Source organism: Dehalococcoidia bacterium (genome assembly GCA_035310145.1).
In the GTDB taxonomy this organism is placed as follows: domain Bacteria; phylum Chloroflexota; class Dehalococcoidia; order CAUJGQ01; family CAUJGQ01; genus CALFMN01.
In genome coordinates this window covers 1-43,902 of the sequence record DATGEL010000012.1, presented here as the reverse complement: position 1 = coordinate 43,902, position 43,902 = coordinate 1, and the positions used below count along the sequence as shown (strand labels likewise).

General features: G+C 69.5%; 49 protein-coding genes. 22 read left to right on the top strand and 27 right to left on the bottom strand.

Annotated features, from left to right (window positions below):
- Together VKV26_02220 and VKV26_02215 are read left to right on the top strand one after the other, a co-directional pair.
- Window positions 1-729 (top strand): hypothetical protein (locus tag VKV26_02220; GenBank protein ID HLZ68703.1); only part of this gene is annotated, 729 nt, incomplete at its 5' end.
- A 320-nt stretch (window positions 730-1,049) separates the two neighbouring features.
- The gene (locus tag VKV26_02215; GenBank protein HLZ68702.1) at window positions 1,050-1,190 is read left to right on the top strand and encodes a hypothetical protein; all 141 of its coding nucleotides are present in this window, start codon (window positions 1,050-1,052) and stop codon (window positions 1,188-1,190) included.
- 37 nt (window positions 1,191-1,227) lie between these two features.
- On the opposite strand, the gene VKV26_02210 is transcribed toward VKV26_02215, so the two are convergent.
- Both VKV26_02210 and VKV26_02205 read right to left on the bottom strand, forming a co-directional pair.
- Window positions 1,228-2,034, bottom strand: coding sequence for a hypothetical protein (locus VKV26_02210; GenBank protein ID HLZ68701.1), 807 nt, complete (start codon window positions 2,032-2,034; stop codon window positions 1,228-1,230).
- Between the two features lie 87 nt (window positions 2,035-2,121).
- Window positions 2,122-2,805: a helix-turn-helix domain-containing protein gene (locus VKV26_02205; GenBank protein ID HLZ68700.1), complete on the bottom strand. Its 684-nt coding sequence runs from the start codon at window positions 2,803-2,805 to the stop codon at window positions 2,122-2,124.
- Between the two features lie 149 nt (window positions 2,806-2,954).
- On the opposite strand from VKV26_02205, the gene VKV26_02200 reads away from it, so the two are divergent.
- Both VKV26_02200 and VKV26_02195 read left to right on the top strand, forming a co-directional pair.
- The gene (locus VKV26_02200; protein HLZ68699.1) at window positions 2,955-3,482 is read left to right on the top strand and encodes a DinB family protein; all 528 of its coding nucleotides are present in this window, start codon (window positions 2,955-2,957) and stop codon (window positions 3,480-3,482) included.
- A gap of 33 nt (window positions 3,483-3,515) precedes the next feature.
- The gene (locus VKV26_02195) at window positions 3,516-4,577 is read left to right on the top strand and encodes an LLM class F420-dependent oxidoreductase (protein HLZ68698.1); all 1,062 of its coding nucleotides are present in this window, start codon (window positions 3,516-3,518) and stop codon (window positions 4,575-4,577) included.
- Between the two features lie 12 nt (window positions 4,578-4,589).
- On the opposite strand, the gene VKV26_02190 is transcribed toward VKV26_02195, so the two are convergent.
- The 3 genes from VKV26_02190 to VKV26_02180 form a co-directional block, all read right to left on the bottom strand.
- Window positions 4,590-4,832, bottom strand: coding sequence for a hypothetical protein (locus VKV26_02190; GenBank protein ID HLZ68697.1), 243 nt, complete (start codon window positions 4,830-4,832; stop codon window positions 4,590-4,592).
- 155 nt (window positions 4,833-4,987) lie between these two features.
- Window positions 4,988-6,475: an acetyl-CoA hydrolase/transferase C-terminal domain-containing protein gene (locus VKV26_02185; GenBank protein HLZ68696.1), complete on the bottom strand. Its 1,488-nt coding sequence runs from the start codon at window positions 6,473-6,475 to the stop codon at window positions 4,988-4,990.
- 206 nt (window positions 6,476-6,681) lie between these two features.
- Window positions 6,682-7,197 (bottom strand): DUF4188 domain-containing protein, encoded by a 516-nt coding sequence (locus VKV26_02180; GenBank protein ID HLZ68695.1) that lies wholly within the window; start codon window positions 7,195-7,197, stop codon window positions 6,682-6,684.
- Between the two features lie 109 nt (window positions 7,198-7,306).
- On the opposite strand from VKV26_02180, the gene VKV26_02175 reads away from it, so the two are divergent.
- The 3 genes from VKV26_02175 to VKV26_02165 all read left to right on the top strand — a co-directional run bounded on the left by VKV26_02175 (window position 7,307) and on the right by VKV26_02165 (window position 8,906).
- On the top strand, window positions 7,307-8,107 hold the full coding sequence (locus tag VKV26_02175; GenBank protein ID HLZ68694.1) for an AAA family ATPase: 801 nt from the start codon (window positions 7,307-7,309) through the stop codon (window positions 8,105-8,107).
- A gap of 117 nt (window positions 8,108-8,224) precedes the next feature.
- On the top strand, window positions 8,225-8,578 hold the full coding sequence (locus tag VKV26_02170; GenBank protein ID HLZ68693.1) for a hypothetical protein: 354 nt from the start codon (window positions 8,225-8,227) through the stop codon (window positions 8,576-8,578).
- A complete protein-coding gene (locus VKV26_02165; protein HLZ68692.1) occupies window positions 8,559-8,906 on the top strand; it encodes a hypothetical protein in 348 nt (115 codons plus the stop codon). Before VKV26_02170 ends, VKV26_02165 begins: the two co-directional genes overlap by 20 nt.
- 9 nt (window positions 8,907-8,915) lie before the next feature.
- Here the strand turns inward: VKV26_02165 and VKV26_02160 are convergent, their stop codons facing one another.
- The 3 genes from VKV26_02160 to VKV26_02150 all read right to left on the bottom strand — a co-directional run bounded on the left by VKV26_02160 (window position 8,916) and on the right by VKV26_02150 (window position 11,852).
- Window positions 8,916-10,400 (bottom strand): RtcB family protein, encoded by a 1,485-nt coding sequence (locus tag VKV26_02160; protein ID HLZ68691.1) that lies wholly within the window; start codon window positions 10,398-10,400, stop codon window positions 8,916-8,918.
- A gap of 94 nt (window positions 10,401-10,494) precedes the next feature.
- Window positions 10,495-10,911 (bottom strand): archease, encoded by a 417-nt coding sequence (locus VKV26_02155; GenBank protein ID HLZ68690.1) that lies wholly within the window; start codon window positions 10,909-10,911, stop codon window positions 10,495-10,497.
- Window positions 10,912-10,946: 35 nt separating this feature from the next.
- Window positions 10,947-11,852, bottom strand: a complete 906-nt coding sequence (locus tag VKV26_02150; protein ID HLZ68689.1) for an alpha/beta hydrolase — start codon at window positions 11,850-11,852, stop codon at window positions 10,947-10,949.
- Window positions 11,853-12,337: 485 nt separating this feature from the next.
- Between VKV26_02150 and VKV26_02145 the strand changes: the two genes are divergently transcribed.
- Window positions 12,338-13,498, top strand: a complete 1,161-nt coding sequence (locus tag VKV26_02145; protein ID HLZ68688.1) for an amidohydrolase family protein — start codon at window positions 12,338-12,340, stop codon at window positions 13,496-13,498.
- 91 nt (window positions 13,499-13,589) lie between these two features.
- Here VKV26_02145 and gyrB read toward each other — a convergent pair whose 3' ends face one another.
- Window positions 13,590-15,539, bottom strand: coding sequence for a DNA topoisomerase (ATP-hydrolyzing) subunit B (gene gyrB, locus VKV26_02140; protein ID HLZ68687.1), 1,950 nt, complete (start codon window positions 15,537-15,539; stop codon window positions 13,590-13,592).
- 271 nt (window positions 15,540-15,810) lie between these two features.
- On the opposite strand from gyrB, the gene VKV26_02135 reads away from it, so the two are divergent.
- Window positions 15,811-16,392 (top strand): DUF402 domain-containing protein, encoded by a 582-nt coding sequence (locus VKV26_02135; GenBank protein HLZ68686.1) that lies wholly within the window; start codon window positions 15,811-15,813, stop codon window positions 16,390-16,392.
- A 48-nt stretch (window positions 16,393-16,440) separates the two neighbouring features.
- Here the strand turns inward: VKV26_02135 and VKV26_02130 are convergent, their stop codons facing one another.
- The 4 genes from VKV26_02130 to VKV26_02115 all read right to left on the bottom strand — a co-directional run bounded on the left by VKV26_02130 (window position 16,441) and on the right by VKV26_02115 (window position 20,469).
- Window positions 16,441-17,685 (bottom strand): crosslink repair DNA glycosylase YcaQ family protein, encoded by a 1,245-nt coding sequence (locus tag VKV26_02130; protein HLZ68685.1) that lies wholly within the window; start codon window positions 17,683-17,685, stop codon window positions 16,441-16,443.
- Window positions 17,678-18,772: a hypothetical protein gene (locus VKV26_02125; protein ID HLZ68684.1), complete on the bottom strand. Its 1,095-nt coding sequence runs from the start codon at window positions 18,770-18,772 to the stop codon at window positions 17,678-17,680. Before VKV26_02125 ends, VKV26_02130 begins: the two co-directional genes overlap by 8 nt.
- A gap of 93 nt (window positions 18,773-18,865) precedes the next feature.
- Window positions 18,866-19,360 carry a maleylpyruvate isomerase N-terminal domain-containing protein gene (locus VKV26_02120; protein ID HLZ68683.1) on the bottom strand — a complete coding sequence of 165 codons (495 nt, stop codon included), beginning with the start codon at window positions 19,358-19,360 and terminating at the stop codon, window positions 18,866-18,868.
- Window positions 19,361-19,662: 302 nt separating this feature from the next.
- Window positions 19,663-20,469: an acetoacetate decarboxylase family protein gene (locus tag VKV26_02115; GenBank protein HLZ68682.1), complete on the bottom strand. Its 807-nt coding sequence runs from the start codon at window positions 20,467-20,469 to the stop codon at window positions 19,663-19,665.
- A 130-nt stretch (window positions 20,470-20,599) separates the two neighbouring features.
- On the opposite strand from VKV26_02115, the gene VKV26_02110 reads away from it, so the two are divergent.
- The 3 genes from VKV26_02110 (at window position 20,600) to VKV26_02100 (ending at window position 23,480) form a co-directional block, all read left to right on the top strand.
- Entirely contained in the window at window positions 20,600-21,187 is a 588-nt protein-coding gene (locus VKV26_02110; protein ID HLZ68681.1) for a sigma-70 family RNA polymerase sigma factor, read from the top strand.
- Window positions 21,180-22,019: a hypothetical protein gene (locus VKV26_02105; GenBank protein ID HLZ68680.1), complete on the top strand. Its 840-nt coding sequence runs from the start codon at window positions 21,180-21,182 to the stop codon at window positions 22,017-22,019. Before VKV26_02110 ends, VKV26_02105 begins: the two co-directional genes overlap by 8 nt.
- 78 nt (window positions 22,020-22,097) lie before the next feature.
- Complete coding sequence (locus tag VKV26_02100) at window positions 22,098-23,480, top strand: hypothetical protein (GenBank protein ID HLZ68679.1); 1,383 nt, start codon at window positions 22,098-22,100, stop codon at window positions 23,478-23,480.
- A gap of 127 nt (window positions 23,481-23,607) precedes the next feature.
- Here the strand turns inward: VKV26_02100 and VKV26_02095 are convergent, their stop codons facing one another.
- Entirely contained in the window at window positions 23,608-23,814 is a 207-nt protein-coding gene (locus tag VKV26_02095; GenBank protein HLZ68678.1) for a hypothetical protein, read from the bottom strand.
- A gap of 99 nt (window positions 23,815-23,913) precedes the next feature.
- Window positions 23,914-24,678: a C1 family peptidase gene (locus tag VKV26_02090; GenBank protein ID HLZ68677.1), complete on the bottom strand. Its 765-nt coding sequence runs from the start codon at window positions 24,676-24,678 to the stop codon at window positions 23,914-23,916.
- 206 nt (window positions 24,679-24,884) lie between these two features.
- On the opposite strand from VKV26_02090, the gene VKV26_02085 reads away from it, so the two are divergent.
- The 3 genes from VKV26_02085 (at window position 24,885) to VKV26_02075 (ending at window position 27,646) form a co-directional block, all read left to right on the top strand.
- Window positions 24,885-26,111 (top strand): amidohydrolase family protein, encoded by a 1,227-nt coding sequence (locus VKV26_02085; protein HLZ68676.1) that lies wholly within the window; start codon window positions 24,885-24,887, stop codon window positions 26,109-26,111.
- 5 nt (window positions 26,112-26,116) lie between these two features.
- Window positions 26,117-26,719, top strand: a complete 603-nt coding sequence (locus VKV26_02080; GenBank protein HLZ68675.1) for a hypothetical protein — start codon at window positions 26,117-26,119, stop codon at window positions 26,717-26,719.
- A gap of 291 nt (window positions 26,720-27,010) precedes the next feature.
- Window positions 27,011-27,646: a dihydrofolate reductase family protein gene (locus tag VKV26_02075; protein HLZ68674.1), complete on the top strand. Its 636-nt coding sequence runs from the start codon at window positions 27,011-27,013 to the stop codon at window positions 27,644-27,646.
- Between the two features lie 65 nt (window positions 27,647-27,711).
- Here VKV26_02075 and VKV26_02070 read toward each other — a convergent pair whose 3' ends face one another.
- Both VKV26_02070 and VKV26_02065 read right to left on the bottom strand, forming a co-directional pair.
- On the bottom strand, window positions 27,712-29,304 hold the full coding sequence (locus VKV26_02070; protein HLZ68673.1) for a hypothetical protein: 1,593 nt from the start codon (window positions 29,302-29,304) through the stop codon (window positions 27,712-27,714).
- Window positions 29,301-29,525 carry a hypothetical protein gene (locus tag VKV26_02065; protein ID HLZ68672.1) on the bottom strand — a complete coding sequence of 75 codons (225 nt, stop codon included), beginning with the start codon at window positions 29,523-29,525 and terminating at the stop codon, window positions 29,301-29,303. The genes VKV26_02070 and VKV26_02065 overlap by 4 nt, the downstream gene beginning before the upstream one ends.
- Before the next feature lie 365 nt (window positions 29,526-29,890).
- On the opposite strand from VKV26_02065, the gene VKV26_02060 reads away from it, so the two are divergent.
- Complete coding sequence (locus VKV26_02060) at window positions 29,891-30,517, top strand: hypothetical protein (protein HLZ68671.1); 627 nt, start codon at window positions 29,891-29,893, stop codon at window positions 30,515-30,517.
- Window positions 30,518-30,625: 108 nt separating this feature from the next.
- Here the strand turns inward: VKV26_02060 and VKV26_02055 are convergent, their stop codons facing one another.
- Window positions 30,626-32,131: a 4-hydroxyphenylacetate 3-hydroxylase family protein gene (locus tag VKV26_02055; GenBank protein ID HLZ68670.1), complete on the bottom strand. Its 1,506-nt coding sequence runs from the start codon at window positions 32,129-32,131 to the stop codon at window positions 30,626-30,628.
- Between the two features lie 170 nt (window positions 32,132-32,301).
- Between VKV26_02055 and VKV26_02050 the strand changes: the two genes are divergently transcribed.
- On the top strand, window positions 32,302-32,823 hold the full coding sequence (locus tag VKV26_02050) for a carboxymuconolactone decarboxylase family protein (GenBank protein HLZ68669.1): 522 nt from the start codon (window positions 32,302-32,304) through the stop codon (window positions 32,821-32,823).
- A gap of 6 nt (window positions 32,824-32,829) precedes the next feature.
- On the opposite strand, the gene VKV26_02045 is transcribed toward VKV26_02050, so the two are convergent.
- Genes VKV26_02045 through VKV26_02030 form a run of 4 tightly spaced genes read right to left on the bottom strand, consistent with a single transcriptional unit; the run spans window position 32,830 to window position 35,630 of the window.
- The gene (locus VKV26_02045; protein ID HLZ68668.1) at window positions 32,830-33,360 is read right to left on the bottom strand and encodes a GNAT family N-acetyltransferase; all 531 of its coding nucleotides are present in this window, start codon (window positions 33,358-33,360) and stop codon (window positions 32,830-32,832) included.
- Window positions 33,361-33,373: 13 nt separating this feature from the next.
- On the bottom strand, window positions 33,374-33,835 hold the full coding sequence (locus VKV26_02040) for a hypothetical protein (protein HLZ68667.1): 462 nt from the start codon (window positions 33,833-33,835) through the stop codon (window positions 33,374-33,376).
- A complete protein-coding gene (locus VKV26_02035; protein ID HLZ68666.1) occupies window positions 33,832-34,446 on the bottom strand; it encodes a hypothetical protein in 615 nt (204 codons plus the stop codon). The genes VKV26_02040 and VKV26_02035 overlap by 4 nt, the downstream gene beginning before the upstream one ends.
- Window positions 34,447-34,448: 2 nt before the next feature.
- A complete protein-coding gene (locus tag VKV26_02030; protein ID HLZ68665.1) occupies window positions 34,449-35,630 on the bottom strand; it encodes an LLM class flavin-dependent oxidoreductase in 1,182 nt (393 codons plus the stop codon).
- A 185-nt stretch (window positions 35,631-35,815) separates the two neighbouring features.
- Between VKV26_02030 and VKV26_02025 the strand changes: the two genes are divergently transcribed.
- Window positions 35,816-36,973 (top strand): acyl-CoA dehydrogenase family protein, encoded by a 1,158-nt coding sequence (locus VKV26_02025; protein ID HLZ68664.1) that lies wholly within the window; start codon window positions 35,816-35,818, stop codon window positions 36,971-36,973.
- Between the two features lie 143 nt (window positions 36,974-37,116).
- The gene (locus tag VKV26_02020; GenBank protein HLZ68663.1) at window positions 37,117-37,545 is read left to right on the top strand and encodes a VOC family protein; all 429 of its coding nucleotides are present in this window, start codon (window positions 37,117-37,119) and stop codon (window positions 37,543-37,545) included.
- 50 nt (window positions 37,546-37,595) lie between these two features.
- Here VKV26_02020 and VKV26_02015 read toward each other — a convergent pair whose 3' ends face one another.
- The 5 genes from VKV26_02015 to VKV26_01995 all read right to left on the bottom strand — a co-directional run bounded on the left by VKV26_02015 (window position 37,596) and on the right by VKV26_01995 (window position 41,712).
- Complete coding sequence (locus VKV26_02015) at window positions 37,596-38,072, bottom strand: putative toxin-antitoxin system toxin component, PIN family (protein HLZ68662.1); 477 nt, start codon at window positions 38,070-38,072, stop codon at window positions 37,596-37,598.
- Window positions 38,073-38,078: 6 nt separating this feature from the next.
- A complete protein-coding gene (locus VKV26_02010) occupies window positions 38,079-38,366 on the bottom strand; it encodes a type II toxin-antitoxin system Phd/YefM family antitoxin (GenBank protein HLZ68661.1) in 288 nt (95 codons plus the stop codon).
- Between the two features lie 165 nt (window positions 38,367-38,531).
- A complete protein-coding gene (locus tag VKV26_02005) occupies window positions 38,532-38,783 on the bottom strand; it encodes a hypothetical protein (GenBank protein HLZ68660.1) in 252 nt (83 codons plus the stop codon).
- A 367-nt stretch (window positions 38,784-39,150) separates the two neighbouring features.
- Window positions 39,151-40,485, bottom strand: coding sequence for an acetyl-CoA hydrolase/transferase C-terminal domain-containing protein (locus VKV26_02000; GenBank protein ID HLZ68659.1), 1,335 nt, complete (start codon window positions 40,483-40,485; stop codon window positions 39,151-39,153).
- A gap of 306 nt (window positions 40,486-40,791) precedes the next feature.
- Window positions 40,792-41,712: a plastocyanin/azurin family copper-binding protein gene (locus tag VKV26_01995; GenBank protein HLZ68658.1), complete on the bottom strand. Its 921-nt coding sequence runs from the start codon at window positions 41,710-41,712 to the stop codon at window positions 40,792-40,794.
- A gap of 381 nt (window positions 41,713-42,093) precedes the next feature.
- Here VKV26_01995 and VKV26_01990 point away from each other — a divergent pair, with 381 nt between their 5' ends.
- From VKV26_01990 to VKV26_01980, 3 genes are all read left to right on the top strand, one after another.
- Window positions 42,094-42,636, top strand: a complete 543-nt coding sequence (locus VKV26_01990; protein ID HLZ68657.1) for a hypothetical protein — start codon at window positions 42,094-42,096, stop codon at window positions 42,634-42,636.
- Between the two features lie 62 nt (window positions 42,637-42,698).
- Window positions 42,699-43,145, top strand: coding sequence for a hypothetical protein (locus tag VKV26_01985; GenBank protein ID HLZ68656.1), 447 nt, complete (start codon window positions 42,699-42,701; stop codon window positions 43,143-43,145).
- Between the two features lie 191 nt (window positions 43,146-43,336).
- A partial coding sequence (locus VKV26_01980) for a GDP-mannose 4,6-dehydratase (protein ID HLZ68655.1) occupies window positions 43,337-43,902 on the top strand: 566 nt, incomplete at its 3' end.

The window sequence follows — 43,902 nt, the reverse complement described above, 5'->3', positions numbered from 1 at the left end:
CTCGCCGCCTGCAGCGGCAACAACAACGCGACCAGGTCCAGCGCAAAGGCGAACGCCACCAGGCCGCCGGCCGCCAGTGTGGCCGCCGCCGCTCCGGACACAAGGAATCTGCAGGCGACGATCAGCGCGCAAAATCAGCAGCTTGCCGATCTGCAGGCCACGGTCGCTGCGTTGCAGAAACAGGCGCAGGATACGCCGGCGCCCGTCGTGAAGACCGTGCTCGTCACGGTCACGCCACCGCCGACACGCACGCCCAGTCCATCGCCGAGTCCCACTCCTGCTGCGGCCGGCACGCGCGAAAACCCCGTTCCCGTCAATACCGAGGTTGCCCTGGGCGACGGTTGGCGCGTAAAGGTGCTATCCGTCCAGCCGAACGCGACGCAGGCGGTGCTTGTGCGGAATCAATTCAACAAACCGCCTGCGGCAGATCACCAATTCTTCATCGCGCAACTGCAGGCCACGTTTACCGGTTCCGGCTCAGCGAAGCTCGATGGCGGTTTTCGCCTGCGGGCGGTCGGCGCCAGCGCCGTCGCTTACTCGACCTTCGACAATAGCTGCGGCGTGATCCCAAACGAGCTGCCCGACTCGGAAACCTTCACCGGGGGCACCATCAGCGGCAATCTCTGTTGGGAGATACGTTCGTCGGACGCCGGCTCGCTGGTGATGTTTGACAACCCATTTCTGGCTGGAAACCAGAGTCGCGTGTATCTCTCGCTCGTTCAGCAGTGAATGCATGAGTGCCGCCGCCCGTGGGCGGCGGCACTCGCTTCATTGCCGATCGTGGTTCGCTCCTCCTTGCGGTTGGTGTTTCGTGAGTGCCTGACTGCCGCCACCGGCCGAGGGTCTGACGCCGCCGCATGCAGTTGCGCCGCATCCGGCCAGACGCCGTGGGTCGCTTGCCAGCCGAGGCCGCGCCGCGCCATGAACGCCGAGACCGGCCCGCAACGCATCTGTTCCTGTTCCGTTACTCGGCGCCGCTGCGGGAGGGAGCGCCTGCCTTCGTTGCTCAAGGTGCGGCACAACGCCGCATGGCTACGAAGGAGAACGAGATGCGTCGGGTAAAGCGCTTCGGGCTGCGCGGCTTGCTGGTGGCGGCGGTGCTTGGTCTGGCGGCGGTGGGCGGCGGCATCGGCGCCGGCCATCAGGCCACGCCGGTGCACGCCGATATGAGCTGGTGTGCCGGCTGCTAGCCCACTCGTTGCGGGTGTGAACCATCGGGTCGGTCTGTCAGCTCGCCCACCAGAACATGGCGGTGAGCGGCGCCGTCGCGCTCGGGGCGGCCGCCAGGCGCGGAGGGGCATCCGATCCTGTGACATCCACCAGCGCCTCGCCGCGTGAGCGCGAGAGTTCGCGGTGGATCACGATGGTGCAGGCAAGCGGTACGGCGATCGCCAGCGGAGCGCGCCCGGCGATGATCGCGCCGAGCACGCCCAGCAGCAGCAAGGAACCTTCCTGCACCAGGTCCACGCGCACGAGCCGAAGCAGTGCCCCAAGGCGCCAGCGGCCGGACTGCACGCTCACGATGCCTTGCACGAGGACTTGATTCGTCAGGTACATCGCGACGCCGGCCGCCACAACGGCGAGCAGCATCCGATCGGTGAGCGTTCCGTCCACCAGCGGCACGCCGCTCACCGAACGGAAGACGATCGCTCCCGCCGCGACGCGCAGGGCCACCTGTGCGGCGTTGAACACCGTCTCAATCCAGGGGATCTGGCGCGCCGCCCGCCAACCCGCGCGGCGGACCTGATCCGTGATGATCCAGGCGAGCGCCGCCTCAACCATCGCGAGCGGCGCCGGCAAGAGCACTGCGGCCAGCAGGAAGGCCGTCGTATTGACGTAGTGCAAGGTGCGCGTGGCGAGCGGCACCGGTACGAGCAGCGAGGCCACGACCGCGACGCCGATCTCGCCGGCCATCAGCCAGGTGACCAGCCGCGGCTGCCACGGCGACACCGCGACCGCGATACCAAAAGCAACGACCGCGGCAACGGCGACGATCGCCACCGCGACATACACGCGACGGGGCAGAGGGCGCATCGAGACTACCTCGCGGCCGGTTCAATCGCATCGTAAGCGCGCTGCAAAGCGTTTGCAATAACCGCGGCTTGCTCGATCGCCGCGTGGCTACGGCTGCGCCGCCGCGCGGGCCGGCCGTTCCCACCAGCCGAAGCGGTTGACGAGCAGCTCAAGCTGCTCGGCGGCGCCGCTGACGCGCAGGCCGCCCAGCAGCGCCGCCCGCTGCGGCGGCGGCGTGAGCAGAAACGTCACCCACGCTTCCGGCGTCGCCTCGATCGCCAGGTCGGCCGGCTCGGCGGCGCCGCGCTGCACGGACCAACGGGCGCCGTCACAGCGCAGCGTCCAGGCGCGATCGGCCGCGAAGCGAATCACCCAGACCGCCGGCCGCTCGAGGAGGCGGCCGCGCCGGTTCAGCACGCTGGCGATGCCCGACATCGTCTGCGCCGGGTGCACCGCCTCGCCGAGCTGCGGCGGCCGGATCGCATGCTCGACGCCCCATACCGAAAGCGCTTCCACTACCGGCGCCAGGTCGCGCCCCGCCGCGGTGAGCTGATACCAGACCTCGCGCCGCCCCGGCCGCGCGTCGCGCGCGACGATGCCGGCCGCCTCCAGCTCGCGCAGCCGCAGCGTCAGCCACTTCGGCGTGATGCCGCCCAGCGATGCGAGCAGGTCGCTGAAGCGCTGCGGACCGCGCAGCAGATCGCGCACCACCAACAACGACCACTTCTCGCCGATCAGCTCCAGCGAGCGCGCCACCGGGCAGAAGTGCTGATAGCTGCGCGTTCTCGCCACCTGCGGTACTCCCGTTCCCCGCGTGCCCGCGCTGTGCAGCCGCACTCTGGACGCGGGCGATCCAGCCACCCCGCTTGACCGTGAACTATCTTGAAGATAGTATCCCATACAACGCAGCCGGGCCGCGCCCGCGGCGCAGGAGAATGGCGATGACAACGCAAGCCGACGAAGCCCAGCGTGTGCGCGGCTATCTCCTGGCGCAGGCGAACAAGCTCAGCATTCCCGAACTGGTGGAGAAGGTGCGCCGCGATACCATGCCGCTGCGCGAGGCCGGCGCCGCCGTGCCCGCCGCACGCTTCGCTGAGCGCCCCGGCCCAGACGCCTGGTCGGCGGCGGAGGTCTACACCCACATCCTGCAGATGAACGAGACGGGCGCCCGCGCGATCGAGGGCATCCTCGATGGCGGCGCCCTGCCGCCGCCCGTGCGTGACACGATCTCGGGCGAAACCAGCGCCGGCCTGACCACGGCCGAGGCCTACTGGCAAGCGCATACGCGGCGGCGCGAGCAACTGCTCGCCCGCGTGCTGCATGCCCGCGGCGACGAGCACCTCGAGATCGCGATCACCCATCAGACCTTTGGCGCCTTCAACTGGCGCGAGTGGCTGCTGTTCATGCGCGTACACGACCTCGACCACCTGCGTCAGTTGCAGGCGATCGCCCAGCAGTTCGCCGCGTAGCGCGGCGGCGACGGCGTGGTTAGGAGCACGGCCATGCGGGTGGCGATCGGCGTCGGGCTGGGGCGCGATCGGCGGGAAGAGACGGCCGCCTACGTGCTGGAAGCCGAGCGGCTGGGCGTGGATTCGGTCTGGACCAGCGAGGCCTGGGGCTTCGACGCGCTCACGCCGCTGGCCTACCTGGCCGCGCGCACGAGCCGCATCCGTCTGGGCAGCGCGATCGTGCAGGCGGGCACCCGCACGCCGGCCGTGCTGGCGATGTCGGCGCTCAGCCTGGCAGCGCTCTCGGACGGCCGTTTCAGCCTCGGCCTGGGGACCAGCGGGCCGCAGGTGATCGAGGGCTGGCACGGCGTGCCCTTCAAGCAGCCGGTCACACGCCTGCGCGAGACGGTCGAAATCGTGCGCATGGCCGTGCGCGGCGAGCGCGTGACCTATGACGGCGCGGTCTACAAACTGCCGCTGCCGGGCGGCGTGGGCCGCGCCCTGAAGAGCAGCGCCCCGCCGGCGGAGGTGCCGATCTACCTGGCGACGCTCGGTCCGAAGAGCCTGGAGCTGACCGGCGCCCTGGCCGACGGCTGGATCGCCAGCGCGTTCATGCCGGAGCACGCCGAAGTCTTCTTTGCGCCGCTGCGCCGCGGCGCCGCGCGCGCCGGCCGCGACTTCGCGGCGATCGACCGCATGGCCGGCGGCGTGGTGGCCTTCGGCGACGACCTGGAGCGGCTGATCGCGCCGCGCAAGCCGGGCTTCGCCTTCGAGATCGGCGCGATGGGCTCGCGCGACCACAACTTCTACAAGGACGCCTACGCCCGCCAGGGCTACGCCGAGCTGGCGCAGCGCGTGCAGGATCTGTGGCTCGAGCGGCGCCGCGACGAAGCCGCCGCGCTGATCCCGGACGCGTTCGTGATCCAGTCCAACCTGCTGGGCAGCGAGGCGATGGTGAAGCAGCGCCTGCGCGTCTACCGCGACGCCGGCGTCACGACGTTGCAGGCCAACCCGCAGGGCGAGACGCCGGCCGAGCGGCTCGAGACGCTGGGCCGCCTGCTGCGCCTGGTGGAGCAGGTAAACGCGGAGGCGACAGCGGCGAGTCATCCTTCATAGCCCACGACTGCCTCATCCGTGAGTATGGGAGCGCGGCGACGGGGGCGGAGGAGTCGTGCCGCCGAGCAGCCGGGCGACGGCCTCGGCCACGCGGCGCGTCTCGCGCGCGGTGCGCGGCAGCGGCTCGGCCAGGCTCGCCGCCGCGATGCGCTCCTCGCTGAGGAAGGGGGCGATGTGGTAGTCCGGGCTGACCCGGCGGAAGCCGCTGTGCTCATCGTTCAGCAGGCACTCGGCGCCCGCGGGGCAGGGCGCCACGTAGATCAGGCCGTGGTGCTGCTCCGCCGGCGAAGGGTTTCAATCCTCACCCGGCGGTGGGGCCGGATGCAACACGGGGACGTTACCATACCTGTAGATCTGCAGGAAGACCGAGGCCGAGAGCGCGAAGCGCATCGCCTGCTCCGCCGGCCCGCTCACAGCTCACCCACGATCTTCGCCGCCTCTTTGCGCAGCTCGGCGCGGAAGTCGGGGTGGGCGATGCTGATCAGCTCGGCCGCGCGCTGGCGGTGGTTCTTGTCCAGCAGGCGGGCGACGCCGTGCTCGGTCACGATCGTGTCGGCCAGGTAACGCGGGATCGTGATCAGCGTGCCGGCTTCGTGCCGCGCCACCACCTTCGAGACGGAGCCGGCCAGCGCCGTCGAGCGCATCACCGTGATCGCGCGGCCGTCCTTGCACAGCGCCGCGCTGATATGCGTGTCGGGCTGGCCGCCGGTGCCGTTGATCATGTTGCCGCCGAAACGATCCTCGCTGGCGATCTGGCCGAGCACGTCCACGGCCACGGCGCTGTTGATCGAGGTCATGCGCGGGTTCTGCGCCATCAGCAGCGGGTTGAGCAGGTAATCCGGGTCGTAGAGCTGGAAGGCGGGGTTGTCGCGGATGATGCGCATGTCTTCGCCGTCGCAGCCGCTCCAGGCCACGGCGACGCTGGCGCCGTGATGCAGGCGCTTGCGCGCGTTGTCGACGATGCCGCGCTGCCAGAGTTGCGCCAGCCCCGGCGAGCCCAGCTCGGTGTGAATGCCGAGGCCGTGCGCGACGTCGAAGGCGCCGGCCTTGACCATCAGCTGGCTCGGCTCGCCCACGCCGATCTGGATCGTCGCACCCTCGCGGATCAGCTCGCGCAGGTTGGCGGCGATGCCTTTCGACGCCTCGTCGACTTCGCTCAGGCCCAGCGCCCGCTCCAGCATATCGGGCGGCAGCAGGGGAAAGCGGTCCTGCACCAGCGCGATCTGCTCCGGCAGCGCCAGGCCGAGCAGGCGGCGCAGCGCCGGCCGGTTCTCTGGCGGCGTCTCCACCTCGATGCGCCGCGCCATCGCCGTCATGTCCACCGGCTGCACGACGCCTTCCACGAAGGCGTCGATCTCGCTGACGTGCAGCCAGACATCGCCGTGCACGGGCATCATGTTCGGGTCGATCATCGCGATCGAGCGCTTGCAGCGGCGGATGTACGCCTTGCGGTTCCACATGTGCGGGCCGAAGTGCACGTAGCCCGCCTCGTTCGGCGGGCTGCACGGCGTCAGGAACACGTCGGGCAGGCGCGCCTCCGGCCGGCCGTCGTCGAACGCCTTCATCCCCAGCATGAAGGTATTGGGCAGATAGGTCGTGATGCGCGCGTCGTGGCTGGGACGCGAGATGTCGCCGATGAACAGCTCGATCTCTTTCTCGCCGCGCGGGCCATCGGGCGTGAAGAGCTGCAGCTCGCGCGGCGCCAGCAGGCGGATATCCACGCGATCGAGCTGCTTCGCCCGCCGCTCGAAGGCAGCGGTCAGCTCGGCCGGCGCCAGGATCGTCAGGCCGACGAGGTCGCCGTCGTGGATGAGCCGCATTGCCTCATCGGCGCTCTGGCAGCGCGATTTGTAGGTCTCTCGCCAGTCGGCGTAGGCGCTGGGCACGGTTGCGGTCACGGAACGATCTCCCGGCAGGAATGGGGCTTGCGCTGAACACCACCGCCTCGCGCTTTCCCATAGGCACGACGAGTCGAGGCGACCCGTTCTGTGCCAGGACCGGCCCTCTTCTTATGGCACACGCGGCACACGTGGCACACGCGGCACGTGAGGGGAAGGGAGAGGCGCGTTGACGCGCGGCGGGGACAGCACGCTCCGACGGCAGTTTACCGCGTTGGGCCGCCGGCGTAGAGCGCCTGCTCGTCCAGGACGGGCGTGGGCGAGTCGCCCGGCAGACCGGCGCGACGGCGGGCGGAGAACATGCCGCCGCGCGCGGCCTCTGATGGCGCGAACTTCAGGAAGCCGAGCGGACTTGTCACGTCGTCGTAGATCGCCTCCATGCCGCCGCGCAGGAAGTAGGACTCGTGCCAGAAGCCGGTGCCGCCGGAGTCCTTGAGAAACTGCTTCCACCAGCGCTGGTGCGGCTCGCTGCGCGTCCAGCGTTCCAGCGACTCCCAATCGCGCCAGTACTGGCGCATGCCCAGGTGGCGCAGGGAGAAGAACAGGTTCTCGTGCAGCAGCAGCCCCTCCGGCTGCGCCGCCACCGACTTCTGGATCTGCGGCCCCAGCCCCAGCAGCCGCCTGAAGCCGAACCAGCGATTGACGCGCATGCCGAGATAGATGACCACCAGATCGGGATACTGCGTGAGGTCGACCGTGCGCCGCTCAACGCGCTTCGCCATGACCGTGTTCCCTTCTACGCTGCCCGCCCCGCCCGGACGTGCCGCGACGGCAACGGTTTGTCGCTCCGTTCAGCCGAAGTTAGCACGCCGGCGCTGCTACACTCGGCAGGTGATCTTTCTCTCCGGCATCGAGCGGCGTGCCCCGGCGCGGCCTGCGGGCCAGTTTCCCTGGTCGCTGCCCGTGCTGCGTGACCTGGACGCGCTCGCGTTCAGCGCGCCCGTCACCTTTCTCGTGGGCGAGAACGGCTCCGGCAAGTCGAGCCTGCTGGAAGGGCTCGCCGCCGGCATGGGCGCCGTGGCGGTGGGCAGCCGCGACCTCGACCGCGACGACAGCCTGCACGGCGTGCGCGAGTTCGCCCGCGCCTTCCGCTTCCAACGCCGGCGCCACCCGCGCGTCAAGCTCTTTCTGCGCGCCGAGGACGTCTTCGGCTTCACCCGGCGTGTGGCGGGCGAAATGTCCGGTCTGCGCGTGCTGGAGCAGGACTTCCGCGCACGGCTGCCGGACGGCAGCAGCGGCCAGATTCGCGTCACGGGGCTGATGGCGGGCCAACGCCGGGCGCTGGCGGCGCGCTACGGCGAGGAGCCGCTGGCCCGCTCGCACGGCGAGACGTTTCTGGCGATCCTGCAGGCGCGCCTGGCGCCCGGCGGCCTCTACTTCCTGGACGAGCCGGAGACACCGCTTTCGCCGTCGCGTGTGCTCAGCCTGCTGGCGCTGCTCAAGGACCGCGTGCAGCACGACTGCCAGTTCATCATCGCCACGCACTCGCCGCTGCTCATGGCGCTGCCCGGCGCCGAGATCCTGCTGCTTGAGGACGGCAGCATCGCCCCCGCGGCCTACGACGAACTGGAGCACGTCCGCCTCACCCGCGACTTCCTCGCCAACCCCGACCGCTTCCTGCGCCATTTGTGACCGTCGCCGCAGTGATCAGCGCGGAGCCGGTGGCAGATCTCGGCGCCTGGCCCAGGCGCGTCCGGGCAAGGCCGGCTTTCGATTGAATCGAGCGTGAGACGACGAGGTGGGTGCGGCATGAAGGCGAAAGCAAAGGTCGCGGCGGTTGAAGCAGCCATCGTGACCCCGGATTCCGAAGAAGTTCTGACCATAGACCAGATTACCGAGCGCTACCGCGACGAGTGGATCCTACTGCAGGTCACGGATGAGGCCGATCACGGGAGGCCCGAGGCGGGAATCATCGTGGTGCGCGGTCCAACACGGGACAGCGTCCAGGTGCCTTCTATTGCGATCCTTCGTGCGGCTGAGGGCTCCGACCGCCGGTACTATCTATTCAACGCCTTTGCCCGCTATCGCTCCTGGGATGACTGGCGTGCGACGCTGGACGAGAACTGGCGGCCGAGGAGAAGCGGTGGCCAACGCAAACACTGAGATCACCATTCAGGGACGGGGGCACCGATCAGCGCCGGTGACTTCCTCTCGATCGCCTTCATCCCCGATACCAGCTACCCGATCTCCAGAATCAGCACGCGAACACACGCTGCTCGAAGCCTTCGGGCTGATTACGCTGCTGTCGGGAAAGACCTGGCGCATCCATGGCATGCACGTTGAAGACCGGACTCTACCGGATATCGATGTCCGCGCGAGTCGGGTCGTATCGACGATCGGTTTCGAAGCCATGCTTGGCTTGAGCTTTCCGGCCAACTTCAGTGAGGTTTGCTGCCAGCGCCCATCTGCCATGCTCACATTGCGGCGATGAGCATCTGGCTCAGCCTTTCACGACGCCAAGCGGCCGCAGTTGCGCCACCATGCGGGCGATGCCGGCCTCCTGCACGGTGAGCACGACCTCACGCGCGTCCTTGTACGCCTCGCTCGCCTCTTCGGCCAGGTCCGCCTTGTTTGCCGCGCGCACCAGCACGCCCGCGCCGCGCAGGCGCTGCACAATATCCACGCCGGCGAGGCTGCGCCTGGCGGCGCTGCGGCTGAGCACGCGACCCGCGCCATGACAGCAGGAGCCGAACGTCTCCGTCATCGCTCCCGGCAGCCCGGCACACACATACGAATAGCGGCCCATGTCGCCCGGCACCAGCACCGGCTGGCCCACGCCGCGGTACAGTTCGGGCACCTCGGAATGGCCGGCGGGGAAGGCGCGCGTCGCGCCCTTGCGGTGCACGCACAGCTCGATCTCTTCGCCGTCGAGCTGATGCCGTTCGATCTTCACGATGTTATGGGAGACGTCGTACACGACCGGCAGCGCGGCATCGGGGTCGCGCAGGCCGAGCACACGTCCGAAGGCGCGCCGCACCGCGCCGGTGATCGCCTGGCGGTTCGCCCAGGCGAAGTTCGCCGCGGCAGCCATCGCGCCCAGGTACTCGCGGCCCTCCTGTGAGCGCACCGGCACGCAGGCGAGCTGCGCGTCCGGCACGGAGATGCCGTACGGCTGCATCGCGCCCTGCATCAGGCCCAAAAAGTCCTGGCAGACCTGGTGCCCCAGCCCGCGCGAGCCGGTGTGCAGCATCACCACCACCTGGCCGCGGCCCTCCAACCCATAGGCCGCGGCCGCCTCCTCGTCGAAGACGCGGTCCACTGCCTGCACTTCCAAAAAGTGGTTGCCCGAGCCGAGCGTGCCGAGCTGCGGCAGGCCGCGCTTGCGCGCCCGCTCGCTCACCAGCGCCGGCTCCGGATCGGGCAGGGCGCCGTTCGATTCGAGCAGGGCGAGATCGGCCTCGCTGCCGTGGCCCATCTGCACCGCCCGCGCCGCGCCCTCCCAGAGCACGCCCTCCTCGTCGTCCGCCGAGATCGCCTTCGTGCCGGTGCCGGCGCCGGCGGGCACGTCGCGCGCCAACTGATCCAGCAGCTCGCCCAGGCGCGGCTCGACCTCGTGGCGGAAGAGGCTCGTGCGCAACAGACGCACGCCGCAGTTGATGTCGAAGCCGACGCCCCCCGGCGAGACCACACCGTCGCTCACGCGCGTGGCCGCCACGCCGCCGATGGGGAAGCCGTAGCCCTGGTGGATGTCCGGCATCGCCAGCGCCGCGCCGACGATGCCCGGCAGCCCCGCCACGCCGGCCACCTGGCCGACCGCCTCGTCCTTCGCGATCAGCGCGATCAGCTTCTCGTTGGCGTAGATGCGGCCGGGCACGCGCATGCCCGGCACGGCCTCCGCCGGCAGCTCCCAGCGCACCGCGTCGAGTCGGCGCAGCAGGCGAACCCAGTCGCGCGGCGCCTTCGTCGCGGTCTTCTTCTGCTTCATGGCCGGAACCGTCCTCTTCGCCGGGCGCTCACGGGCGAGGGCGCCTTCGCCCGATTCGCCCGATTCGCGCCCTCGCCAATCTGGGTGAAAACCGTCAGATGTCCAGGATCACGCGCACTTCACTGCGCCGCGGACCGATCGCGACGGCGAGCTGGTGATAGGTCACCGCCTTCACCGCCGTGCCGCCGGCAGCGTCCAGCCGTTCGAGCACCGTGCCCGTAAGCAGCGCTGTCACACGCGGCGGCGCGCACTCCGTCACCGCGATCGTGCGCGGCACGAAACGCTCGACCTCGAACAGGTAGAGCAGCTCGGACAGCCAGTTGACCAGCAGCGCCTGCCACGTTGTGCCTGCCGCGGCCGCCACGCGCGTCGCCGGCCGGCCAGGGCCGTGCCAGGTCAGCGGGTCGGCGTCCAGCACCACGGCGAACAGCCCGCGCGCCGCCTGCGCGAAGGCCGCGGCCGGGTCCGGCCCCCAGGCCCGCACGCCCACGTCGGCGGTATGGTCGAGCAGCGCGTAGCCGGCCGGTGCTGCCCGGCCTCGCGCCGCTACGCCGTCACGCCCGCGGCGGTGCGTTGCCGCACGAAGCTGCCGATGCTCTCCAGCGCCTGCTGCGATTCGGGCGTATCCGGCCCCATCTGCTGGAAAACATGGAAGGCGCCGTCGTACTCCTCCACCTTCACGTCGACGCCGGCGGCCCTGGCCCGCTCCGCCGCGCGGCGGGTGTCGTCCAGCAGTGTCTCGGCCGTGCCCACCTGCAGCAGCAGCGGCGGCAGCCCGGTGAAGTCGGCGTAGAGCGGTGAGGCGAGCGGATGCGTGTTGTCCGCGCCGTTGAGGTAGGTTGCGGACATCCCCGTCAGCATCTCACCGGTGACGATCGGATCCTCCTCCGCCTTGCTCTGGATCGTGCCGCCCGTCTGCGCCAGGTCGGTCCAGGCGGAGAGCGGCACGCCGCCGGCGGGCAGGCGCTCGCCCGCGTCGCGCAGCGCCACCAGCGTGGCCAGCGTCAGACCGCCGCCGGCCGAATCACCGGAGACGATGATCTTCGACGGTTCGACGCCCTCGGCCAGCAGGAAGCGGTAGGCCTTCACCGCGTCATCCACCGCCGCCGGGAAGGGGCTCTCCGGCGCCAGGCGGTAGTTGAGCAGCAGCACGCGGGCGCCGGAGGCGCGGGCGATGCGCGAGCACAGCTCGCGGTGGCTGGTGGGCGAGCCGATTACGTAGCCGCCGCCGTGCAGGTAGAGCACAACGCCGTTGCCGGCATCCGGCGTCGAGACCCACTCCGCCGGCACGCCGCCGGCGCTGACCTCCTGCACCTTCACGTCGGCGCCAAGCGGCGTCTGCGTGCCCACGCCGTCGTACCAGGCGCGCATACCGGGCAGATCGAGTTCGCCAAGCGCCCCCGCCTGCTCTCGGATCTGCGCCGTCAACGCCTGCATCGCCTCGCTCGCCATGGCACACGCTCCTCCGCGCATTCTCGCTCTGCAGCGGCCCGTGCCGGCAGAACGTGGCGGATTCTATACCCGCCCGCGAACGCTGTCCAGACGCGCTCCAACCATACAAGGCGCTTCCGGGGATGCCGCCGCGGAAGCCGCCGCGTGCCTCCGCGGAAAACATGCCTGTTTGCCGAATATCGCGCCAGCCCGGAGCGCCTCTCCCTGCCTCGCTCGGGCTCGGCTGGGCCTTTCCTCCAAGGAGAGGGCGCGGGTCGAGCACTCTCGGTAGCTCTCGAACCTACCCTTCCCGCGTCGGGCCAGAGCGCAGCGCAACGGTGCTCGATGGGCGCTGGGCGCCCATGTCAGACAGAGACTTCCCGTGCGGACGGGCCTTCTGGCGCGGCGGGGTTAGGCGTCGCCGCCGTGCGTGGGCAGGGGCGGCGGCGCTGTGATACAACTGGCGCAGAGGCCGCCGCGCAGGGAACGCCTGAAGGAGCAGCGCCATGACCACCACCACCGCACCGGCGGCAAGCGCCGCGGCAACTGGCAAGCGCTACTTCATCGTCTCCGCCGACTGCCACGTGGCCGAGCCGCCGGACCTGTGGGAGACGCGCATCGACGGCGCCTTCCGCTCGCGCCTGCCGCGCATCGAGGTCGACGCCTCCGGGCAGAAGTGGTCGGTGGTCGAGGGCCACCGACCGGTGCGCGTGCGCGACCTTAAGCTCGAGGGCGAGGACCTGGAGCGCTCGAAGGCCGGCAGCCGCGACCCGGAAGAACGGCTGCGCGACCACGCCCGCGACGGCATCGACGCCGAAATCATCTACCCGAACCGCGGCCTGGCGATGTGGGCCTCGCCCGATCCGCAGATGCAGGCCGCCATGTGCCGCGTCTGGAACGACTGGGCGATCGAGCTCTTCCGCGGCTACGAAGATCGCATGGCGCCGGTGGCCGCCGTCGCCCCCGCGGATGTCGACGGCGCCGTGGCCGAGGTCGAGCGCGTGGCGAAGCTGGGCTACCGCGGCGTCTTCCTGCCGGTGCAGCCGCTGGGCACGGCGCCGCCCAGCGAGCGGCGCCCCGGCTACAACCTGCCGCTGTTCGAGCCGCTGTGGGCGGCGATCGAAGAGACGGGGATGCCGATCAGCTTCCACGTCGGCACGGGCAAAGACCCGCGCACGGCCAGCGGCAACGGCGGCGCCGTGATCAACTACGTCGTGCACGCGCTCTCGACCGCAATCGAGCCGGTGGTGCAGCTCTGCGCCTCCGGCGTGCTGGAGCGCCACCCGAATCTGCGCTTCGTCACGGTGGAGGCCGGAATCGGCTGGCTGGCGTGGACGCTGTGGGCAGCGGACGAGGGCTATCACAAGCACCACTGGGCCGTTTCGCCGAAGCTGCCGCTGCTGCCAAGCGAGTACTTCAAGCGACAGGGCTGGGCGACGTTCGGCGACGACCCGATGGGCATCGACACGATGCGCTACTTCGGCGGCGCGGAGAAGATCCTCTGGGGCAACGACTACCCGCACCACGAAGGCACCTGGCCGCACTCCGCCGATGTAATCGAGCGCACGATGGGCCAGCTACCGCTCGCCGACCGCCGCAAGGTCCTCGGCCTTAACGCCGCCCAGCTCTACGGCTTCAGCGTGCCGCCCGAGCTGCAGCCCGCGTAGCGCGCCGCTCAACGCCCACAAACGGAAAGGGCGGCGCCCACTCCGGGGCCGCCCTTCTCTATATTTCCCTAACACCTGATCCTTGGCCGCCTTACACGTCCAGGTTCTTCACCTGCGTGCTGTGCGCCTGGATGAAGCGCTTACGGTGCTGCACGTCGTCGCCCATCAGGTGGGAGAAGATCTCGTCGGCCAGGGCCGCGTCCTGCACGTTGACCTTGAGCATCGTGCGGCGCTCCGGGTCCATCGTCGTCTCCCAGAGCTGCTGCGGGTTCATCTCGCCCAGGCCCTTGTAGCGCTGGATGCCGGGCTGGCGGCCGTCGCGCAGCTTCGCGATGTAGGCGTCCTTCTCCTTGTCGCTGTAGACGTAGACGGCGTTGCGGCCATGCGTGATCTTGTACAGCGGCGGCTGCGCGATGTAGAGATGGCCGGCCTCGATCACCTCTTTCATGTTGCGGAAGAAGAACGTCAGCAATAATGTGCGGATGTGAGCGCCGTCGACGTCCGCGTCCGTCATGATCACGACGCGGTGGTAGCGGAGCTTCTCCAGCTTGACCTCGCTACCGTAGCCGCAGCCCAGCGCCGTGATCAGGGCGCGAATCTCCTCGTGCGCCAGCATCTTGTCGACGCGCGCCCGCTCGACGTTGAGGATCTTACCGCGCAGCGGCAGGATCGCCTGCGTGCGGCGGTCGCGGCCGTTCTTGGCGCTGCCGCCGGCCGAGTCGCCCTCGACGAGGTAGATCTCGCAGAACTCCGGGTTGCGCTCGGAGCAGTCGGCCAGCTTGCCGGGCAGCATCGTGCCTTCGAGCGCGCCCTTGCGGATCACCGTCTCGCGCGCGTGCTGTGCGGCGATGCGCGCCCGCTGCGAGGTGAGGCACTTCTCAACGATGCGCTTGGTCTCCGCCGGGTGCTCTTCGAGGAACTGGATCAGCCCCTCGGTGACAACGGAGCGGGTGATGCCCTCGACCTCGGCGTTGCCCAGCTTGCCCTTGGTCTGCCCCTCGAACTGCGGCTCGGCGAGCTTGACGGAGATCACCGCCACGATGCCCTCGCGCACGTCGTCGCCGGAGAGGGCCGACTCGTTCTCCTTGAGCAGCTTCGCCTTGCGCGCGTGGTCGTTGAGGGCACGGGTGAGCGCCGTGCGAAACCCGGTCAGGTGCGTGCCGCCGTCCACGGTGTTGATCGTGTTGGCGAAGGCAAGGCAGGACTCGCTGAAGCCGGTGTTGTACTGGATCGCGACCTCGACCGCGACGCCCTCGCGCTCTTTGTCGATGTAGATCGGCGTCTTGTTGATCACCTCGCGCTCGGCGTTGATGTGCCGCACGAAGCTCTGGATGCCGCCCTCGAAGTAGAAGTTGACCTCGTTGTCGTCGCGCTCGTCGGCCAGGTGAATCCAGAGGCCCTTGGTCAAATAGGCCATCTCGCGGAAGCGCTGGGCGAGCGTATCGAAGTCGTAGCCGGCGATGCCGTCCGCGGTCTTGAAGATGTCAGGGTCCGCGATCCAGGCGGTGGTCGTGCCGGTGTGCTCGTCCTCGCGCATCTTGCGTACGGGCTTCGCGTCGCCGGTGGGGATGCCTTTGCGGTACTCCTGCCGCCAGACCTTGCCCTCGCGCCGCACCTCGACCCAGAGCTGGGTGGAGAGCGCATTGACGACGGAGGCGCCGACGCCGTGCAGACCGCCGGAGACCTTGTAGCCGCCGCCGCCGAACTTGCCGCCCGCGTGCAGCACGGTCATCACGGTTTCCAGGGCGGAGCGGCCGGTCTTGGCGTGCTTGTCCACGGGAATGCCGCGGCCGTTGTCGGAGACCAGCACCCAGCCGTCGGCCTTGAGCGTGATCTCGATACGGTCGCCGTAGCCGGCCATCGCCTCGTCGGTGCTGTTGTCGACGATCTCGTAGACGAGGTGGTGCAGGCCGCGGTGGTCCGTGCTGCCGATGTACATGCCGGGGCGGCGGCGCACGGCCTCCAACCCCTCCAACACCTGGATGTTGGAGGCATCGTACTTGCCGTTCACCTGTGCCTCGCGGGGGAGTTGGTCTACCATACATTCGCTCTCATGTGCACGCGCGCCCGCGTGTTCGTTCCCGCGCCCGGCGCGGCAGCCGCACAAACCAACGCTCCTCATCGAGACGGTGAGGCGCGTCGCTGCTCACACAGGTGCAACGGGGCGCAGCAGGCAACACCGAAGTGCACGGATCTCGACCGCGCCCCGCCGCCCTCTGCAACACCATTATAGTCGATGCGGGCCGCTGAAGGCCAGCGCGGGGCGCAAATAATAAATGTAGGGCGCGTGCCTGAACGGAGCCCAATCTACCATGCCGGATGAACGGATAGGCGGCCTGCCGGGCGACAGCGAACCCGGGCGCCAGGTGTTGGTGCGCAAGCTCTGCTTCGACGGGCGGCTCAACTGGGCCATCCGTGGACTGCTGGCGGCGCGGTGCAACGGGCGGGCGACGATCGTTCACCCGCTCGGCACGGCGCTCACCGGGGACGGCAGCACCCTCGCTGTGCTGCGGCATCGCCCCGTGGTGCACTATCTCTGGTCCGACCGCTGGTACAGCGTCTTCGACCTCGGCGAGCCGCACGGACTGCGCCACTGGTACGGCAACGTGCAGACGCCCGCGGTTTTCGACGGCGAGCTGATCTCCTACATCGATCTTGACCTCGACGTAGTGCTGGAGCCGGACGCGCCGCCGCGCCTGGTGGACGAAGACGAGTTTCTCGAGGCGTGCGAGCGGCTGCGCTACCCGGCCGCGGTCGTGGAGCAGGCGTGGGAGGCGACGGCCTGCTTGCTGCGCGCGTTCGCCGGCCGCGTGCACGACTTTCTGCGGCGAAAGCACCTCGGCCCGCTCGACGACCCGACGATCGCCGCATTCGCCTCGCGGTCGGGGCAGTAGCACGTCCTCGCTCTCCGGCACGCTCGCGGCGGTGCTGCGGCCTTCCGTTTACAGGTTGCGCTGCAGCTGCGCGGCGAAGCCAGCAGGCTCGCTGCGGCGCACGACGACCTCCGGCGTGGCGTGCCAGGCGGCGCAGTCGCGCAACGCTGAGGCGATCGCGGCCGCGAGCTCGCCGTCCGGCGCAATCTCCGGCTCAAGGTAGAGGTTGAAGACCTCGAACTGGCCCGCTTTGCGTTGCGCCTTCGCGTCCAGCCGGCCGACCACGGCGTCGCCGTGCAGAATGGCGAGCGTGAAGTAGCCGTAGCGACGCTTCGCTGCCGGCACGTAACATTCCAGCAGGTAGTCGAAGGCGAACGCCTCGCGCAGGCGGGCGCGGTGCCAGATCAGCGGGTCGAACGGGGTGAGCAGCGTCGTGCGCTCGGGGCGCAACGCGCCCGCAGCCGCCTGATCGACCAACGGCAGCTCTTCTCGTGCGATGTAGACTGGCTCAGACCAGCCGTCCACGCTGGCCGGCAGCGCCTCGCCGGCCTCGACCAGCTCGCGCAGCGCCGCGGCGACGCCGGCCTTCGGCAGGCGGAAGTAGTCGGGCAGCCAGCTCGCTTTCGCCACGCCCAGCGCCCGCAGCGCCTTCAGCGTGAGGGCGCGGTAGACCTCGGGCAGCGGCGGCGTGGACGCATCGTCCCAGGCGGGCAGGATGCGCTCGCGCAGGTCGTACAGCCGCTGGAAACGTTCGCGCCGCACGATCATCAGCGCCATCGTGGTGTGCAGATAATCGAGCGCACGCGTCTCCGGCTTCCAGTCCCACCAGCCGCCGCGGGCGGCGCCATCGCCCTCGAAATCCAGCGCCCGCGTGGGGCCACGCTCGCGCACGTGGGCGAGCACACGTTCGGACACCTCGCCGTATTGCCGCAGCCAGCCGTCGCTGCCGTGCACGTCGCGCAGGCCCGCGAGCCGCAGCCGGCGAAACAAGGGAAAGTCCTCGATCGGCAGCATGCAGGCGGCGTGCGCCCAGTACTCGAACAGGGCGCCTTCGGCCAGCAGCTCGTCGAGCCAGCCCGGCGCGTACGCGCCGAGCCGGCTCCAGAGCACGAAGTAGGGACTGCGCGCCACGACGTGGATCGTGTCGATTTGCAGCGCACCCATCTGGCGGATGCAGGTGAGCAGGTCGTCCTTTGTCGCCTGCCGCTCGGGTTCGCGCAGCAACCCCTGCGCGGCGAGCATCAACGCCCGTGCCGCGCTCGCGCTCAGCGTCAGCGACGTGGCCGCCACCCCGTCCGTGCGTCGCTTAGCCATCCGTCGCCACCGTGAGTGAGAGCACCGGCGGCAGGAAGTCGGCGAGCAGCGTCCAGGAGTCGCCGCCGTCGCGGCTGGCGAAGATCTGGCCGGTGCTGGTGCCGACGTAGACGCCGGCCGGGTCGTGCTCGTCGGTGACCATGGCGCCGCGGTAGACGCAGAGATAGGCGCTTTCCTGCGGCAGACCGTTGCGCAGCGGCTCCCAGCTGTCGCCGCCGTCGCGCGTGCGCCAGATCGTCATCTTGCCGTCGTGGAAGGCGCGAAACGCGTCGGCCACGAGCGGGGCGCAGTAGAAGGTGTGTGCCTCATGCGGATGCGCCGCGGCGGCGAAACCGAACTCCGAAGGCAGGCCGGCCGTGACCTCCTGCCAGGTGCGGCCGCCGTCGGCGCTGCGGTAGGCGCCGCAGTGGTTCTGCTGGAAGAGGAAGTTCGGGTCGGCGGGCGAGCGTTCGAGGCGGTGCACGCAGTGGCCGGCCTCGACCGTGGCGTCGGGCATGAAGCCGGCGCGCAGGCCGCTGTTGCTCGCCTGCCAGGTGACGCCGCCGTCCTCGCTGCGGAAGACGCCGCCGGCCGAGATCGTGGCAATCAGGCTGTTGGCGTTGGCCGGATCGAGGCTGACGTTGTGAATGATGAGGCCACCGCCGCCGGGCTGCCACATGCCGGCCTGGCGCGTCGGGTGGTCGGTGAGGCCAGGCACGGACTGCCAGCTTTGCCCCCAGTCCTCGGAGCGGAAGAGGGCGGCCGGGTCGGCCCCGGCCCAGACCTCGCCGGGGTGGTCGGCGTGGCCCGGGCGCACGCACCAGGCGGCGGCCACCGTGCGGCCGTCCTCGGCGGGAAACGCCGGCGAGGGGCCTTTCTCGTCCCAGGTCTGGCCGCCGTCGCAGCTGCGTGGGAACATCGGCCCCCAGACGGCGTGGTTGGCGGCGGCGTAGACGCGGCGCGGGTCGCGCGGGTCTTCGATCAGGTGGTTGAGGCTCCAGCCCTTCAGCACCGGCTCCTCGGTGTGCCAGCTGGCGCGGCCGTCGCAAGAGCTGAAGCGGAAGCCGCCCTTCTTCGTGCCGGCGTAGAGTCGGGTTTGACCCGGCATGGTGATGCTCCTTTCGTTCTGTGTCTTCCACGGCGTGGTGGAGGGCCAACAAGCCCCGGCGCCACGCCTACCCCGCTGCAGATCCGTGCGCGTTCAGGCCGTGACGCCCTGGCCGCGCACGGCGGCGCGGACGCTCTGCATGTGGTTCTCGATGTGGCCGCAGGCGGCCAGCTCGACGATTTGGCGCACGCTCAGCCGCGGCCGGCCCGGCGCCAGCTCGCGGGTGCGCTCGAGCTGCTCAGGTGTCAACGCCCGGATGATGCCGGCGAGATAGGCGGTGTTCTCGTGCGAGGCGCGCAGCACCTCGTCCTTAGCGACGGCGAAGTGCTCGCGCGCGTGGCGGGCGTTGATCGTGTGGATGTCCTCGCCGCCCAGCGGGTCGATCTCGCAGAGGCCGGCGGCGCGCCGGATCGCGCCGGCGATGAAGCGATGCCCCTCGGCGACGTGGCAAGCGACGACGGCCACCGGCCAGCCCTCGGCGGCGCAGAGCGCGTCCCAGCGAACATCGGGGATGGCGGCGATCTCGGCCTCCGCCTCGGTTGCGGACTGCTCGAAGCGCCGCGCCAGCGCCTCGGACTCCGGATTCACGGGCCACCTCACGCGCGGGTGCGCACACTTCTTGATACACCATTACAGCAATGCGCGGCGTAGATGTTATGACGAACACAGAACGTTTGTTCCATTCTGTCGCCATTGGGCACAAATCGCAAGTGTCGCCACGCGGGAGTTTGCGGACGTTTTGTGGCAGATCACCCCGGGGCGCCTAACCCTGACGGCTTCGCCGTCAGGGTTAGGCGCCCCGCCTTCCCTTACAGATGGTTTCAAAACCGGCTCGAGTTCCCGCTTGCAGAGATGCGATCGCACGTGAACGCCGGTTTTGAAACCATGTCTTAACCGATCGGCGCGAGCGCCTCCGCGGACGCGGCGACGCACGTCAGGTCGTCCATCTTGGCGAAGGCGTAGGGCAGGAACTGGTCCGCCGGCACGCTGCCGAGGGTGCGGCCGTGGGTGAAGGTGTCGCCCTCGCTCCAGACGGCGCCGAGCACGCGCACGATGGGGATATCGGCCACGGGGTCGTGCGGGCTGGCGGCGAAGCGGATCGTGCCGCTGCCGCGCACGGCGTTACGGATCGTGGATTCGCTGCGCACGCAGACGAGCAGCGGGTCGTGGTCGAGACCGCTGCCGTCGGCGGCGATCGTGTACTTGAAGTAGAAGTTGTTCACCTCGGAATCGCCGTCGGGCACCGGCTCGCTCAGCTCGGCGTCGAGCTCGATATAGGCGACGCCATGGCGCGTGACCGTGGCGCGGGCGCGGTTGCCTTCGCGTTCGAGCGTGACAGCGGCGAGCTTCTTCGGCTCGGCGTACAGCTCGCGGCCGTAGATCACGGCGGTGTCGGTGCTCATCGGCATGGTGATGCAGTACTGCCCTTCGATTCCACCACCTTCGCCGTAGCGGCAGCGCACGGTGATCGCGCCGCCGTCGAACGGCCCGACGCAGTTGGAGGCGCGGAACGAGCTGATGCCCACCGAAGCCAGCGGCCGCTCCGCCGGCACGAGCGGCGGCGGCAGCACGGCGCGCACGAACGCGGGGTCCGTCTCGAACTGGATCGCGAGGCCGCGGCGGCCCAGAAAGGCCGGCTCGGCGTGCAGGCGCAGCAGCGCGCGGATCTCCTCGGCCGATTTCACATAGCGCGTCATGACGTCCCCTCCTGCGGCGTTCAACGCGGCGCCCTTCGTTCGCCCACAGTATGGCATGGCGGCGGTTGTCGTCGCTGCCGCCGGTTGGGCGCTTGCCGGGAACCGCGCGGGCGCCGGCGTTGTATGACAGATGCATGCACCCCGGCGGAGGCCGACTCTGGAGGAGAGCGAGCTCGTCGAGCGGGCGCGCGGCGGCGAAGCGGCGGCCTACGAGATGCTGGTGCGACGCTACCAGGCGCTCGCCTTCCGCGTCGCCTTCGTACTGCTGGGCGACGCGGCCGAGGCCGAAGACGCCGCGCAGGAGGCGTTTCTGAAGGCGTGGCAGGCGTTGCCGCGCTTCCGTGCGGGCGCGCCCCTGCGGCCCTGGCTGCTGCGCATCGTCGCCAACGAAGCGCGCAACCGGCGCAGCGCGGCCTCGCGGCGCGGCCGCCTGGCGCTGCGCGCGGCCGAGCTGCCGGCAGCCGGCGAGGATCCGCCATCGTCCGAGGATGCGGCGCTGGCCGCCGAGCGCCGCGCCGCGCTGCTGGAGGCGCTCAACGGCCTGCGCCCCGAGGAACGGCTGGTGATCGCCCATCGCTACCTGTTCGAGCTGTCGGAGGCCGAGATGGCCGAAGCGCTGGGCTGTCCGCGTGGCACGGTCAAGTCGCGGCTCTCGCGGGCGCTGGCCCGGCTGCGGGCGCGGCTTGGCGGGGCGGGCGAGGAGGCGGTCGATGACTGAGCGCCGCCGCCCGCTTAGCGACGTCGAGCTGGCGCGCGCCCTGCGCGAGCTGGCCGGCGCCCTCGCCTTCCCGCCGGAGCCGGAGCTTGCCGCGCGGGTGCGCGCCTCGCTGCCACAGCGGCGGCAGGCGCGCCGGCCGCGGCCGTTCTGGGCGCCGCGGCCGGCGGCGGGCTGGCTTGCGGGAGCCGCGCTGCTGTTCGTGGCGCTGCTGGCCGGGCTGGCGTTGCTGCTCTCGCCCTCCGCTCGCAACGCCGTGGCCGACCGCCTCGGTCTGCGCGGCGTGCACATCACGCTGGCGCCGAGCCTGACGCCGCACCCGCGGCCGAGCGCCACGCCGGCCGGCTCGCCGGCGGCGACGGCGCTGCAACTGGGCGAACCCGTGTCGCTGGCGGAAGCGGAGGCGGCCGCCGGCTTCCGTGTGTTCGTGCCCGCCGCGCTGGGAGCGCCGAACGCGGTCTACCTCGATCGCAGCGTGCCGGGCGGCGCGGTAACGTTGCTCTACGCGCCGCGGCCGGGGCTGCCGCCCGCGGCAACGACGGGTGTGGGCCTGCTGCTCAGCGAGTTTCGCGGCGGCATCGAGCCCGATTTCCTCGGCAAGGGCGTGAGCCCGGGCACCACGCTCACGCCGCTGACCGTGGGCGGCGAAGCGGGCTGGTGGCTGGAAGGAGCGCCGCACGTCGTTTTCTACCACGCGCCGGACGGCCAGGTGCGGCAGGACCGCATCCGCCTGGCGGGCAACACGCTGCTGTGGGAGCACGGCGCGCTGACGCTGCGGCTGGAGGCAAACCTTGCGCGGGACGCGGCCCTGCGCATCGCGGAGTCGGCCCGTTGAGGCCGCGGCGGGAACCGATCGGCGGCGCGGGATGTAAGACGTGCAGACCCGAGCTGCGGATCGATCAAGGAGCCGGATATGCGTACGTCTCGCTTGCTTCATGCCCTCCTGCTCGCCGGCGGTGTCGCGTGCCTCGCCTGCGGCGCGGGCGCGGCGTCCCGCCAGCAGTCGCCATCCTCGCCGGCCGCGGCGCGGGGGAGCAGCGCCGGGCAGCCGCCGCCCAACGGCGAGCGCGTCTTCGTGCGCGTGGCCGGCGCATCGGCGGAGCAGATCGCCGTGATCGACGCCGCCGGCGGCGCGATCGAACGACTGCTGCCGGACGGCGTGCCGGCGCCGGACTGGTCCGCGCTCTATACGGTCGCGCCGCGCGGCGGCGCCAGCACGCAGACCATCGTGCAAGCGATCGATCCGGCCAGCGGCGCCGTGCTGCGCCAGCAGGCGCTCGACGGCGACTACGCGCTGGCCGCAACCGACCTGGACGGCACGCCGGGCGGCCTTTCGCCCAGCGGCCGCTGGCTGGCGCTGACCGCAACCTCACACGGCGACTATGCCGCACGGAGCAGCGAGCTTGCCGTGGTTGACACCAGCTTCATGACGCCGCCGAAACTGGTGGCGCTGGACGGCAGCTTCGAGTTCGACGCGCTCAGCGACGACGGCGCCTCGCTGTTCCTCACCGAGCGCACACGGCCCGACGTCAACGGCTCGCTCGACTACCGCGTGCGCCGCTTCGACCTGAACGCCGGCGCGCTCGATCCGACGATCGTGGTGGAGAAGGGCGGCCCTGAGCAGATGCGCGGCCTGCGCCTCACCGCCGTGGCCGCGCCGAACGGGGACCGGCTCTACAGCCTCTACACCAACGGGCCGGACGGCGCCTTCGTGCACGCGCTCACGCTCTCCGGACGCTTCGCCGTCTGCATCGACCTGCCGAACCCGCCGGGGCGCGGTGCCGCGGCGGGCTCGCCTGCGCAGGAGGATCTGCTGCTGGCCTGGTCGCTGGCCTTGAGTCCGGGCGGCAGCCTGCTCTACGCGGTGAACAGCGCCAGCGGCCAGGTTGTCACGATCGACCTGAACAGCAACACGGTGCGTCGCTCCGTGATGCTCGGCGCGCAGCCGCCTCGGTTACGCGGGCCGCTTGAGGCGCTGCTGCAGTGGCTCGCACCGGCTCCCGCCGCGGCCAAGCAGCTCATGCACGGCGGCGCCGCACTCTCGGCGGATGGCGGCACACTCTTCGTCGCGACCGGCAACGGCGTACTGGCGATCGATACGGGCACGTTGCAGCCGCGCGGGCGGATACTCGGCGGCCAGGCGATCGTCGGCCTGCGCCTCAGCCCCGACGGCGCTCGCCTCTACGCGCTGCCGGCGGATGGAAACGACCTGCTGGTGTTCGCTGCCAGCAGCGGCGGTCTGCTCGCCCGGCTGCAGACCGGCGGGCGGCCGGAGCGGATCTGGCAGGCGCGCTAAGCCATGGTTTCAAAACCGGCTCCATCGTCGTGTGCTGCGCGTGCATGACCACCAGAACGCTGGTTTTGAAACCATCTGTAAGCGCGCGAGCGACCGAAAGCCGTGCGCGCCTCAAGCGGTCGCCGGCTCAACGCAGCGGGCGCACGTGCTCGGGCGCGGCCTCCTTCACCGCCGCGCGGCCGCCGATCTCGATGTCCAGGCGCACGCGGTAGTAGCCGTTCTCCAGGCGCTCGTCCACCGTGCCGGGCTGCCAGTCCGGCGCGGCGTGCTCGCCGGGCAGGATGCCGGCGGCGACGTCCACCAGCACACGCTCGCCGGGCTGAAACTCGGCCATCGTCCCGCCTCCCCTGCCGGTGCGCTGCCCCGGCTCCGACGCATGCAGTGTAGGGGCGGACCGCCGCGCTGTTGATACTCCCGGCCGGCAATGCGGTGGTCAGGCCACGAGGCGCACCGTCCAGAAGTCGCTGGCGAGGGTCGCCTGCACGAGGTAGGCGTAGGGCATGGTGCAGTAGCCCTGCATACCCCAGCCCGTGCCCCAGGAGTTGCGTACGATGAAGCGTTGACTGGCGTCATCGTAGCCTACCGCGACGACGGCGTGCCCACCGATCACGGTCTCCGTCGGCGCCGGCAGCGGCACCACGCCCGTCTGCGCCACCTGCTGGCTCTCGAAGCTGTCGTAAACGGTGAAGCCGAAGATCACCGGGAAGCCGGAGGCGATGCAGCCCTTGATCTGCATCAGGTCCTGCAGCACGCGCTGATACTGGATGGCCCGGTTCTGCAGCGCGTCGCGGTAGCACTTCGCGGACGGCTTTTTCGCAAACTGCGCCGGATCGTACGGCCACTCGCTCTCGGGGCATACGCCCTGTTTAGCGATGCTCTTGACGCCGTCGCGGATGCGGGCGCCCGCGTCGGTGCCCGTGGTGCCCTCTATCGCCCGCTCGTTGTAGTAGACGAAGAGGCGCGAGGGGGTGAAGCTGGCCGCCAGTTGCTGTTTGAGCTCGTCGAACTGAAAGGCGCCGGCGATGGCGTTGGCCGTGCAACTGCCGAGCTGCCCCTGGTCGTAGACGGGCGGACACTGGGGGCGCAGGTCGGCGCTGCTCGGCAGCGTGATCAGGACGGCCGGTGGCGCGGCGTAGAGATAGTCGCGGTAGTCTGGCTCGTCGGGAATCCAACCGTAGCGGGCGGTCTTGCGAGGCATAGTGACACGTTCCTCTCACATTACCTGCCGGCCCGCCGATCGGCCGGAGGGCCGGTCTCATCCACGACGCCGGACACAGCGATTGTGCGGCGCTCTACCGTATGAAACGATCAACTGCTGCATTCTGAAGGATAGACCGTGTCCTTATTATACCCCACGATTCGTGAGAGCGGCCGGCGCCGACGCGCGGGTGCTATGCTGCCGGCATGCACCTCTTCCTCAATGCCCTGCTGCTCGACGGGCTCGGCGGCTACCAGCAGCGCGGCGCCCTGCTGGTGGAGGACGGCCGCATCGCCGAAGTCGGCCCGCGGCTGGCCGAGCGGCGGCGCGACGGCCTGACCGTGATCGACCTGCAGGGCCGCACGCTGATGCCCGGCATGATCGACACGCACTGCCATCCCGGCGGCGGCGACTACGACCCCACACACGAGAACGAGCCACCCGGCATGCAGGCGCTGCGCACGGTGGAGGCGGCGCAACGCACGCTGCGCGCCGGCTTCACCACGATCCGCAGCGCCGGCACGAAGTACGGCGTGGACGTGGATGTGCGTGACGCGATCCGCGAGGGGCTGGTCTGGGGGCCGCGCATCATCGCCAGCGGGCCGGGCATCACCTGCACCGCCGGCCACGGCCACTTCTGGGCCAGCGAAGTCGACGGGCCGGACGCGATCCGCGCCGAGGTGCGGCGGCAGATCCTGCGTCTGGGCGTGGACAGCATCAAGATCCTTGCCATCTCCGGCGGCATCGCCACGGCGAACCAGGAGATCGACACCGAGCACTACACCGTGGAGGAGATCGCCGCCGCGGTCGACCAGTCGCACAAGCTGGGCAAGCTGAACCAGACGCACGCGATCAGCCTCAAGGGCATCCGCAACGCCGTCGAGGCCGGCGTGAACTCGATCGACCACGGCATCTACCTGGATGAGGAGGTCTGCCGGCGCATGGCCGAACGCGGCATCTATCTCGTGCCCACGTTCGGGCCGTTCGTCTACTACGAGTTCAAGCGCATTGCCGAGCCCTGGCGCTGGCAGCGGGCGCTGGGTGTGCACGAGCAGCACGTGCGCAGCTTGCAGACGGCGCTGGCCTGCGGCGTGCCGATCGCGCTGGGCAGCGACAACGGCGCGCCCAGCCGCTTCAAGGCCGGCGATAACGCCGAGGAGTACCAGTTCATGGCCGAGGCGGGCATGAAGCCGGAGCAGGCGATCGCGGCCGGCGCGATCGGGGCGGCGCGGCTGCTGCGGCTGGACGCCGAGATCGGCTCGCTGGAGCCGGGCAAGCAGGCCGACCTCGTCGTGATCGACGGCAACCCGCTGCAAGCGATCACCGCGCTGAAAGAGCGCGTCGTCTTCGTGATGCGCGGCGGCACGGTCTACCGCGACGACCTGGCGCTGGCCGACATCAGCGGGAGAGTCGCCGCGTCTGGATTTGCCTGAGCCGCGTGCGGCTGGTCGCCGCGGGCAGTGATGGGGTGCACGGGCACGCCATGCTCTACCTCCTGGGGGGTGCGTCTCGTGCCGGGAAGTCAAAGCTCGCTCGGCGCCTGCTGGTCGCGCGGCAGGTTCCGTACCTGCCGATCGACATCCTGATGATGGGGATCGCCAACGGCCTGCCGGTAGCCGGCATAGACCCCGACGCCGCCGAAGTGGTGATCGGCGAGCGGCTTTGGCCGGTTGTGAGGGCCATGGCGGTCAACGTGCTGGAAGAGTCGTATGACTTTCTGTTCGAGGGCGCGGCCCTCCAGCCCAGGCACGCGGCGGAGCTGCATCAGGCCTGGGGCGAGGCCGTACGCATCTGCTTCATCGGTTACACGAGCGCGGATCCCGTGCGCAAGCGGCGCGAGATCCGCGGCTTCGGCGGTGAAGCGAACGACTGGGTCAGGCAGCACACGGACGCGCAGCTTGACGGCCTGATCACGGAGATGCTTGCGTACAGCCGCTTTCTGAAAGAGGAATGTCGGCAGTACTCGCTGCCCTATGTCGACGGCTCCGCGGACTTCCTGGACGCACTCGATCGCGCCTTCGCGATCCTCACTGCCCCGTAGCGGTGTGCTGCAGGCCGGTGTCCGTTTCCGGGCCGGATAGCGCAGAGCCGATCAGATGCCGCCGTGCCGGCGTCCACAAGCTACTGGCGGCGGCAGGCGCAGGAGATCTGCGGGGCTGTAGACGTCTCTACCGAGGCCGCAGAATGCCCTCTATTCGTTTCGTTGTCGTGAGTCGGCATCATGCATAAGGTGGCCAGGTGCCGGCGTCCGGCGCCCGGCACCGCCTGGCCGATACCGGGAACGTGGGGCAGCCGCCATCGCGGGCTGCCGCGATTATTCTCATGCTCCCTCATGCTCCAGGAGTTCCGCATCGTGGGCAAAGTCATCGTCAGTAACATGGTTTCGCTGGATGGATTCTACGAAGGGGAGAACAGGAGTCTCGGCGCGCTGTTTCGCTACACGCACCCGGACTACCGCGGCGACGACCGGTTTGACCACTACAACGCCGAGCGCCTGCGCAGCGCGGGCGCCTGGCTGATCGGCAGCGGCTCCTTCTTCCTGAGCTGTAAGGAGTACTGGACGGGAATCCTTGACGGCGCGCCGGCCACCGCGATCAGGCAAGAGATCGCGCGCTTGATGCGTGATATCGAGAAGGTCGTGATCTCGGATCAGCTCGGCGCTGATGAGCTGGCGCCGTGGCACAACACGCGCATCGCGAGTAGAGCGGACGCGCACCAGGAGGTGCGGGCGCTCAGGCAGCAGGACGGCGGAGAGATCCTCATCCTCGGCGGGCGCACGCTGTGGAACGACCTGCTCGTGCACGACCTCGTCGACGAGCTGCACCTGACCTATTCCCCGGTGATCGCCGGTGCAGGCACGCCGCTGGTCATGGGTCAGCCAGGCGTATCGCTGAAGCTGATCGAATCGCGAACCTGGGAAAGCTCCGGCAACCTGCTCGCCTGCTACGCCGTCGGCCGCCACTTTTGATACGGACGCGGGCCACGCTGGGTCCAACCGATGCATCGGCTGCACGGGTCGTGCCGGCAAGCGGACTACGCAACGCTGCCATCAGCGCGCCGCGCCAGCCGCAGCAGACCGCGGCCGGCACCCAGCAGCGCCAGCCCCGCGCAAACCGAAAGCAGCGGTGCGCGGCCGTGGCGTGGTGCGCCGCCGCTGCCAAGCGGCGCGAGCCGTGTTGCCCGCACAGCCGGGTTGGGCTGAACCGCGAAGTAATCAGAGGCGAGGAAGACCGGCTGCTGACCCGCCACGGGTCCGGTTGGCGGCGGGCCGAGACCGCTCGCGAGCCGCCGCGGCGGGCCGCCGGCAACCGGCGCGGCCCACAGCTCCAGCGTGCCGTCGGAGGGTCGCGACCGGGTGAAGACGACCCAGCGGCCATCCGGTGTCCAGGCCGGTACATCATCGCCCCAGCCGTCCGCGCCGGGGTCGAGCTGGCGCAGGCCGCCGTCTGGCGTCGCCAGCCAGATGCGGCGTGCGGCGGAGGGAGCGACAGGGCCACCGGCGGCACTGCCGGGGTCGTGCGCCCGTACGAAGGCGATCAGCCGGCCGTTAGGCGACACGGCGGCCACGGTATCGGCCGCCGTACGGTCGTTGGTGAGTTGCCGCTGGGCGCCGGTTGCCGTTTCGGTCAGGTAGAGATGCTTGTCGGTGTAGGCGAAACGCCCGAGCGGTCCCGACAGGACGACGAAGGAATCGTCGGGCGCCCACGCCACAGTGCCACGAGCCAGCCCGCTGCCGAGGGCGATCGGCGCGCCGCCATCCACCGGCACGGCGTAGAACGGCAGCCCATCGGCGCGGCAGGAGCTGCACGGCATCGCCGGACCAACGCCGACCGTGAGGAAGCGGCCATCGGGCGAGAACCAGGCGACATCTGGCACGCCGAGCTGGCCGCAGCAGTCGTTCGGCATTTGCAGTTGCGTTCGTTTGCCGGCGAGCGGATCGCCAACGGTCAGCCAGAGGGTGGTGTCGGCGGTGTAGTTGAAATCCTTCGGCAGCGGCGTCGACGGCAGCGCGTTGAAGCGTGCCAGCGCCAGCTCGCGGCTGTCGGGCGACCAGGCGATCGGCTCCCAGTGCACGCCAACCTTGCCTGTCACACTCGGTTCGAACGTGGGCGAGATCGGCCCGCGCAGGCGATGCTCGGTGATCCAGGCGATGGCCGGCGCCCAGTGGGGGTTCGGGGCGCTGCGGTCGTAGTCGGGGTAGGCCCACGAGTCGCCGTCGGGCGAGACAACGCCCCAGAACGCGGGAAAGCCGGCCTGTTCGGCGCCGCCGGCCGCGGTCCAGCGCCAGACCGCTGCGGGGTCGGGCGGACGGCTCTTCACGAAGGTGAGCACAGAGCCGCTCGGATCCCACGCCGGGTCGAGGTTATCGCCGTCTGTCGTGAGCCGGATCTGACGGCCCGTCGCTGTATCGAGCAGAAAGAGGTCGCCGGCGCGGATAACGGCGATGGTTGCCGCCGGCACCTCCTGTCGGGTCGCGGCCTGCACCGGCATCTGCGAGAGACTGAGCGCGGCGAGCAGCAGAAGCAGCGGAACGGGCGAGGCGTGCCGACGCACGCCTGAGATCACGTTCCGGGGGTTGGTCAGGAACAGCAGCGCGCCGTCGGACAGGCCCAGGGTGCGGCTCATTGCAGGCGGCGCACGGCGGCGAGGCAGTCGGCCACGCTGCCGCCGTCCTTCTCGGCGATGTCCTGCAGGGCCGCGATCGCCTCTTGCAGCGCCTGCCAGCGCGCCTCGGCACGCACGGCGGCGCCGTAGGCGGTGACCTGGGCGTCGACGCTCTGCCAGTTGCCGGATCGCAGCGCATCGGTCACGCGCTGCTTCGCCTGGTCGACGCCGAAGTCGGGCATCTGCGCCCCCTGGGTGCTGGTGCTTTGATCACGCCATTCGCACCGCCAGCACCGGTTGTATCGATTGTACGCAACAAGCCGTGGCGGCGGTGACGCCCGGACGGATGTCACCAGGGCCCTACGCTGCCCCGGGCGGCCGCTGCACAGCGCGCACGCACGCACCCTGTCCGCCGCCGCGCAGCGCGATGGGCCGAAGGAAGCAGCGCGGCGGTGAGCCAAGGCCGCCTGCGCTCCGTACTAGGGGTGACCGGTTCAGTTCTCGCGGCCGCCAATCCCGTGTGTGCAATCGGCGGCGACTGCACACGATTCAGCCTGCCCATCGCTGCTGCTCTCCTAATTCAGCATATCGCATAAGGAGTCGATCGATGTTTCCCAGCCGGATACGCATGCTCAGCGTCGCGATCCTGATCGGCGTGGCGGTGCTGGTTGCCGCCTGCTCGAGCAAGAACAATGCCAACACGGCGGCCAAGCCGACGGCGACGATCAGCACCCTGTCGGGTGTCAGCACCGTGGTCGATCTCAACCCGGACACGGCCAAAGTGCTTGCGGACAACCACGTGATGGTGGCGCCCGTCGGTCCGGCAACGGCCGCGCCGAGCGGCGGCACCACCGCCGTTAGCTTCCCGATCACCGGCGGCCACGTCTCGATCTACCCGCAGAACGACCTACCCTTCATCCGCGGCAGCGTCAGCCACTCCGGTGGCTTGACCTTCTCGGCCGGCGATAAGACGCTCACCGCGACGAATTTCGTCGTCGATCCCGGTGCCTCCACCTTGACGGCAACGGTCGGCGGCCAGCAGGTGCAACTGCTCGATCTCGACGGTCATGACGTGAAGGTGACCAAAGACGCCCAGGGCATGGTGCACCTGGACGGCACAGTGGCTGAGCTTTCGAGCGCCGCCGCCAGCGCCCTCAACCAGACGTTCGGCGTCAGCATCTTCAAGCAGGGCATTCCGATCGGCGTGGTGCATATCACCGCGACCGGAACGTAAGACCCAGCAACGTTGCTCGCGGCGGCGAGGCAGGCAGACAAGCCTCGCCGCCGCTGCATTGCCGTTTGATGTCGGCGCGGCCCACGTCGGCGCCGCGCCGGGCGCCGATCAGCGCCAGGGTTCGCCGCTCCAGCCGTCGAGGTCGTACTCGGCCAGGCAGCTTTCCACCAGTGCCTGCATCTCCTCCAGCCGGCCGCGGCGGCGGTTGAAGCCGAGCACGTCCAGCCGCACCTGCTCGTGGTTGCCGCCGTAGTTGCGCTCGTAGAGCGTGTGGCGGGCGCCGAACTCGCTGCCCACCGCGTCCCAGAGCAGCTTGAACAGCTTGATGCGGTCGTGCGCGTCACCGCCATCGCCGCTGCCGCGGTAGAAGCGATCGATCAGCGGCCGCAGCTCGGCGTTCTGCAGGTCGCGGAAGCTCGAGGGCACGACGAGCGGGCTGCCGCCGAGCGTCTGCGCCACGACCTCTTCCACCTTCGGCCAGGCCATCGCCCCGAACAGGCGCACCAGCACGGCGAACTCGGCCTTCGGAATCGCCATGCCGCCCGGCCCCTCCTGCGGATCCAGCGCCAGCGCCGCCGTCAGCGCCCAGAGCAGGTTACCCCAGCCCATCAGCTCGCCGAGCTGCGCCTGCACACCGCGGAAGCCGTCGGTGCCATTCGCTTCCAGCGCCCTGGCGATCAGGCCGCAGACGAAGTCGAACTTGACCGCCAGCCGCGTGCCGGCTTGCAGCGTGTAGCGGTTCATGAAGCCGGAGGCGGGGTAGAAGCCCGTTGCCTTCTGCACGTCGCGGTAGACGAGCACGTTCTCCCAGGGAATGAACGCCTCGTCGAAGATCACGATCGCGTCGTTCTCGTCGAAGCGGCTGGAGAGCGGGTTGTCCCACGGCGACTCGGCCGTCTGCTCATACGAGCGACGGCAGATCAGCGTCTTGCCGGGCGTGTTCATCTCCGCGATGAAGACCAGCGCATAATCTTCGGCCTTACCCTGCTGCAAATGCGCGGCGCTGTTTTGTGCGACGAAGGTCGCGTGCGTGAGTGCCGAGCCGGTGGCGAGCATCTTGGCGCCGCTGACGATGATGCCGTCGTCGCGCTCGCGCACGACGTGGACGTAGACGTCATCGACCTCGTGCACGGGCTTGTTGCGGTCGATCGGCGGGTTGATCAGCACGTGGTTGAGAAAGAGCGCCCGCTCCGCGAAGCGCCGGTACCAGCGCTCGGCGTTCTGCTGAAACGGCGCGTAGAACTCGGGTGCGGCGCCGAGCGTGGCCATGAACGCGGCCTTGTAGTCGGGCGTGCGCCCCATGAAGCCGTACGACAGCCGCGCCCAGGCGGCGATCGCCTCGCGCGCCGCCAGCAGCTCGTCGGCCGAGTAGCTGGGCATGAAGAACTTGTGCGTGGTGATACCCTGCCGGTCGGCGCCGAGCAGGACCTGCTGCTGCGCGGGATCGTGCAGGGCGTCGTAGAGGCGGGCGACCGAGCGGGCGGCGTTGCGGAAGGCGGGATGCGCGGTCACGTCCGCCACAGGCTCGCCGCCGATGAAGACGCGGCGGCCGTCGCGCAGGCCGGCGAGGTACTCCTCGCCCGTGAGCAGCGACGTCTGCCTTGTCTCGCCCATGTGGCGCAGCCCCCCATCTTGCCGGCCGCGCCGGCCCGTGCACGCTCGTTGCGCGGCGCGGCAGGCACAGTTTGGCGCAGCCGGCCGTCTGCCTCAAGCCGCGGGCGACGGCATCCTGTACGCTGTCTCCCGTCCGCACACGTTCCCACACGTTCCAAGGAGGTCCGCGCATGGCCCGCCTGCCCTACCGCACCCGCGAGGAGCTGCCCGAGCAGTACCGCTACCTGTTCGACAACCTGGCCCGCGACGGCGGCCGTGTCGGCAACATCTTCCGCACGCTGGCCTGGAGTCCGAACTCGCTGCACCAGTTCCTGCGCCTCGGCAACGCGATCTTGAACCATTCGCAGCTCGACCCGCACCTGCGCGAGCTGGCGATCCTCACCGTCGGCCGCGTGACCGAGGCGGTCTACGAGTACGACCATCACATCGCCATCGCCCGGCGCGTGGGCGTGACGGAGCAGCAGATCGACGCGCTGCCGGTGTGGGAGCGCCACCCGGCGTTCAATGAGCAAGAGCGCGCCGTGATCCGCTACGCGGAGACCGTGACGCGCGACGTGCGCGTCTCCAACGCCGTGTTCGACGCCTGCCACGCCTTCCTGGGCAACGAGCAGATGGTGGAGCTGGCGCTGGCCGTCGGCTTCTACAACCTTGCGGTGCGCTTTTTGGAGCCGATGCAGGTGGAGCTGGAGTAGCGGCGCTCAGGCTTCCGGCGGCAGCGGCCGCAGCATCAGCGCCTCGCGCAGCGCCGGGTTCGAGGGGTGCGGCGCCGTGTCGCCGCTGAAGGCGAAGCCGTGGCGCTCGTACAATGCGATGGCCGGCGCGTTGCCCACCGTGACCCAGAGCCGCAACTGGCCGGCGCCGCCCGCCCGTGCCCAGGCGACCACGGCCTCGATCAGCTGCTGCCCGAGGCCGCGGCCGCGCACGGCCGGATCGACCCACATCGAGGCCAGCTCGACCTCGCCCGGCGGCGTCTCCTCGTCGACCACGCCGCCCGCCAGGCCCAGCCAACGCCCGCCGTCTTCGGCCACGAACAGCGCGTCGATGTTGCCGGCCGCGGCGCCGCTCGCGCGCTTGCTCCAGACGGCGTCGGGCCGTTGCTCGGTCTCGGCCAGCGTGCTGCCAAACGCCGTGGGCGCCTCTGCCAGCGCCCGCAAGCGGATCTCGCGCAGCCGCATCCCCTCATGCGCCAGAATGCGGCGGATCTGGACGACGGCAGGCGGGTCACTCACGATCTCAACTGTCTCACATGTGCCTGAGGATCTGGCGGACCGGATGGTCGAGCGCGGCGGCGATCGCGCTTAGCTCTTCGGCGTTCAGCCAACCGCGCTCCGGGTTCTCCGCGCTAAGCACGAACCGGGCGAATCCCGCCGGCCAGTCGTAGGCAAGGTCGTTGAGCGATGTCTGCGCGCCGCAGCAGGGCGTGGAGACAGCAAGCTGCGTGAACTTCATGGCATTTGCCTCGTCCATCCGCTCTTGCCACCAGCCAGCATCAAGTATGGCTGCGCAGGCGGGACAGCGCAGTTCCTCCCAGTTGGCGCCCTGGTGAACGAATGTGATCTCGTCGTAGACCTTGGCGCAAATCCCGCCATCGCCGGAGTGTAGCGGGAAGAGCGTGCGATAGAGGTCAAGAGCGGCGGCCGCGGTCTCGGCGCCCGGCACCCAGGTGGGGTTGGTTGGAATTACAAGCACCCAGTTCGTGCTCACGCCGCCCCACCCGATCCGCGTCCTCGCTCGTAGGCCTCCATCACCGCGTTCGAAAGCGGCTCGAGCGAAGGCCGGATAACCTTCACGCCCGCCTCGGCAGCAAACCGATCGTAGAAGTCTTTGGCGTACTTGAACGAGCCATGGCCGACCCAGAATGCGGTGAGCTCAGTTCCGTTGGCGGCGCACCACTGTGCTGCGCGAATGGTCTCACGCACGGTTACCGGAGACGGTGGATAGGCGAAATACGAGCGACCGCGTTCGAAGTGGGCAGTCGGTTCGCTGCCCGACAAGAGTATGATGCGGCGCCCTCTCGTTGGACACTCCCTAAGGATTGCCTGCGCCAGTAGCAGGGCCGCGTGGAGGTTGGTTCCGGGCACTCTCTCATGCCAATTGAGATTGGCAAGCTGCTCGCGCCAGATCTCGCGGGCATAGGCCGAATACTGCACGACATGCAGCGCATCGTGTGGGTAGCACTCGCGAACGATGTTATCGAGCGCGAGTGCCGCGTTTTTCAGCGCCGGGAAGGCTCCATACCGGGAGGCGTCCCGGCTATAGTCGATCCCGAGCACAGTAGCGATTGCTCGCTTCTTCACCGGACTGTCTGCCGCCACGTCTATTCCCTATTCCCCACAAGCGCGGCGCGCTCGGCCAGGTACTGCTCCGTGGCTTTCTTCTGCGCGTTGGCCATGGCGGAGCCGAACTGCTGGCGGTTCTCCGTCATCCAGTTCCACGAATACTCGGTCATCTGCGCCGAACCCTGGAAGCGCGGCGCCACGGCGCGGGCGAACAGCTCGTACGACCGGTGCGTGGCCGCCTGGTCGGCCCAGTCGTGCGCGAGGAACAAATAGCTGCCGAAGCCGCCCGTCTTCGCCAGCAGCCGCTCGATCTGCGCCGCGGCCATCTCCGGCGTGCCGATCACACCGAACTTCGATTCGTTCATCGCGTCGATCACGCTGTCGATGTCCTGGCTGTCGCCCGGCTTCATGCCGAAGGCGGCGCTCAGGCCGAAGTAGCGGTGCCAGTCCATCAGGCCGTAGCGCACCTCCTCGCGCGCCTGCTCGACCGTCGGCGCGATGTGCATCGGCCCGACCAGGCGCCAGGCGCGGCGATCGACGGCCCTGCCGTAGCGCTGCGCCTGCTCCTCCATGATCTGCCAGGCGGAGCCGAGCGCGTCGAAGCCGAGGGCCGAGGTGGCGCCGATGTTGAGCAGGCCGAGGCCGAAACGCCCGGCCAGCCGCGGCCCCGCGGGCGAGATCGTGGCCGCGATCGCGATCTCGAAGTGCGGGTAGGTGTAGGGCCGCAGCTGCAAGCGCGCGTCCTGCAACGCGAACCAGTCGGTCTGGCGGTTCACCGGACCGTCGTTGGCCAGCAGCGCCACGATCGCCTCGACCGACTCCTCCATCATGCGCCGCTGCTCGCCCGTGTCGATGCCCATCATGTAGGCATCGGAGGGCAGGGCGCCGGGGCCGACGCCGAACATCGCCCGGCCGCGGGTGAGATGGTCGAGCAGCACCATGCGGTCGGCCAGGATCAGCGGGTGGTGGTAGGGCACGCTGGAGACGCCGGTGCCGAGCCTGATGTGGCGGCTGCGCTCGGCGGCCGTGGCGATGAAGACCTCGGGCGCGGCGATGATCTCGTAGCCGCCGGAGTGGTGCTCGCCGATCCAGGCCTCGTCGTAGCCGAGGCGGTCGAGGTGCTGGATCAGCTCCAGATCGCGTTCGAGCGCGAGCGTGGGGTTCTGGCCCGCGGGGTGAAACGGCGCAAGGAAGATGCCGAAGCGCAGCGGTGCCGGCATGGTGACGCCCTCTTTCGCCGGCCCGCCGGTTCAGGCGCGGCGGGCCATGCGTAAGAGGTAACAGCGTGCGCCGCGTTTGTAAACCGGCGCGGCCCGGCCGCGGGACCGTGGCCGGCGTGCTACAGTAGCCGGCATCCACATCGGTCCTGGCCAGGTCCGTCGCAGCACTGGCCGGGAGGACACAGATGACCGCCACGGCCGCCCCCGATCTGCTCGCCGCCGCCCGCGCGCTCGCGCCGCTGATCCGTGCCCACGCGGACGAAACGGAGCGCGAGCGCTGCCTGGCGCGGCCGGTGGTGGAGGCGCTGCGCGCGGCGGGGCTGTACAGCATGTATGCGCCGCGCTCGCTGGGCGGGCCGGAGGTCGCGATCGCCACGGCGGCGCGGGTCGTCGAGGAGGCCGCGCGCGCCGACGGCGCCACCGGCTGGAACGTGATGCTGACGGGCGACGCCGGCGTGCTCAGCGGGTTCGCCGCCACCGCCGAAGCGCGGGCGGCCTTCGCCGGCAAGCCGACGCCGATCCTGGCCGGCTCCATCAATGCCCTCGGCAGCCTCAGCCGTGTGCACGGCGGCTACCGCGTGAGCGGGCGCTGGCCCTTCGGCAGCGGCTGCCAGCAGGCCGACTGGTTTGTGGGCGGCGGCGTGCTGTGCGACGAGACGGGACCGGACGGCGAGCCGCAGCGGCGCCAGGCGCTGATCCCCGCCGTCGAGGTGCAGATCGTCGACACCTGGCGCACGGCGGGGCTGCGCGGCACCGGCAGCCACGACTGGACCGTGCAGGACCTGTTTGTGCCCGAGGGTCGGGTAATGAACCTCAACCCCGAGGCGCCGTATGAGCCGGGGCCGCTCTACGCCTTCCCGTTTTTCGCCACGCTGGCCGTTGCGAAGGCAGCCGTGGCGCTGGGCATCGCCCGGCACGCGATCGACACGCTTGTGGAGCTGGCGCAGGCGAAGACGCCGGCCGGGCAGACCAACCTGCTGCGCGAGCGCGCCGCCGTGCAGGCCGACGTGGCCCGCGCCGAGGCGTTGCTGCGCTCCTCCCGCACCATGCTCTACCAGACGATCGACGAGGTCTGGGCCGATGTCGCGGCAGGACGCAAGGCGACGCTTGAGCAGCGCGCCCTGCTGCGCCTCGCCGCGGCGGACGGCGCCCACAAGGCGGCACAGGCGGTGGACCTGATGTACAACGCCGGCGGCGCCAGCAGCATCTACGAGAGCAGCCCGCTCGAACGCTGCTTCCGTGACGTGCACGTGGTCACGGCGCACATGATGGTGCAGCAGCCGGTCTACGAGGTCGCCGGACGGGCGCTGCTGGGCCTGCCGCCGGGGACGCGGATTTTCTGAGCGCGGCGCCGGCGTCGGGCGACCCGTACGGCGTGCGTCTGCGCAGCGCACGCATCAGCGATTTACATACAGTCTGATGGTATGTAAAAGTGAAGGGCAGCGGGGCGCCGCTCAATCCAACCACCCAATCACGAAGGTGAGTTATGCCTGCACTCCAGGGAATCGCCCATGTTGAACTCACGGTGCGCGATCTCGATGCCAGCGAAGCCTGGTACGCGAAGGTGCTTGGCCTGCGCCGTGTCTGGGAGGGCCGCGACGAGGCGCAGCAGATCACAGCCCGCGCCCTGCTGGAGCCGCAGAGCCGCGTCGTGCTCGGACTGACGCAGCACCTCGCGCAAACGGGCGAGCGCTTCGACGTGCGCCGCCCAGGACTCGACCATCTCTCCTTCGCCGTCGCCGACCGCGCCGAACTGCGCGCCTGGGAGCAGCGGCTGGCCGAGCTCGGCCTCGACTACACGCCGGCGGAGGAGTGGTCGCACGGCGCCGGCCTCACCGTGCGCGACCCGGACGGCATCGCGATCGAGTTTTATGTCCTGGGCGCCGCCAAGGCCCAGCCGGCGGCGGGCAATTGATGCTTCGCGTCACCTTCGCCGGGAGACTGGTACTTTATGCCACGAAAGCATCAATCTCCCAGCTCACGGTCCTCGCGCTCCCAGGCCGCGAGGCGCTCCATAAACGCGGCCGGCGTCACGATGCGCAGAACTCCGAGCGCGGGATCGCCGTCGAGCGCAAGCAGATCGTTGTCTCCGGAGACGAGGTAGTCGGCGTGGCCGCCGAGCGCCGCGGCCAAGACCTTGTTGTCCGCAACGTCGCGCGATTGCAGCGGCAAAACTGCGAGCGGCTGCACCGGCTCGGCTGCTTCAAGACCGTCTACAAAGCGGCGCTGTCTCGCCGAGTCAATTGTGTAGCGCTCGCCAAGCCAGGGGCGCGCAAGAACGTTGGCGATCTCGGCGTTCAGCGCCCGCGTGGTCACAAGCCAAAGGCGGTGCTCCAGCCAGGCGGTAATCACCTGATCGGGGATGCTGCCCATGCGAATCAGCGCGCTCACAAACAGATTGGTATCAATCACGACGCGGAGCAGGCGGGCGACTCCATTCATCGCAGCCTATTTCTGCCCGCGCTGCTCGCGGCGGACCTCCTCAACCGCTCGTGTCACGTCGGCCAGCACCTCATCGGGATCTTTGTCGGCGTTCAGCGCCTGCAGCTCGCGCATGGCTTCAAACAGATCGCGCTTCAAGAATTCGCGGTAGCGCTCGTACTCGGCCGGGCTGATCAGCACGGCCACCGGCTTGCCGTGCCGCTCCAGGATCACCGTTTCGCCGGTGTGGTACACCGAGCCGGTGACATCGCTGAGCGACGCCCGCGCGTCGGCAATACTGATGCGTCGGGTCATGGCCGGACCTCCGTTCTACGCAGCGGCGCGAGGGAATTGTACATATTGTACATGGCAAGACGACTGACCATACGTTAGCGCCCTTCGCCACGCAGATCGTCCAATTGGCGCAGGCACGCCGAGGATCCCACAGCACATCGGTCCCCGCCCGTCCCTCAGCCGGTGTCATTTCCGCATCAAGAGTCCCACAAAGCCGGCCGAGTGCTCGCTGGGACCACCAACGAACAGGTCAACGAAGTGGAGGTTCGCCGTCTCGACGGCAGCTCGCAGATCTTCCGCTTCGTAATGGGAATACCAGCGCCGGCCCGCCACGCCTTCCTGGTATTCAACGAATCCTTGAAAGCCACCTCGCTCGACCGACATGCCGAGGAGACCATCGGGCTGCAGAACGCGAGCCACCTCCAGCACTGCGCTCACAAGATTCGCCCTGGGCAGATGGTGCAGGCTTCCAACGGCCTAGACTGCATCCATGGAACTTGTAGCGATGGGTAAGTGGCGCATGTCTGCACACAGCAGACGACCGGAGGCAGCAGGCACGGCGGCCCGCGCAATGCTCAGCATCGCTCGGCTGATATCGAGACCCACTACGGCAAGCCCGCGGGCCATGCGCTCGGGAAGATCCAGACCAGAGCCGCAGGTATGCGCTATGTTGCCGTGGTATCTCCCTGGGTTCCGTCTCCGGCAGGCTGAGGAGATTGGTACCTTATGACCGATCTGTGAACAGGATAGGTACGTTTTGCTGCCAATCGTACCAATCTCCCTGGGCGGATCGCCGCTGGACGCCCTACACGTCCACGCCGTAGAGCCGGCGCGCGTCCGCCTTCAGTTCGGCGCGGAAGTCGGGGTGCGCCACGCTGATCAGCTCGCCGATGCGCTCGCGCAGCGTCTTGCCGCGCAGGCGCGCGATGCCCTGCTCCGTCACCACGTAGTCCACGTAGCCGCGGTGCTGCGTGGCTGTGGCGCCGTGCTCCAGCCGCGAGACGATGCGCGGATAGCGCGCGCCGTCCACGAGCTGCGACGAGGGCAACACGACGCACGAGCCTCCCGAGCTGGTGGACGAGGCGATCCCGAACACGGGCTGACCGCCCGGCCCGCTGTAGACCTGCGGCCCGCGCGTCTCCGAGCAGACGTTGCCGGTGATGTCCACCTCCATGGCGTTGTTCACCGCGAAGAAGTTCTCGATACGCAGCAGGTTGCGCAGGTCATCCGTGTGCGTGAAGTCGTACAGCTCGAACATGGGGTTGCCGTCGATGAACGCGAGGTCTTCGCGCGGCATCAGCACCAGCGCCGAGCCGACAACCTTGCCCGGGTGCAGCGTGTAGTGCTTGCCGGTGACGACGCCGTTCCGGACCAGATCGACGATGCCGCCCGGAATCATCTCCGAATGGATGCCCAGGTCGTGCTTGTCGCCCAAGTAGGCGAGCAGCGCCGCGGAGACGTCGCCCACGCCGATCTGCAGCGTCATGCCGTCCTTGACGATCTCGCTGGCAAGCAGCGTGCAGATGACTTCGGCGGCGTAGATCGTCTCCTCGCTGCGGGCCATCACCGGCGGCTCGGGCGAGGGCTGGGCCAGCGCCAGCCGCCCGAACTGCGAAACGTGCACGCGGTTCTGGCCACCGGTGCGGATCCAGTCCTCGTGCACCTCGCCCACGATCGTCTTCGCCTTCATCGTGACGGAGTGCGCGAACCAGACGGCGCCGCCGAACGAGCACCAGCCTTCGTCGTCGGGCGCCGAGATGTTGACCATGCTCACGTCGTGCGGCGCGGCGATGCCGGGCGGCGCCTCGCCCTCGCGCCACTGGCAGAGGGGAATGTACTCGAAGCGGTTGTTGCGCGTGCCCTCGCGGTCCAGCGGCCCGGCGTAGAACGTGCGCACGGAGAAGCTCTGCTCGCGGCCGCTGAAGTCCCACTGGTAGGGCGAGAGGAAGGTCTCGATCGCCACGTGGCGCAGGGCGCCGGCGCGGTTGCCCAGCGCCTTCGCCAGCGTGGCGGGCGTGCCCGTCCAGCCGCCGAGCCAGACGGAGTCGCCGTCCTTCACCACCTGCACCGCCTCCTCGGGCGAGACGAGCTTGTCCGCGTAGCGGGTGCGCCAGCTGGTTGACGTTGCCTCCGCGACCATCGCTGCTCCTCCTCGGCGCCGTGCCCGCGCCGCAGCATCTTGCTGGGATGCTTCGGCTCGCAGGACATGGCACAGGGTAGTCTACCCGTGCCGCTCCTGTGGTATACCACCGCCGGCCGCCGGCGAAAATGGCACGCCCGATCACAGCCAGCGGCAACGGCCGCGCCGATCGCTCAGGCGCGGCCGCCGGCCGGAAGGGAGGCGTCAGCCTCATCGGATTCCAGCACCGCCGCCTCCCCTCTCCATCTGAGATCGCGCTCCGCGCGATGGAAAGACCTGGAGAGGGGGCCGGGGGGTGAGGCCGCGTCAGTGCACGATAACCGTGCCGGTCATGCCCAGATCGTGGTGCAGCTCGCAGTAGTAGCGGTAGGTGCCGGGCGCCGTGAACGTCACCTGGAAGGTGGTGCCCTGCGTGCCCGGGAACGCGCCCAGGAAGCCGGAGCTGACCGTCGTTCCGCTGAGCAACTGCGGGTACGGCGTGCTCAGCGTGGTCTGCTCGCCGGGACCGCTGAGATTGATCGGGTTGGGGTTCGTGAAGGGAACAGGCAAGGCGCCGAAGGTGACGGTGTGCGGCGTCGCCGGGTCCAGCGCCGTCCAGGTCACGGTGTCGCCCGCCTTCACCTCCAGCGTTCCGGGAAGGAAGCGCGCGATCAGGAACGACTGCTGCCCGCCGCTGGTGCTGCTGATCTCACCCGCGCCCACGGTCGCCGCCTGGTGGCCGGGCCCGGCGGCCGCCGCCTGCTGCTGCTGCGCCCGATCCGTGTGTCCGTCCACCAGCAGCGCCTGGCCTTGCTGCTGCCCCTCCTGGGTGTAGAAGGTCTGGTCGTGCGGATAGGGAGCGCCCGCCGCCTGGACGTGCACGGTGCCGGTCATGTGGCTGTGGATCAGGCAGCGGAAGGCGAATGTGCCCGGCGTGGCGAACGCGACGGTGAACTGCTGCCCGCCGAGGAGCACGCCGGAGTTGGCGAAGGCGAAGGTGACGGTGTGCACCTCGTCCGTGGGAAACGTCCAGGTGATGCTGTCGCCGGCATCGACGGTGAGCTCGTTGGGCAGGAAGGCCAGCGCCTGGATCGCATGATCGCCGCTCTGTGCGCCAGTGAGCGCCTGCCACATCGTGGCGGCCGACGCCGAGCGGCCAGGAACGCTCGCGGCGCTGGCCAGGACAAGCACTGCCGCGAGCAACCCGGTTACCGCGATTCGACCTGGCACCCTGCCACGGATGCACATCACAGGTACTCCTTTCGCGTTGCTCACACGCGCCGTTGTTCGGACAACGGCCTCGCGGGTGATGCCTCAACCGGCCCCGCAGCAAGATCTCGTCCAGCGACGAGACGATCGCCGCCACGGCGGCATGCCCGGGGTCTTGCACCCACTACGTTTACCGGCGGCCCGTTGGATCTCCCCTCATCGGAATGGCGGAATGGCGGAATGGCGGAATGGCGGAATGGCCCGGACAGGTGGCCGGCGCCGACCGCGACGTTCGTTTGGCGTAGGAGCGACCTGTCCCAGGGAGGGATGTCGCGCCGGGATTCCGGCGGGATGTTGAAGCGAGAGCCGGCGGGCGCGGGCCGATGGCGCCGCGGCCGCACGGTGACGCGGAGGGAGATGATGCCAGTCTGGCTTTGGATCGTGATCATTGTCGCGATCGTGGTGGCCGTGTTGATCGTGATCGCCGCGATCGTCAGCCTGGCGCTGCGCAGGCGTCAGACCAGCGAGCTGCGCGAGGGCTTTGGCCCCGAATACGACCGCACGGTGAACGCCTACGGCGACCGTCGCCGCGCCGAGGACGAATTGCAGGCGCGGCGGCAGCGCGTGGAAGGATTACAGATCCACCCGCTGGAAGCGAACGACCGCCGGCGCTTTGCGGACGAATGGCACGCGACGCAGGCGCACTTCGTGGACGAGCCCGGCCACGCGATCGCCGAGGCCGACCGGCTCGTGCAGCAGGCGATGACGGCGCGCGGCTATCCCGTCGGCGACTTCGATCAGCGCGCCGCCGATGTCTCCGTGGATCACGCCAACGTGGTGCGTGACTACCGCCAGGCGCACGCCATCTCCGAGCGCAACGAACGCGGCGAGGCGACGACGGAGGATCTGCGCCAGGCGATGGTGCACTACCGCTCGCTGTTCGATGACCTGCTCGCAGCGTAGCGCCCAACCATGGGAGTGCGGACAGATGCGAGATACGCAGACGGAACCGATGGGGGGAACCGATGGCTGAGAACAGCAACGATCCCAACCTGAGCACCGCCGACATGGCCGCGGCCGCCGAACGGCGCGAGGCCAAGACGCCGACGACCACCGCGCAGCCGCGCCAGCCGGGCATGGCGGGCGACGGCGCCTCGGTTGGGCAAGCGTCACAGATGCCCGCGGGCGGCGAGCTGGATCAGCAGGGGCGGCTGCTGGACGACCGCTTCACCGGTGAGCTGCGCCGGCGCTGGACGGATGTGCAGGTGAGCTTCGTGGATGAGCCGCGCAAGGCGGTGCAACAGGCCGACGGCCTGGTGGCCGAGGCGATCAAGCAACTGGCAGAAACCTTCGCGCAGGAGCGCGCCAGGCTTGAGCAGCAGTGGGACCGCGGCGGCGACGTTTCCACGGAGGAGTTGCGTGTTGCCTTGCGCCGCTACCGCACCTTCTTCGAACGGTTACTCTCGACGTAGCGGGCGGACAGCCGATGGAGCGGCCTGGAGCCGGGCGGCGTGGCCAGACCACGCCGCCCGGCTTACATTGCTGCTGCGCGGCCGCGAAATCGTGCAACGCCTTGAGGCTAAGCAGCGTTCTCTATACGGTGAGCCGGGAAACGCCGCCCGGCGCGGTGTGCCGCGTTGCAAGCCGTACGGGAGCAGCCCGCGTGCCGAGAGCGCTGATCACGGGAATCACGGGCCAGGACGGCCGCTACCTGGCCGAGTTCCTGCACGAGAAGGGCTACGAGGTCTTCGGCCTCGTCACGGGGCAAAACAATCCCCGCGGCAACGCCGTGCGCGAGGAACTGAGCTACGTCGACCAGATCGAGGGCGACTTGCAGGATATGTCTTCGCTGATCGCCGCGGTCGAGTACAGCCAGCCGGACGAGGTCTACAACCTCGGCGCCATCTCCTTCGTCGCGCTCTCGTTCAAGCAGGCGGAGCTGACCGCGAACGTCAGCGGCCTCGGCGTGCTGCGCATGCTGGAGGCGATCCGCGTCGTCGGCGGCAAGGACAACCCGATCCGCTTCTACCAGGCCTCGTCCAGCGAGATGTTCGGCAAGGTCCTCGAGACGCCGCAGAAGGAAACGACTCCCTTCTATCCGCGCAGCCCCTATGGCGTCGCCAAGGCGTACGGGCATCACATCACCGTCAACTATCGCGAGAGCTACAACCTCTTCGCCAGCTCGGGGATCTTGTTCAATCACGAGAGCCCCCGCCGAGGCCTGGAGTT

Excerpts from the sequence above, each read along its gene's own strand:
- VKV26_02075 (HLZ68674.1), top strand. The coding sequence starts at position 27,011 with ATGCTCCAGGAGTTCCGCATCGTGGGCAAAGTCATCGTCAGTAACATG.
- VKV26_02090 (HLZ68677.1), bottom strand. The coding sequence starts at position 24,678 with ATGCCTCGCAAGACCGCCCGCTACGGTTGGATTCCCGACGAGCCAGAC.
- VKV26_02060 (HLZ68671.1), top strand. The coding sequence starts at position 29,891 with ATGTTTCCCAGCCGGATACGCATGCTCAGCGTCGCGATCCTGATCGGC.
- VKV26_02130 (HLZ68685.1), bottom strand. The coding sequence starts at position 17,685 with ATGGCTAAGCGACGCACGGACGGGGTGGCGGCCACGTCGCTGACGCTG.
- VKV26_02020 (HLZ68663.1), top strand. The coding sequence starts at position 37,117 with ATGCCTGCACTCCAGGGAATCGCCCATGTTGAACTCACGGTGCGCGAT.
- VKV26_02160 (HLZ68691.1), bottom strand. The coding sequence starts at position 10,400 with ATGAAGCAGAAGAAGACCGCGACGAAGGCGCCGCGCGACTGGGTTCGC.
- VKV26_02010 (HLZ68661.1), bottom strand. The coding sequence starts at position 38,366 with ATGACCCGACGCATCAGTATTGCCGACGCGCGGGCGTCGCTCAGCGAT.
- VKV26_02025 (HLZ68664.1), top strand. The coding sequence starts at position 35,816 with ATGACCGCCACGGCCGCCCCCGATCTGCTCGCCGCCGCCCGCGCGCTC.
- VKV26_02215 (HLZ68702.1), top strand. The coding sequence starts at position 1,050 with ATGCGTCGGGTAAAGCGCTTCGGGCTGCGCGGCTTGCTGGTGGCGGCG.
- VKV26_02030 (HLZ68665.1), bottom strand. The coding sequence starts at position 35,630 with ATGCCGGCACCGCTGCGCTTCGGCATCTTCCTTGCGCCGTTTCACCCC.
- VKV26_02150 (HLZ68689.1), bottom strand. The coding sequence starts at position 11,852 with ATGGCGAGCGAGGCGATGCAGGCGTTGACGGCGCAGATCCGAGAGCAG.
- VKV26_02145 (HLZ68688.1), top strand. The coding sequence starts at position 12,338 with ATGACCACCACCACCGCACCGGCGGCAAGCGCCGCGGCAACTGGCAAG.
- VKV26_02000 (HLZ68659.1), bottom strand. The coding sequence starts at position 40,485 with ATGGTCGCGGAGGCAACGTCAACCAGCTGGCGCACCCGCTACGCGGAC.
- VKV26_02055 (HLZ68670.1), bottom strand. The coding sequence starts at position 32,131 with ATGGGCGAGACAAGGCAGACGTCGCTGCTCACGGGCGAGGAGTACCTC.
- VKV26_02125 (HLZ68684.1), bottom strand. The coding sequence starts at position 18,772 with ATGCCGGGTCAAACCCGACTCTACGCCGGCACGAAGAAGGGCGGCTTC.
- VKV26_01990 (HLZ68657.1), top strand. The coding sequence starts at position 42,094 with ATGCCAGTCTGGCTTTGGATCGTGATCATTGTCGCGATCGTGGTGGCC.
- VKV26_02105 (HLZ68680.1), top strand. The coding sequence starts at position 21,180 with ATGACTGAGCGCCGCCGCCCGCTTAGCGACGTCGAGCTGGCGCGCGCC.
- VKV26_02065 (HLZ68672.1), bottom strand. The coding sequence starts at position 29,525 with ATGCCCGACTTCGGCGTCGACCAGGCGAAGCAGCGCGTGACCGATGCG.
- VKV26_02195 (HLZ68698.1), top strand. The coding sequence starts at position 3,516 with ATGCGGGTGGCGATCGGCGTCGGGCTGGGGCGCGATCGGCGGGAAGAG.
- VKV26_01995 (HLZ68658.1), bottom strand. The coding sequence starts at position 41,712 with ATGTGCATCCGTGGCAGGGTGCCAGGTCGAATCGCGGTAACCGGGTTG.
- VKV26_02015 (HLZ68662.1), bottom strand. The coding sequence starts at position 38,072 with ATGAATGGAGTCGCCCGCCTGCTCCGCGTCGTGATTGATACCAATCTG.
- VKV26_02070 (HLZ68673.1), bottom strand. The coding sequence starts at position 29,304 with ATGAGCCGCACCCTGGGCCTGTCCGACGGCGCGCTGCTGTTCCTGACC.
- VKV26_02180 (HLZ68695.1), bottom strand. The coding sequence starts at position 7,197 with ATGGCGAAGCGCGTTGAGCGGCGCACGGTCGACCTCACGCAGTATCCC.
- VKV26_02100 (HLZ68679.1), top strand. The coding sequence starts at position 22,098 with ATGCGTACGTCTCGCTTGCTTCATGCCCTCCTGCTCGCCGGCGGTGTC.
- VKV26_02210 (HLZ68701.1), bottom strand. The coding sequence starts at position 2,034 with ATGCGCCCTCTGCCCCGTCGCGTGTATGTCGCGGTGGCGATCGTCGCC.
- VKV26_02095 (HLZ68678.1), bottom strand. The coding sequence starts at position 23,814 with ATGGCCGAGTTTCAGCCCGGCGAGCGTGTGCTGGTGGACGTCGCCGCC.
- VKV26_01985 (HLZ68656.1), top strand. The coding sequence starts at position 42,699 with ATGGCTGAGAACAGCAACGATCCCAACCTGAGCACCGCCGACATGGCC.
- gyrB (HLZ68687.1), bottom strand. The coding sequence starts at position 15,539 with ATGGTAGACCAACTCCCCCGCGAGGCACAGGTGAACGGCAAGTACGAT.
- VKV26_02200 (HLZ68699.1), top strand. The coding sequence starts at position 2,955 with ATGACAACGCAAGCCGACGAAGCCCAGCGTGTGCGCGGCTATCTCCTG.
- VKV26_02050 (HLZ68669.1), top strand. The coding sequence starts at position 32,302 with ATGGCCCGCCTGCCCTACCGCACCCGCGAGGAGCTGCCCGAGCAGTAC.
- VKV26_02110 (HLZ68681.1), top strand. The coding sequence starts at position 20,600 with ATGCATGCACCCCGGCGGAGGCCGACTCTGGAGGAGAGCGAGCTCGTC.
- VKV26_02135 (HLZ68686.1), top strand. The coding sequence starts at position 15,811 with ATGCCGGATGAACGGATAGGCGGCCTGCCGGGCGACAGCGAACCCGGG.
- VKV26_02085 (HLZ68676.1), top strand. The coding sequence starts at position 24,885 with ATGCACCTCTTCCTCAATGCCCTGCTGCTCGACGGGCTCGGCGGCTAC.
- VKV26_02170 (HLZ68693.1), top strand. The coding sequence starts at position 8,225 with ATGAAGGCGAAAGCAAAGGTCGCGGCGGTTGAAGCAGCCATCGTGACC.
- VKV26_02115 (HLZ68682.1), bottom strand. The coding sequence starts at position 20,469 with ATGACGCGCTATGTGAAATCGGCCGAGGAGATCCGCGCGCTGCTGCGC.